The organism is Nocardioides convexus, from assembly GCF_011090295.1.
This window is the reverse complement of the sequence record NZ_JAAMYA010000001.1, coordinates 4,478,563-4,531,481: the sequence shown is the minus strand read 5'-3', so window position 1 is coordinate 4,531,481 and position 52,919 is coordinate 4,478,563. Positions and strand designations below refer to the sequence as shown.

The 52,919-nt window shown below is 71.9% G+C and carries 65 protein-coding genes and 22 pseudogenes (3 of these 87 cut by a window edge); 24 read left to right on the top strand and 63 right to left on the bottom strand.

Annotated features, from left to right (window positions below):
* A pseudogene (locus G5V59_RS33540) lies at positions 1-19 on the top strand (hypothetical protein) (its annotated part extends 731 nt beyond the left edge of the window); the annotation flags it as partial.
* Positions 1-684, top strand: the 3' portion of a protein-coding gene (locus G5V59_RS33535; RefSeq protein ID WP_278259322.1) for a hypothetical protein. It extends 9 nt beyond the left edge of the window; only the last 684 of its 693 coding nucleotides appear in the window; the start codon falls outside the window, past its left edge; it ends in the stop codon at positions 682-684. The pseudogene G5V59_RS33540 and the gene G5V59_RS33535, both read left to right, overlap by 28 nt.
* A gap of 32 nt (positions 685-716) precedes the next feature.
* On the opposite strand, the gene G5V59_RS33530 is transcribed toward G5V59_RS33535, so the two are convergent.
* Together G5V59_RS33530 and G5V59_RS33525 are read right to left on the bottom strand one after the other, a co-directional pair.
* Entirely contained in the window at positions 717-1,196 is a 480-nt protein-coding gene (locus G5V59_RS33530; protein WP_278259321.1) for a LysR substrate-binding domain-containing protein, read from the bottom strand.
* A complete protein-coding gene (locus G5V59_RS33525) occupies positions 1,184-1,480 on the bottom strand; it encodes a hypothetical protein (protein WP_278259320.1) in 297 nt (98 codons plus the stop codon). Before G5V59_RS33525 ends, G5V59_RS33530 begins: the two co-directional genes overlap by 13 nt.
* A gap of 83 nt (positions 1,481-1,563) precedes the next feature.
* Here G5V59_RS33525 and G5V59_RS33520 point away from each other — a divergent pair, with 83 nt between their 5' ends.
* Complete coding sequence (locus G5V59_RS33520; protein WP_278259319.1) at positions 1,564-2,136, top strand: hypothetical protein; 573 nt, start codon at positions 1,564-1,566, stop codon at positions 2,134-2,136.
* Positions 2,121-2,789, top strand: a complete 669-nt coding sequence (locus G5V59_RS33515; RefSeq protein ID WP_278259318.1) for a hypothetical protein — start codon at positions 2,121-2,123, stop codon at positions 2,787-2,789. The genes G5V59_RS33520 and G5V59_RS33515 overlap by 16 nt, the downstream gene beginning before the upstream one ends.
* Positions 2,790-2,977: 188 nt before the next feature.
* Here G5V59_RS33515 and G5V59_RS33510 read toward each other — a convergent pair whose 3' ends face one another.
* The 4 genes and pseudogenes from G5V59_RS33510 to G5V59_RS33495 form a co-directional block, all read right to left on the bottom strand.
* A complete protein-coding gene (locus G5V59_RS33510; protein WP_278260226.1) occupies positions 2,978-3,904 on the bottom strand; it encodes an MFS transporter in 927 nt (308 codons plus the stop codon).
* Positions 3,905-4,085: 181 nt separating this feature from the next.
* Positions 4,086-4,293, bottom strand: a pseudogene (locus G5V59_RS33505) (helix-turn-helix transcriptional regulator).
* Between the two features lie 103 nt (positions 4,294-4,396).
* A pseudogene (locus tag G5V59_RS33500) lies at positions 4,397-4,603 on the bottom strand (DUF2975 domain-containing protein); the annotation flags it as partial.
* Positions 4,604-4,868: 265 nt separating this feature from the next.
* On the bottom strand, positions 4,869-5,006 hold the full coding sequence (locus G5V59_RS33495; protein WP_278260382.1) for a hypothetical protein: 138 nt from the start codon (positions 5,004-5,006) through the stop codon (positions 4,869-4,871).
* Here G5V59_RS33495 and G5V59_RS33490 point away from each other — a divergent pair.
* The 8 genes and pseudogenes from G5V59_RS33490 to G5V59_RS38295 form a co-directional block, all read left to right on the top strand.
* Positions 4,966-5,256, top strand: a pseudogene (locus tag G5V59_RS33490) (glycoside hydrolase family 36 N-terminal domain-containing protein); the annotation flags it as partial. The gene G5V59_RS33495 and the pseudogene G5V59_RS33490 overlap by 41 nt on opposite strands.
* 106 nt (positions 5,257-5,362) lie before the next feature.
* A pseudogene (locus G5V59_RS33485) lies at positions 5,363-5,527 on the top strand (glycoside hydrolase family 36 N-terminal domain-containing protein); the annotation flags it as partial.
* Positions 5,473-6,558 (top strand): alpha-galactosidase, encoded by a 1,086-nt coding sequence (locus G5V59_RS33480; protein ID WP_278260225.1) that lies wholly within the window; start codon positions 5,473-5,475, stop codon positions 6,556-6,558. The pseudogene G5V59_RS33485 and the gene G5V59_RS33480, both read left to right, overlap by 55 nt.
* 123 nt (positions 6,559-6,681) lie before the next feature.
* On the top strand, positions 6,682-6,975 hold the full coding sequence (locus G5V59_RS33475) for a GH36 C-terminal domain-containing protein (protein WP_278259317.1): 294 nt from the start codon (positions 6,682-6,684) through the stop codon (positions 6,973-6,975).
* A gap of 256 nt (positions 6,976-7,231) precedes the next feature.
* Positions 7,232-8,404, top strand: a complete 1,173-nt coding sequence (gene glgB, locus G5V59_RS33470; protein WP_278259316.1) for a 1,4-alpha-glucan branching enzyme — start codon at positions 7,232-7,234, stop codon at positions 8,402-8,404.
* A gap of 93 nt (positions 8,405-8,497) precedes the next feature.
* Positions 8,498-8,680, top strand: a pseudogene (locus G5V59_RS38305) (alpha amylase C-terminal domain-containing protein); the annotation flags it as partial.
* Complete coding sequence (locus G5V59_RS38300) at positions 8,592-8,915, top strand: alpha amylase C-terminal domain-containing protein (RefSeq protein WP_341351357.1); 324 nt, start codon at positions 8,592-8,594, stop codon at positions 8,913-8,915. The pseudogene G5V59_RS38305 and the gene G5V59_RS38300, both read left to right, overlap by 89 nt.
* 464 nt (positions 8,916-9,379) lie before the next feature.
* Complete coding sequence (locus G5V59_RS38295; protein WP_341351095.1) at positions 9,380-9,622, top strand: hypothetical protein; 243 nt, start codon at positions 9,380-9,382, stop codon at positions 9,620-9,622.
* 72 nt (positions 9,623-9,694) lie between these two features.
* Here the strand turns inward: G5V59_RS38295 and G5V59_RS33450 are convergent, their stop codons facing one another.
* Positions 9,695-10,573 carry an EamA family transporter gene (locus tag G5V59_RS33450; protein WP_278259314.1) on the bottom strand — a complete coding sequence of 293 codons (879 nt, stop codon included), beginning with the start codon at positions 10,571-10,573 and terminating at the stop codon, positions 9,695-9,697.
* A gap of 73 nt (positions 10,574-10,646) precedes the next feature.
* Here G5V59_RS33450 and G5V59_RS33445 point away from each other — a divergent pair, with 73 nt between their 5' ends.
* Together G5V59_RS33445 and G5V59_RS33440 are read left to right on the top strand one after the other, a co-directional pair.
* Entirely contained in the window at positions 10,647-11,018 is a 372-nt protein-coding gene (locus G5V59_RS33445; RefSeq protein ID WP_278259313.1) for a LysR family transcriptional regulator, read from the top strand.
* Positions 11,015-11,536, top strand: coding sequence for a LysR substrate-binding domain-containing protein (locus G5V59_RS33440; RefSeq protein ID WP_341351356.1), 522 nt, complete (start codon positions 11,015-11,017; stop codon positions 11,534-11,536). The genes G5V59_RS33445 and G5V59_RS33440 overlap by 4 nt, the downstream gene beginning before the upstream one ends.
* Before the next feature lie 31 nt (positions 11,537-11,567).
* On the opposite strand, the gene G5V59_RS33435 is transcribed toward G5V59_RS33440, so the two are convergent.
* The 15 genes and pseudogenes from G5V59_RS33435 to G5V59_RS33370 all read right to left on the bottom strand — a co-directional run bounded on the left by G5V59_RS33435 (position 11,568) and on the right by G5V59_RS33370 (position 19,433).
* Positions 11,568-11,882 carry an LPXTG cell wall anchor domain-containing protein gene (locus G5V59_RS33435; protein ID WP_278259312.1) on the bottom strand — a complete coding sequence of 105 codons (315 nt, stop codon included), beginning with the start codon at positions 11,880-11,882 and terminating at the stop codon, positions 11,568-11,570.
* 17 nt (positions 11,883-11,899) lie between these two features.
* On the bottom strand, positions 11,900-12,739 hold the full coding sequence (locus tag G5V59_RS33430; RefSeq protein WP_278259311.1) for a SpaA isopeptide-forming pilin-related protein: 840 nt from the start codon (positions 12,737-12,739) through the stop codon (positions 11,900-11,902).
* Between the two features lie 124 nt (positions 12,740-12,863).
* Entirely contained in the window at positions 12,864-13,283 is a 420-nt protein-coding gene (locus tag G5V59_RS33425) for a prealbumin-like fold domain-containing protein (protein ID WP_278260222.1), read from the bottom strand.
* Between the two features lie 290 nt (positions 13,284-13,573).
* Positions 13,574-14,434 carry a SpaA isopeptide-forming pilin-related protein gene (locus G5V59_RS33420; RefSeq protein ID WP_278259310.1) on the bottom strand — a complete coding sequence of 287 codons (861 nt, stop codon included), beginning with the start codon at positions 14,432-14,434 and terminating at the stop codon, positions 13,574-13,576.
* Complete coding sequence (locus G5V59_RS33415) at positions 14,431-15,054, bottom strand: hypothetical protein (protein WP_278259309.1); 624 nt, start codon at positions 15,052-15,054, stop codon at positions 14,431-14,433. The genes G5V59_RS33420 and G5V59_RS33415 overlap by 4 nt, the downstream gene beginning before the upstream one ends.
* Before the next feature lie 104 nt (positions 15,055-15,158).
* Positions 15,159-15,371, bottom strand: coding sequence for a hypothetical protein (locus G5V59_RS33410; RefSeq protein ID WP_278259308.1), 213 nt, complete (start codon positions 15,369-15,371; stop codon positions 15,159-15,161).
* A pseudogene (locus G5V59_RS33405) lies at positions 15,368-15,721 on the bottom strand (hypothetical protein); the annotation flags it as partial. The gene G5V59_RS33410 and the pseudogene G5V59_RS33405, both read right to left, overlap by 4 nt.
* Positions 15,722-15,894: 173 nt before the next feature.
* A complete protein-coding gene (locus G5V59_RS33400) occupies positions 15,895-16,023 on the bottom strand; it encodes a tetratricopeptide repeat protein (protein WP_278260221.1) in 129 nt (42 codons plus the stop codon).
* Between the two features lie 67 nt (positions 16,024-16,090).
* Positions 16,091-16,183 (bottom strand): annotated as a pseudogene (locus tag G5V59_RS33395) (hypothetical protein); the annotation flags it as partial.
* 62 nt (positions 16,184-16,245) lie between these two features.
* On the bottom strand, positions 16,246-16,596 hold the full coding sequence (locus tag G5V59_RS33390) for a hypothetical protein (RefSeq protein ID WP_278259306.1): 351 nt from the start codon (positions 16,594-16,596) through the stop codon (positions 16,246-16,248).
* Positions 16,580-16,855: a hypothetical protein gene (locus G5V59_RS33385; protein WP_278259305.1), complete on the bottom strand. Its 276-nt coding sequence runs from the start codon at positions 16,853-16,855 to the stop codon at positions 16,580-16,582. Before G5V59_RS33385 ends, G5V59_RS33390 begins: the two co-directional genes overlap by 17 nt.
* A 278-nt stretch (positions 16,856-17,133) precedes the next feature.
* Entirely contained in the window at positions 17,134-17,496 is a 363-nt protein-coding gene (locus G5V59_RS33380; RefSeq protein ID WP_341351094.1) for a PH domain-containing protein, read from the bottom strand.
* Positions 17,466-17,672: a hypothetical protein gene (locus tag G5V59_RS38290; protein ID WP_341351093.1), complete on the bottom strand. Its 207-nt coding sequence runs from the start codon at positions 17,670-17,672 to the stop codon at positions 17,466-17,468. Before G5V59_RS38290 ends, G5V59_RS33380 begins: the two co-directional genes overlap by 31 nt.
* Positions 17,673-17,686: 14 nt before the next feature.
* On the bottom strand, positions 17,687-17,830 hold the full coding sequence (locus G5V59_RS33375) for a hypothetical protein (RefSeq protein ID WP_278259304.1): 144 nt from the start codon (positions 17,828-17,830) through the stop codon (positions 17,687-17,689).
* A gap of 205 nt (positions 17,831-18,035) precedes the next feature.
* The gene (locus G5V59_RS33370; protein WP_278259303.1) at positions 18,036-19,433 is read right to left on the bottom strand and encodes a M1 family aminopeptidase; all 1,398 of its coding nucleotides are present in this window, start codon (positions 19,431-19,433) and stop codon (positions 18,036-18,038) included.
* Positions 19,434-19,826: 393 nt separating this feature from the next.
* Here G5V59_RS33370 and G5V59_RS33365 point away from each other — a divergent pair, with 393 nt between their 5' ends.
* The gene (locus tag G5V59_RS33365; RefSeq protein ID WP_278259302.1) at positions 19,827-20,315 is read left to right on the top strand and encodes an RIO1 family regulatory kinase/ATPase; all 489 of its coding nucleotides are present in this window, start codon (positions 19,827-19,829) and stop codon (positions 20,313-20,315) included.
* Positions 20,245-20,394, top strand: coding sequence for an RIO1 family regulatory kinase/ATPase (locus G5V59_RS33360; RefSeq protein WP_278259301.1), 150 nt, complete (start codon positions 20,245-20,247; stop codon positions 20,392-20,394). Before G5V59_RS33365 ends, G5V59_RS33360 begins: the two co-directional genes overlap by 71 nt.
* Positions 20,395-20,483: 89 nt before the next feature.
* On the opposite strand, the gene G5V59_RS33355 is transcribed toward G5V59_RS33360, so the two are convergent.
* The 10 genes and pseudogenes from G5V59_RS33355 to G5V59_RS33310 form a co-directional block, all read right to left on the bottom strand.
* On the bottom strand, positions 20,484-21,110 hold the full coding sequence (locus G5V59_RS33355; RefSeq protein ID WP_278259300.1) for a hypothetical protein: 627 nt from the start codon (positions 21,108-21,110) through the stop codon (positions 20,484-20,486).
* Entirely contained in the window at positions 21,086-21,577 is a 492-nt protein-coding gene (locus G5V59_RS33350) for an alpha/beta fold hydrolase (protein ID WP_278259299.1), read from the bottom strand. The genes G5V59_RS33355 and G5V59_RS33350 overlap by 25 nt, the downstream gene beginning before the upstream one ends.
* Before the next feature lie 6 nt (positions 21,578-21,583).
* Complete coding sequence (locus tag G5V59_RS33345) at positions 21,584-21,745, bottom strand: PLP-dependent transferase (RefSeq protein WP_341351355.1); 162 nt, start codon at positions 21,743-21,745, stop codon at positions 21,584-21,586.
* Between the two features lie 121 nt (positions 21,746-21,866).
* Positions 21,867-22,019, bottom strand: a pseudogene (locus G5V59_RS33340) (PLP-dependent transferase); the annotation flags it as partial.
* 215 nt (positions 22,020-22,234) lie between these two features.
* A pseudogene (locus G5V59_RS33335) lies at positions 22,235-22,396 on the bottom strand (PLP-dependent transferase); the annotation flags it as partial.
* Between the two features lie 109 nt (positions 22,397-22,505).
* Positions 22,506-22,610: pseudogene (locus G5V59_RS33330) on the bottom strand (hypothetical protein); the annotation flags it as partial.
* 112 nt (positions 22,611-22,722) lie between these two features.
* A pseudogene (locus G5V59_RS33325) lies at positions 22,723-22,875 on the bottom strand (PLP-dependent transferase); the annotation flags it as partial.
* Between the two features lie 944 nt (positions 22,876-23,819).
* On the bottom strand, positions 23,820-24,749 hold the full coding sequence (locus G5V59_RS33320) for a glycosyltransferase (RefSeq protein ID WP_278259298.1): 930 nt from the start codon (positions 24,747-24,749) through the stop codon (positions 23,820-23,822).
* Positions 24,668-25,090 (bottom strand): hypothetical protein, encoded by a 423-nt coding sequence (locus G5V59_RS33315; protein WP_278259297.1) that lies wholly within the window; start codon positions 25,088-25,090, stop codon positions 24,668-24,670. Before G5V59_RS33315 ends, G5V59_RS33320 begins: the two co-directional genes overlap by 82 nt.
* 107 nt (positions 25,091-25,197) lie before the next feature.
* Positions 25,198-25,512 carry a hypothetical protein gene (locus G5V59_RS33310; RefSeq protein ID WP_278259296.1) on the bottom strand — a complete coding sequence of 105 codons (315 nt, stop codon included), beginning with the start codon at positions 25,510-25,512 and terminating at the stop codon, positions 25,198-25,200.
* Here G5V59_RS33310 and G5V59_RS33305 point away from each other — a divergent pair.
* Positions 25,505-26,143, top strand: coding sequence for a hypothetical protein (locus G5V59_RS33305; RefSeq protein ID WP_278259295.1), 639 nt, complete (start codon positions 25,505-25,507; stop codon positions 26,141-26,143). The genes G5V59_RS33310 and G5V59_RS33305 overlap by 8 nt on opposite strands.
* Positions 26,143-26,844 carry a hypothetical protein gene (locus G5V59_RS33300; RefSeq protein WP_278259294.1) on the top strand — a complete coding sequence of 234 codons (702 nt, stop codon included), beginning with the start codon at positions 26,143-26,145 and terminating at the stop codon, positions 26,842-26,844. The genes G5V59_RS33305 and G5V59_RS33300 overlap by 1 nt, the downstream gene beginning before the upstream one ends.
* 181 nt (positions 26,845-27,025) lie before the next feature.
* Here G5V59_RS33300 and G5V59_RS33295 read toward each other — a convergent pair whose 3' ends face one another.
* Positions 27,026-27,751, bottom strand: a complete 726-nt coding sequence (locus tag G5V59_RS33295) for a hypothetical protein (RefSeq protein ID WP_278259293.1) — start codon at positions 27,749-27,751, stop codon at positions 27,026-27,028.
* Positions 27,752-27,999: 248 nt separating this feature from the next.
* Here G5V59_RS33295 and G5V59_RS33290 point away from each other — a divergent pair, with 248 nt between their 5' ends.
* Positions 28,000-28,248 (top strand): hypothetical protein, encoded by a 249-nt coding sequence (locus tag G5V59_RS33290; protein WP_278259292.1) that lies wholly within the window; start codon positions 28,000-28,002, stop codon positions 28,246-28,248.
* 146 nt (positions 28,249-28,394) lie between these two features.
* On the opposite strand, the pseudogene rlmN reads toward G5V59_RS33290, so the two are convergent.
* Positions 28,395-29,505: pseudogene (rlmN, locus tag G5V59_RS33285) on the bottom strand (23S rRNA (adenine(2503)-C(2))-methyltransferase RlmN); the annotation flags it as partial.
* A gap of 500 nt (positions 29,506-30,005) precedes the next feature.
* Between rlmN and G5V59_RS33280 the strand changes: the two are divergent.
* Positions 30,006-30,359: a hypothetical protein gene (locus G5V59_RS33280; RefSeq protein WP_278259291.1), complete on the top strand. Its 354-nt coding sequence runs from the start codon at positions 30,006-30,008 to the stop codon at positions 30,357-30,359.
* A gap of 88 nt (positions 30,360-30,447) precedes the next feature.
* Complete coding sequence (locus tag G5V59_RS33275; protein WP_278259290.1) at positions 30,448-31,884, top strand: tryptophan 2,3-dioxygenase family protein; 1,437 nt, start codon at positions 30,448-30,450, stop codon at positions 31,882-31,884.
* A 5-nt stretch (positions 31,885-31,889) separates the two neighbouring features.
* On the opposite strand, the gene G5V59_RS33270 is transcribed toward G5V59_RS33275, so the two are convergent.
* The 11 genes and pseudogenes from G5V59_RS33270 to G5V59_RS33220 all read right to left on the bottom strand — a co-directional run bounded on the left by G5V59_RS33270 (position 31,890) and on the right by G5V59_RS33220 (position 40,854).
* A complete protein-coding gene (locus G5V59_RS33270) occupies positions 31,890-32,531 on the bottom strand; it encodes a phosphatidate cytidylyltransferase (RefSeq protein ID WP_278260219.1) in 642 nt (213 codons plus the stop codon).
* Positions 32,532-32,826: 295 nt separating this feature from the next.
* Positions 32,827-33,345, bottom strand: a pseudogene (frr, locus tag G5V59_RS33265) (ribosome recycling factor); the annotation flags it as partial.
* Between the two features lie 51 nt (positions 33,346-33,396).
* Positions 33,397-34,115: pseudogene (gene pyrH / locus G5V59_RS33260) on the bottom strand (UMP kinase).
* A gap of 193 nt (positions 34,116-34,308) precedes the next feature.
* Entirely contained in the window at positions 34,309-35,049 is a 741-nt protein-coding gene (locus G5V59_RS33255; RefSeq protein ID WP_278260218.1) for a phospholipase D-like domain-containing protein, read from the bottom strand.
* Positions 34,962-35,393, bottom strand: a complete 432-nt coding sequence (locus G5V59_RS33250; RefSeq protein ID WP_278259289.1) for a hypothetical protein — start codon at positions 35,391-35,393, stop codon at positions 34,962-34,964. The genes G5V59_RS33255 and G5V59_RS33250 overlap by 88 nt, the downstream gene beginning before the upstream one ends.
* Entirely contained in the window at positions 35,390-35,923 is a 534-nt protein-coding gene (locus tag G5V59_RS33245; RefSeq protein WP_278259288.1) for a hypothetical protein, read from the bottom strand. Before G5V59_RS33245 ends, G5V59_RS33250 begins: the two co-directional genes overlap by 4 nt.
* Positions 35,924-35,977: 54 nt before the next feature.
* Positions 35,978-37,630: a TFIIB-type zinc ribbon-containing protein gene (locus G5V59_RS33240; protein WP_278259287.1), complete on the bottom strand. Its 1,653-nt coding sequence runs from the start codon at positions 37,628-37,630 to the stop codon at positions 35,978-35,980.
* Between the two features lie 17 nt (positions 37,631-37,647).
* Positions 37,648-38,184, bottom strand: coding sequence for a hypothetical protein (locus tag G5V59_RS33235; protein ID WP_278259286.1), 537 nt, complete (start codon positions 38,182-38,184; stop codon positions 37,648-37,650).
* Positions 38,185-38,373: 189 nt separating this feature from the next.
* Positions 38,374-39,190 (bottom strand): annotated as a pseudogene (gene tsf / locus G5V59_RS33230) (translation elongation factor Ts).
* A gap of 39 nt (positions 39,191-39,229) precedes the next feature.
* A pseudogene (gene rpsB / locus G5V59_RS33225) lies at positions 39,230-40,182 on the bottom strand (30S ribosomal protein S2).
* 225 nt (positions 40,183-40,407) lie between these two features.
* Positions 40,408-40,854: a hypothetical protein gene (locus G5V59_RS33220; protein ID WP_278260381.1), complete on the bottom strand. Its 447-nt coding sequence runs from the start codon at positions 40,852-40,854 to the stop codon at positions 40,408-40,410.
* Here G5V59_RS33220 and G5V59_RS33215 point away from each other — a divergent pair.
* Positions 40,747-41,133 carry a hypothetical protein gene (locus G5V59_RS33215; RefSeq protein WP_278260217.1) on the top strand — a complete coding sequence of 129 codons (387 nt, stop codon included), beginning with the start codon at positions 40,747-40,749 and terminating at the stop codon, positions 41,131-41,133. The two genes, G5V59_RS33220 and G5V59_RS33215, sit on opposite strands and share 108 nt — an antisense overlap.
* Before the next feature lie 107 nt (positions 41,134-41,240).
* On the opposite strand, the pseudogene G5V59_RS33210 reads toward G5V59_RS33215, so the two are convergent.
* Positions 41,241-42,092 (bottom strand): annotated as a pseudogene (locus tag G5V59_RS33210) (tyrosine-type recombinase/integrase); the annotation flags it as partial.
* A 13-nt stretch (positions 42,093-42,105) separates the two neighbouring features.
* Between G5V59_RS33210 and G5V59_RS33205 the strand changes: the two are divergent.
* A complete protein-coding gene (locus G5V59_RS33205) occupies positions 42,106-42,402 on the top strand; it encodes a hypothetical protein (protein WP_278259285.1) in 297 nt (98 codons plus the stop codon).
* Here G5V59_RS33205 and dprA read toward each other — a convergent pair.
* From dprA to G5V59_RS33175, 6 genes and pseudogenes are all read right to left on the bottom strand, one after another.
* Positions 42,378-43,079, bottom strand: a complete 702-nt coding sequence (dprA, locus tag G5V59_RS33200; RefSeq protein ID WP_278259284.1) for a DNA-processing protein DprA — start codon at positions 43,077-43,079, stop codon at positions 42,378-42,380. The two genes, G5V59_RS33205 and dprA, sit on opposite strands and share 25 nt — an antisense overlap.
* Before the next feature lie 174 nt (positions 43,080-43,253).
* Complete coding sequence (locus G5V59_RS33195) at positions 43,254-43,745, bottom strand: hypothetical protein (protein WP_278259283.1); 492 nt, start codon at positions 43,743-43,745, stop codon at positions 43,254-43,256.
* Between the two features lie 73 nt (positions 43,746-43,818).
* Positions 43,819-43,920 (bottom strand): annotated as a pseudogene (locus G5V59_RS33190) (ATP-binding protein); the annotation flags it as partial.
* Positions 43,921-44,008: 88 nt separating this feature from the next.
* Positions 44,009-44,161: pseudogene (locus G5V59_RS33185) on the bottom strand (ATP-binding protein); the annotation flags it as partial.
* 109 nt (positions 44,162-44,270) lie between these two features.
* A pseudogene (locus G5V59_RS33180) lies at positions 44,271-44,357 on the bottom strand (ATP-binding protein); the annotation flags it as partial.
* Between the two features lie 28 nt (positions 44,358-44,385).
* Positions 44,386-44,745, bottom strand: a complete 360-nt coding sequence (locus G5V59_RS33175; RefSeq protein WP_278259282.1) for a magnesium chelatase domain-containing protein — start codon at positions 44,743-44,745, stop codon at positions 44,386-44,388.
* A 564-nt stretch (positions 44,746-45,309) separates the two neighbouring features.
* Between G5V59_RS33175 and G5V59_RS33170 the strand changes: the two genes are divergently transcribed.
* Entirely contained in the window at positions 45,310-45,729 is a 420-nt protein-coding gene (locus tag G5V59_RS33170; protein WP_278259281.1) for a helix-turn-helix domain-containing protein, read from the top strand.
* Positions 45,730-45,780: 51 nt separating this feature from the next.
* Here G5V59_RS33170 and G5V59_RS33165 read toward each other — a convergent pair whose 3' ends face one another.
* The 11 genes and pseudogenes from G5V59_RS33165 to G5V59_RS33115 form a co-directional block, all read right to left on the bottom strand.
* On the bottom strand, positions 45,781-46,323 hold the full coding sequence (locus G5V59_RS33165; RefSeq protein WP_278259280.1) for a hypothetical protein: 543 nt from the start codon (positions 46,321-46,323) through the stop codon (positions 45,781-45,783).
* A 461-nt stretch (positions 46,324-46,784) separates the two neighbouring features.
* Positions 46,785-47,325, bottom strand: a pseudogene (locus G5V59_RS33160) (HK97 family phage prohead protease).
* A gap of 5 nt (positions 47,326-47,330) precedes the next feature.
* Positions 47,331-47,780, bottom strand: a complete 450-nt coding sequence (locus G5V59_RS33155) for a hypothetical protein (protein WP_278259279.1) — start codon at positions 47,778-47,780, stop codon at positions 47,331-47,333.
* Positions 47,692-48,504, bottom strand: a complete 813-nt coding sequence (locus G5V59_RS33150) for a hypothetical protein (protein ID WP_278259278.1) — start codon at positions 48,502-48,504, stop codon at positions 47,692-47,694. The genes G5V59_RS33155 and G5V59_RS33150 overlap by 89 nt, the downstream gene beginning before the upstream one ends.
* Before the next feature lie 13 nt (positions 48,505-48,517).
* Positions 48,518-48,799 (bottom strand): hypothetical protein, encoded by a 282-nt coding sequence (locus tag G5V59_RS33145; RefSeq protein ID WP_278259277.1) that lies wholly within the window; start codon positions 48,797-48,799, stop codon positions 48,518-48,520.
* Positions 48,800-49,501: 702 nt separating this feature from the next.
* Positions 49,502-50,473, bottom strand: a complete 972-nt coding sequence (locus G5V59_RS33140; RefSeq protein WP_278259276.1) for a 2OG-Fe(II) oxygenase — start codon at positions 50,471-50,473, stop codon at positions 49,502-49,504.
* Positions 50,470-50,628, bottom strand: coding sequence for a hypothetical protein (locus G5V59_RS33135; protein ID WP_278259275.1), 159 nt, complete (start codon positions 50,626-50,628; stop codon positions 50,470-50,472). The genes G5V59_RS33140 and G5V59_RS33135 overlap by 4 nt, the downstream gene beginning before the upstream one ends.
* The gene (locus G5V59_RS33130) at positions 50,619-51,251 is read right to left on the bottom strand and encodes a hypothetical protein (protein ID WP_278259274.1); all 633 of its coding nucleotides are present in this window, start codon (positions 51,249-51,251) and stop codon (positions 50,619-50,621) included. The genes G5V59_RS33135 and G5V59_RS33130 overlap by 10 nt, the downstream gene beginning before the upstream one ends.
* 160 nt (positions 51,252-51,411) lie before the next feature.
* The gene (locus tag G5V59_RS33125) at positions 51,412-51,630 is read right to left on the bottom strand and encodes a hypothetical protein (RefSeq protein ID WP_278259273.1); all 219 of its coding nucleotides are present in this window, start codon (positions 51,628-51,630) and stop codon (positions 51,412-51,414) included.
* A 191-nt stretch (positions 51,631-51,821) separates the two neighbouring features.
* On the bottom strand, positions 51,822-52,232 hold the full coding sequence (locus G5V59_RS33120) for a hypothetical protein (protein WP_278259272.1): 411 nt from the start codon (positions 52,230-52,232) through the stop codon (positions 51,822-51,824).
* Positions 52,229-52,919, bottom strand: partial view of a recombinase family protein gene (locus G5V59_RS33115; protein WP_278259271.1) — the final stretch only. 719 nt of this gene lie beyond the right edge of the window; the window shows 691 of its 1,410 coding nt (coding positions 720-1,410); its start codon lies off the right edge, out of view; it ends in the stop codon at positions 52,229-52,231. The genes G5V59_RS33120 and G5V59_RS33115 overlap by 4 nt, the downstream gene beginning before the upstream one ends.

Sequence of the window (52,919 nt, the reverse complement as noted above, 5' to 3'; positions counted from 1 at the left end):
TCGGTGCTCGCCGAGGTGATGGCCCAGCGTCTCGACGCGGCGATCGGCGTGGTGCCCGAGCCTGGCCGAGCACGCCGAGGGCGCGAAGGACCTCTTCGCCGCGGTCGCCGGGCTCGGCGAGATCCCGGTCCAGCGGGTCCACGCCGACCTCCACCTCGGCCAGACCCTGCGCACGGTCAACGGCTGGAAGTTCGTGGACTTCGAGGGCGAGCCCGCCAAGACCCTCGCCGAGCGGCTGCTCCCGGACTCGCCGTGGCGCGACGTCGCCGGGATGACCCGCTCCTTCGACTACGCCCCGCACGCCGTCGCGGCCTCGATGCCCGAGGAGGACCCGGACGTGCTCCACCAGCGCGCCATCCGCGCGGGCGAGTGGGCCCGGCGCAACCGCAAGGCGTTCCTGGCGTCGTATTGCGGGGAGGGCGGGCTGGGCCCGGCCGACCGGACCCTGCTCACGGCGTACGTCGTCGACAAGGCGGTCTACGAGTGCCTCTACGAGGCCCGCAACCGCCCGTCGTGGCTGTCGATCCCGCTCGCCGGGGTGGCCCGGCTCGTCGGCTGATCCCAGGCTCATTGCGGGCACCCGGCGCGGCCGGCCGCCTCGGCCACGACCATCTCCGCGAGCCGCGCGGCGGCGGCGCTCGGGGTCCGGCCGGCGGGCGTGGCCAGCCCCATCGGCCAGGCTGAGGTCGGCGCCCTCGACGGCCCGGACGACGGTGTCAGGCCCGAGCCGCTCGGTGGTGAAGCGCGGCAGGATGGCGATGCCGAGACCGTGCCGGACGTAGGCTCGGTGCGGTCGCGATGTCGGCGACCTCGATCACCACCCGGCGCGCGACGCCGGCCGCCTCGAAGGCCCGGTCGACCACGCCGCGGTTGCCGAAGCCGAGCGGTGAGTCCACGAAGTCGCGCTCGGCGAGGTCGGCGACCGTGATCCGCCGGTGCCCGGCCAGCGGGTCGCCGGCGGGCAGCACCAGGTCCATGGGCACGTCGCCGAGGTGGGTCAGCCGCACGCCCGCCGGTCGCGGGCCGGGCACCGAGACGAAGGCCAGGTCCAGGCGCCGCTCGGCTACCGCGTCGACCAGGCCGAGGGAGCCGGAGGGCGCGGCACTCAGCCGGAGCGCGACGCCGGGGTGGGCGTGGTGGAAGCGCGCCAGGACGGCCGGTACGTCGAGCCAGCCCACCGAGGTCAGCGTGCCCACCCGGACCGTGCCGCGCAGCCCGCCCCGGGCGGCGGCGACCGCGTCCCGCCCGTCGCGGGCAGCATCGAGGCTGGCGCGCGCGTGCGGCAGGAGCACCGCCCCGGCATCGGTGAGCGCGACCCGGCGCGAGGTGCGCTCGAGCAGCGGGGTGCCGAGTCTCGCGCTCCAGCGCCTTGACCCCGGCGGAGACTGCGGACTGCACGACGTGCAGCCGGGCTGCGGCCGCGGTGAAGGCTCGCCTCCTCGGCGACGGCGACGAAGTAGTCCAGGTGGCGCGACTCCATGGAGCCAATCTATCGCGTCACCTGATCGATCCGAGCATGATTCTTCGTTGGACGTGATGGCTGTGGTCCATCAGGCTGGAGCCATGACGATCACCGCGCCCGCTCCTGCTCCCGCGGCCGCTCCCCGCTCGACGGGCCACGGCGGCGGCTTCTGGTACGTCGCCTTCGCCTTCCTCGTCGCGATGGCGTTCTCGACCGTGCCGGCCCCGCTCTTCCCCGTCTACCAGGCGCGCGACGGCTTCTCGACCTTCATGATCACGGTGGTCTTCGCGGCGTACGCCGTCGGCGTGGCCACCGCGCTCGTGCTCGCCGGCCACGTCTCGGACTGGCTCGGGCGGCGCCGGGTGCTCGTGCCGGCGCTCGTCCTGGAGCCTGGTCGCCGCCGTGCTCTTCCTCAGCGGTGCCGACCTCGGCACCCTGTTGGTGGCCCGCTTCGTCAACGGGCTCGGCGTCGGGATGCTGACGGCGACCGCCACCGCCGCGCTCGCCGACCTCGACGCCCGGCACCGCCCCGACGCCGGGCCGCGCCGCTTCGAGGTGGTCTCGACGACCGCCAACATCGGCGGCCTCGGGGCCGGCGCCCTGCTCACCGGTGCCCTCGCGGAGTGGGCGCCCGCTCCCCCTGCGGACCGCCTACGTCGTGTTCGTGGCCCTGATCGCCGTCGCCCTCGTCGCGGTGGTGCTCACCCCGGAGACCGTCGAGCGCCCGGCCGAGCGTCCGTCGTACCGTCCCCAGCGGCCGCGGGCCGACCGCCGCGAGCCACGCACCTGGCTCGCGGCGGTGCTGTCCGGCTTCGTGGCCTTCGGGGTCTTCGGTCTGTTCACCTCGGTCGCACCGGGCTTCGTCGCCGGCAGCCTGCACCACCCCTCGCGCGCCCTGGCCGGGCTCGTGGTCTTCTCCGTCTTCGGCAGCGCCGCGCTCGCCCAGGCCCTCTCGGGCGGCCTCTCCCTCGCCGTACGCCGCCGGGCGGGACTGCTCGCGGTCGCCGCCGGCCTGGTCCTGCTGACCCTCGGCATGCACGACGCCTCGCTGGGCCTGTTCCTCCTCGGCGGCGTGACCGCCGGCGCCGGAGCCGGGCTGCTCTTCAAGTCCGCGGTCGGCGCCGTCGCCGGGCTGGCCGCGCCGGAGGAGCGCGGCGAGGCGCTGGCCGGGCTCTTCCTCGTCGCCTACCTCGGGATGAGCCTGCCCGCCGTCGGGATCGGCCTGGCGGTGCGCAGCGTCAGCGCGGTCACCGCGATGTCCTGGCTGACGGTGCTCCTGGTGGCGCTGCTGGGTGCGATCGGGCTGCTGGGCCGCCGCCGGGCCTGAGCGGCTAGAGCAGGCTCCACGGGCTCCCGCTCGTGGACGCCCGCGACCGCGCAGTCGCGGTCCTCGATGGCGCAGTGCCAGGCCCAGCAGAGCCTGGCCGGCGCCGACACCGACGAGGGCCGCGGTGGCGAAGCCGAGCGCCGATCCGAGGTGGGGCGTGACGGCGACCGCGGTGACAGCGTTCAGGATCAGTGCAAGGAAGGACGACATCGACACCACCGCACCCAGCCGCTCGGGGAAGAGGTCCAGGAGCAGCAATCTGCATCGTCGGGTAGGTGATCCCGTTGCCCAGCGCGACCAGGCACAGCCCGACCACCGCCCAGGGCAGGTCGGCGGCGAGGGGTGAGGCGGCGACGAGGACGCCGACCACACCGCCGACGAAGGAGGTCGTGCAGCCGATCGAGGTCAGCCTTGCGGGCGGTGATCCGCCCGGCCGCGCGTCCGCACACCCAGGAGCCGGCCATCATGCAGCCGATCATCGGCACGAAGAGCCTTCCAGAAGTCGAGTCTCGCCCTGGCCGAGCACGTCGACGACGAAGATCGCGGCGCCGCCGATGTAGAGGAACTGCGCGCCGAAGATCAGCGCCGTCGACCACGCCAGCCAGTGGAAGGCCGGCCGGCGCGCGACCGCGGCGAGACCGCCGAGGACCACCGCCACCCGCAGTGCGGTACGACGCTCGCGCGGATGCGTCTCCGGCAGGAGCAGCACCACGGCGAGCGCCAGCGCCACCCCCAGGGCGGCCTGGAAGACGAAGATGAGCGGCCAGTCCCCGAGTCTGGAGCACCAGCCCGCCGATGATCGGGCCGATCGCGGGCGCGATGCCGAAGATGACGGCCACCCGGCTCATCAGCCGCTGCGCGGTCGCGCCCTCGAAGAGGTCGCGGATCACGGTGCGGCTGACGATGGTCGCCCCGCCGGCGCTGAGCCCCTGGAAGGCGCGGCCGAGGAGGAGCAGCACCAGGTTCGGCGCGAAGGCGCAGGCGATCGACGCGGCGACGTACACCGCGAGCGAGACGACCATGACCGGTCGGCGCCCGACGGCGTCGGAGATCGGGCCGTGCAGCACGCTCATCGCGGCGAAGGCGGCGAGGTAGACCGTGACGACCAGCCGCAGGCTCGCCGGCGCTGGCGGAGAGGTCGCGGCCCATGTCGGCGAACGCCGGGAAGGGCGTGTCGATGCTGAACGGGCCGATCATCGACAAGAACGCCAGCACGCCCGGCACCAGCACCGTGAGCCGCCAGCCGATCCGTTCCTCGCTCGTCACCGGCCCATCACACCAGACGACGCGCCGGGATCAGTCCGCGACGTACTCCAGCAGGTCGCCGGGCTGGCACTCCAGGACCCGGCAGATCGCCTCCAGCGTGCTGAACCGGACCGCCTTGGCCCGGCCGTTCTTGAGCACGGCGACGTTCGCCGGGGTCAGCCCGACCCGCTCGGCGAACTCGCCCACGCTCATCTTGCGCCGGGCCAGGCTCCACGTCGATGCGGACGACGATCGCCACTCAGATCACCGCGTCCAGGTCGGTGCGCAGATCCGTCGCCTGGCGCAGCAAGCTCGCGCATCACGACCATCAGCAGGCCCAGCGCCCCCGAGCACAGCAGCAGCAAGGTCAGCAGGAGCGGCGCGCCCGGGTCGTCCCAGTAGCCCGCCAGCCCGAGCAGCACACCGGCCATGAGCAACCAGCCGGCGCCGATGGCGAGCACGATCGTGTCCACCCAGCGCATCGACGCCGTGGTGAAGATCCGGTCCTCGGCGACCATCGTCAGCAGGCGCCAGGTGCAGACGATGACCACCTGCACGCAGGCGATCACGAGCACCGCGACGATGGTCAGCGGCCATCGCAGGCTCGGCGTCCTCGGGGTGCTGCTCAGCCTGGTAGCGGAACTGGCCGGGCATCGAGAGCACCTGGAAGACGACCAGTAGGGCGAAAGCCATCACGAGGACGATCCGCAGCGGCAGCACCGCTCGACGAACGAGAGTCATGTCTCGACCATCGCTGATTTTTCTATCGAAAATCAATAGGTGTCTAGGGTGGCTCCATGACCGGCACCCGGATCCACCTGCGCGGTGGCGGCGTCAGCCTCCTGCTGGAGCACGGCGCCGGCTGGGCACCCGGGCTCCCCCGGGTCCTGCACTGGGGCACGGACCTCGGCGAGCCTGTCCGCCGACGAGCCTGGCCGGCCTCGCCGAGGCGGCCCGGCCCCGGCGCGGCAACAGTGCCTTCAGCGTGCCCGGCATCCCCTCCCTGCTGCCGGTCGAGGCGGAGGGCTGGCTCGGGCGGCCCGGCCTGGTCGGCAGCCGTGGCGGCGCGCACCACGTCACGCGACTGGCCACCACCGGCACCGAGGAGGTGCCTGACGGCGTGCGGGTGCACGCGAGCGACCCGGACGCGCAGGTCGCGGTCGCGCTGACGATCACGCTGTCGGAGCACGGCGTCGTCCGGGTCGACACGACGCTGACCAACACCGGCACCACGCCGTACGACCTCGACCACCTCGCGCCCGCGCTCCCGCTGCCGGCGCACGCCACCGAGCCTGCTCAGCCTGGCCGGCAGCCAGGGCCACGAGCGGGTGCCGCAACGGCTCCCGCTCGTCGTCGGCGCCCACGTCCGGGAGGACCGCAAGGGGCGCCCGGGCCACGACGCGCCGCTGGTGCTGGTCGCCGGCGAGCGGGGCTTCGGCTGGGAGTCCGGCGAGGTCTGGGGCGTGCACCTGGCCTGGTCGGGCAACCAGGTGCACGCGGCCGAGCGGATGTACCACGGCGAGGCGGTGCTGACCGCCGGCGAGCCTGCTGCTCCCCCGCGAGGTCACCGTCGATCCCGGAGCCGCCCACCGGGCGCCGACCCTGTGGGCGGTCCACGGGCGCGGCCTCAACGAGGCTCTCCGGCCGCCTGCACGCGGAGGTCCGGGCGCGGGCCACGCACCCCCGCACGCCTCGCAAGGTGCTGCTCAACTCCTGGCAGGCGGTCTACTTCAAGGCCACACCGGAGCGGCTCCTGCCCCTGGTGGACGCGGCGGCCGCGGTGGGCGTGGAGCGCTTCGTCGTGGACGACGGGTGGTTCCGGGGGCGCACCAGCGCCCGGGCCGGTCTCGGCGACTGGGAGGTCGACCGCGAGCGCTGGCCCGACGGCCTCGACCCGCTGGTCCGCGCGGTCACCGGGCACGGCATGGACCTCGGCCTCTGGGTCGAGCCGGAGATGGTGAACCCCGACTCCGACCTCGCCCGGGCCCACCCGGACTGGATCCTGAGCCCCGCCGAGGGCGACCTCGGCACGCCGTCGCGCTTCCAGCACGTGCTGGACCTCGCCCGCCCCGACGCCTACGCCCACGTGGCCGCGGCCCTGCACGCCCTGCTCGACACCTACCCGATCGCCTACCTCAAGTGGGACCACAACCGCCCGGTCACCGAGGCCGGCCACGGCCCGGCGCGGGTGCCCGGCGTGCGGGCGCACACGCTCGCGGCGTACCGGTTGATGGACGAGCTCAAGGCCGCCCACCCCGGCCTGGAGATCGAGTCGTGCGCCAGCGGCGGCGCCCGCATCGATCTCGGGGTCCTGGCCCGTACCGACCGGGTCTGGGCCAGTGACTGCATCGACGCGCTGGACCGCCAGGAGGTGCAGCGCTGGACCCAGCCTGCTCGTCCCGCCCGAGCTCGTCGGCACCCACCTCGGCCCGGAGACCGCGCACTCGACGGGGCGCACCCAGCCGCTGGAGTCTGCGCGCGGCGACCGCGCTGTGGGGCCACTTCGGCATCGAGTGGGACCTGACGAAGGTCTCCGACGAGGAGCGCGCGGTGATCCGGTCCTGGGTCGAGCCTGCACCGGCGCCTGCGTCCACTGCTGCACACGGGGCGGGTCGTCGTCGCCGACAGCCCCGACCCGACGCTGTGGGTGCACGGCGTCGTCGCCCCGGACGGCGCGGAGGCGGTCTTCGCGCTGACCTCGCTGGCCAAGCCGGCGACCTCGCCGCGCGGCCGGGTCCGGCTGCCGGGCCTGGACCCCACGGCGTCGTACGACGTCGGGCTGCTGCGGCCCGACGCCGTGTCCGAGCCGCCGTGGACCGTCCCGTCCTGGCTCGCCGAGGGCGTCCGACTGACCGGGCGGGTGCTGGGTACAGCCGGCGTGCAGGTGCCCGCGATGAAGCCTCAGCAGTGCACCCTGCTCCACCTCACCACCCGTCGCTAGACTCGAGAGGATGCCGCCCCACGTGCCGTCGTCGACCCTCGGAGAGATCGATCTGCACCTCGTCGCGGAAGGCCGCCACGAGCCTGCTCTGGCAAGCCCTCGGCGCCCACGTGCGCAGCGAGCCGGAGCCCGGCACCAGGCTTCGTGGTGTGGGCCCCCAACGCGCGCAACGTCAGCGTCATCGGCGAGTTCAACGGCTGGGACGGCAACGCCCACCGGATGAGACTCGATCGGCAGCGGGCTGTGGGAGGCGTTCGTGCCCGGTGTGGGCTCCGGCGCGTCGTACAAGTACGTCGTGGAGGGAGCCGACGGCGTTTGGCGCCACAAGGCCGACCCGATGGCGTTCTACGCCGAGAAGCCGCCGGCCACCGCGTCCCGGGTCTTCGCGAGCACCCACGAGTGGAACGACGACGCGTGGATCGCCGAGCGGGCCCGCAAGCAGCCGGTCAACGAGCCGATGGCGACCTACGAGCCTGCACCTCGGCTCGTGGAAGAAGCACCCCGACGGCTCCTTCTGGTCCTACGACGAGGCTGGCCGCGGACCTGCCCGCCTACCTCGCCGACCTGGGCTTCACCCATGTCGAGCCTGATGCCGGTCATGCAGCACCCGTTCGGCGGCTCCTGGGGCTACCACGTGACGTCGTACTTCGCCCCGGACGCGCGCTTCGGCGACCCCGACGGCTTCCGCCGCCTCGTCGAGGCCCTGCACGCCGCGGGCATCGCGGTGATCCTGGACTGGGTCCCCGGGCACTTCGCGACCGACGAGTGGGCGCTGGCCCGCTTCGACGGCACCGCGCTCTACGAGCACCCCGACCCGCAGCGCGGCTGGCACCCGGAGTGGGGCTCCTACATCTTCGACTTCGGTCGGCCCGAGGTGCGCAACTTCCTGGTCGCCAACGCGCTCTACTGGCTCGAGGAGTTCCACGTGGACGGGCTCCGGGTCGACGGCGTCGCCTCGATGCTCTACCTCGACTACGGGCGCAGCCACGGCGAGTGGCACCCCAACAAGTACGGCGGCCGCGAGCACCTCGAGGCCGTGCAGTTCCTGCAGGAGCTCAACGCCACGGCCTACAAGCGGGTGCCGGGCATGGTCAGCATCGCCGAGGAGTCCACCGCCTGGCCGGGCGTCACCGGCGCCACCTCCGGCGGCGGGCTCGGCTTCGGGTTCAAGTGGAACATGGGCTGGATGCACGACAGCCTCGGCTACCTCGCGCACGAGCCGGTGCACCGCGCCTACCACCACGGCGAGATGACCTTCTCCCTCGTCTACGCCTTCTCCGAGAACTACGTGCTGCCGCTGAGCCACGACGAGGTCGTGCACGGCAAGGGCTCGCTGGTGCGCAAGATGCCCGGCGACCGCTGGCAGCAAGCTCGCCACCCTGCGTGCCTACCTCGCCTTCATGTGGGCCCACCCCGGCAAGCAGGCTGATCATGATGGGCTGCGAGTTCGCCCAGGAGTCGGAGTGGGCCGAGGCCCGCGAGCCTGGACTGGTGGCTGCTCGCCAAGCCCGAGCACCGCGGGGTGCACGACTTCGTGCGGGACCTCAACGCCCGCTACCGCGACGAGCCCGCGCTGTGGGCGCTCGACAACGACCCGGCCGGCTTCGAGTGGATCGATGCCCAGGACGCGGGGCACAACGTCTTCTCGTTCGTGCGCCGCTCCGGCCGGCCCGGGGTCCCGGACCTGGTCTGCGTCGCCAACTTCGCCGCCGTCCCGCACGACCACCGGCTGGGTCTTCCCCTCGCCGGCGAGTGGCACGAGCCTGCTCAACACCGACGCCGCGAGCTACGGCGGCAGCGGGGTCGGCAACCTCGGCACCGTGCACGCGGAGGCCGCCGGGCCCCTGGAGTCGGGGGCGCCCGGCGGCAGCCCGGCGTACGCCTCGCTCGTCGTGCCGCCGCTGGCGACACTGTGGCTGCGAGCGCCCTCCGCCGAATAGCCACCGGTCTACTAGGGTTCGGGGCGTGTCCGAGCAGCCGGAGATCAGCCATGCGACCGTCGACGACGGCACCGCCCGGCTGACCTGGACCGCCGACCTGACCGACCGGGGCTGGCAGGCCGCCGTCGACGTCGTACGACGCCAGGTGGCCGAGGCCCTCACCGACCACGACCGGGTCGAGGTCAAGGTCGCGGTGGACGACGCCGAGGCGCAGCGCATCGCCACCTGGTCGGGGCTACGCCGCGAGGGCGTGCAGCGCGGGCGGGGCGGAGACGTCGTGGTCTACGCGCGTCTCGTCGACGACACCCCGGTGCACGAGCCCGGCGGCTTCCGGGCGCTGCTCAACTCCTTCCTTCCCCGCAAGCGCGGGATCGCGCAGATGCTGGTGCGCGACGAGTCGCCGGAGCCGCGGGTGCTGCTGTGCGAGCCTGACCTACAAGAGCGACTGGGACCTGCCGGGCGGCGTGGTCGAGGTCGGCGAGTCGCCGCTCGTCGCGGTCTCCCGCGAGGTCGAGGAGGAGCCTGGCACTGGAGATCCCCGCCGGCCCGCTGCTGCTCACCGACTGGCTGCCGCCGTGGGGCGGCTGGGACGACGCACTGTGCCTGGTCTTCGACGGCGGGGTGCACCCCGCGGCGATCACCGAGCGGATCGTGCCGCAGGCCCGGGAGATCAGGAGCGCGGAGTTCCTGACGCTGGCGCAGGTTGACGAGCGCGCGGCCGACTTCACGGCGCGACGGGTGCGAGCGGCACTGGCTCATCTCGCGGGTGAGGGTCCCGCCTACTCCGAGTCCGGTCGCTGAGCCTGCTCCAACGGACCTGCGCGACCAGCACGCCCAGCACCAGCAGCGCACCGCCGCCGAGTCTCGCCCGCCGACGGGACCTCGTCGAGCAGGGCCCACGCCGAGCCGATCGCGACCGGCGGGACGAGCAGGATCCACGGCACCACCGCCGACGACGGGTTGCGCGAGAGCAGGCCGTTGAAGAGCCCGTAACCCACCAGCGAGGCCAGGCCCGCGGTGTAGAGCGTGGAGACCGCCGCGCGCCCACCGAAGGCGGCCACGCCGTCAGCCACGGCGGCCGGGCCGTCGATCAGCAGCGAGAGGACAACCAGCGGCAGCGGTACGACGAGCGCGGACCACACCGTCAGGCTCAGACCGCCCTTGGCCCCGCTGGCGCGGGAGACGACATTGCCGATCGCCCACATCGCCGCGGCGCTCAGGCACAACAGCAGCGCCACCGCCGGGACGTGCCCGCCGCGGCCGAGCCCGACCACGACCAGGCCGACCACGCCGAGCAGCACGCCCGCGACCTGCGGGCGGGTCGGCCGCTCGCGGAGCACCACCGCGGCGAGAGCGATGGTCAGCACGACCTGGGCCTGGAGCACCAGGCCGGCGAGCCCCGGCGGCATCCCGGCGTCCATCGCGACGTACAGGAACCCGAACTGGCCGAGCGACATGAACGTCCCGACCGCGAGGATCGTGCGCCACGGCACGGGCGGGCGCGGCAGCAGGAACACTGCCGGCACCAGCACGGCGAGGAAGCGCACGGCGAGGAAGAGCAGCGGGGGCACCTCGCCCATGCCCCAGTCGATCACGACGAAGTTGAAGCCCCAGATCGCGGCGACGAGCGCGGCGAGGGCCTGGTCCCTACGAGTCACGCCTCCATCGTCGCGGCCGAGAACCATGAAGCACCAGCGAATGATGGTGTGCGACTTCATGTAGCGTCATTGCATGATCGATCTGGACGCCCTGGCCGGCCTCCGCGCTGTCGCCACCCACGGCTCGGTGGTCGCCGCCGCCGGCGCGACCGGCTTCACGCCGAGCGCGATCTCCCAGCAGGTCAAGCGCTTGGAGCGACAGACCGGCGTGCCGCTGCTGGAGCGGGTGGGCCGCGGCGTGATGCTGACCAGCCACGGCCAGCACCTCGTCGACGCCGGCGAGCGGGTGCTCGCCGACCTGGAGCAGGCTCGAGGCCGGGCTGCAGCAGCGCGCCGGCGTGGTCGCCGGCCGGGTCCGGCTCGCGGCCTTCTCGACCGCGATGCGCGGCCTGATCGCGCCGATCGCGCGGGCCCTGCGCGACGCCCACCCCGACCTCGAGCCTGACCCTCGACGAGCGCGAGCCGTGGGACGTCGTCGACCTGATCGCCTCCGGGCAGGCCGAGCTCGGGATCGTGCACCGCTGGGGCGGCGTGCCGTTCGCCGTGCCGGAGCACGTCGTCACGACCGCCGTCGCCACCGACCTCGCCGAGTCGATCGTGCACCGCGACGACCCGCTCGCCGGCCGCGACCGCGTCACCCCGCACGACCTGGTGGACGTCGGCTGGATCGCCACTCCCGAGGGCACGATCTGCCGCCAGTGGCTCTCCCGGATGTACGACGGCACCGGGCGCCCGCCCCGCATCGCCCACGTCAGCGGGGAGTTCGAGTCGCACCTGGCACTGGTGCGCGCCGGGCTCGGCGTGGCGCTGGTCCCGCGGATGGGCCGCGGCCCGCTCGGGGACGACCTGGTCGCCGTACGGGTGGTGGACCCGGAGCCGATCCGCCTGGTCGATGCCCTGCACCGCCGGACGATGGCCGACTCCCCCGCCGTGCAGGCGGTGCTCGCCGCGTTCCAGCGCTAGCGAGCACCGCCCGGACGGATCACGCGGGCGATCAGGCCCGGCGGCGGCGCCGCTCCCCGGCCATCAGCCACCCGCCCAGCAGGACGAGCAGGGCGGCGAAGCCCACCAGCGGCACGGCGTACGCCGGCGCGCCGGTGTTGGGCAGCACGCCCGAGGCCGTGCCGGACGAGCCGCCCGACGAGCCGCCCTTCGGGTCGTCCTCGACGATGCCGCCGATCGTGCCGTCGCGCTCGTTGGTGACGGCGATCGTCAGCGTCGAGCCGGCGTTCGCGGTGGTGACCTCGACGGCGTGCTCCGCGGCGGTGCCGGTCGGCAGGACGTAGCCCTTCGGCGCCTTGGTCTCCACGGCGACGTACCCGCCGATCAGGAGGCTTTGTCCCAGGTGATCCGGCCCTTGGCGCCGGTGGTGCGCGGCGCGCCGACCATCGGCTCGGCCGGGTCGTGCAGGCCGTCGCGGTCGGTGTCGGCGTACAGGCTGGAAGACGGCGCCGGCCAGCGCCTTCGCGGTGAAGGCGTCGGTCTTGCGCAGGTCGATCCGGCTGCGCACCTGCGGGTCGGCGACCGGGACCGGCGTGAAGTCTCGCCCCGGCGTTGGCGGCCGTGACGACGATCGGCGCGGACACCGCGTCCTTCGGGAGCCTGGTAGCCCTGCGGCGCCTTCGTCTCCACCCAGAAGTACGTGCCGAACCCGACCGGGTCCACGCCGCACGCCTCGGCGGTCGTGGTGCAGGCGCCGACCTTGGTGTCGGACGCGGCGTCGTAGCGGCCGTTGCCGTCGGCGTCGCGCCACGACTCGAAGGTCGCCCCGGCCACGACGGCGCCGGTCTCCGCGTCGTGCTTGACCACGCTCAGCGCGCTGCGCTTCTGCGGGTCGCCGATGACCGTCACCGGGAAGGTCGTTCCGGCGTTCTCCGGCGCGACGACGATCGGCCCCGACTGCGCGCCGGCAGGCGACTCGTAGCCCTGCGGCGCCTTGGTCTCCAGCCAGTAGTACGTGCCGTGCGCCAGCCCCTGGACCGAGCAGGCCGTGCCGCCGGCGGTGGTGCACTCACCGACCAGGGTGTCACCGCCGGGCTGGAGGCCCGGGGTGCCGTTGGTCTCGGAGTACAGCGCGAAGGTGGCGCCGTCGAGCGTCGTACCGCTCTCCTGGTCCTGCTTGACCACCGACAGCGTGCTCGGCGTCTGCGGGTCGCGGAAGGTCACCACCGCGAGGTCGCTGCCGGCGTTGGCCGCGGTGACCTCGATCGGGTCGGAGTCGCGGTCCGCGGGCAGGTCGTAGCCGACCGGTGCGGTCCGCTCGTGCCAGGCGTAGGTGCCGAACTCCAGGTCACCGACCGTGCAGCGCCCGGCCTGCGTCGTGCAGGTGCCGTACGTCGTCCAGGTGCCGTCCGCCGCCTGGCGGCGCAGGCTCGAAGACGGCCCCGTCGGGCTCGGCGTCCGTCGTCGCGTCCCGCTTGACGACGGTCAGCGCGGAGAGGACCTGCGGGTCGGCGAGGCCGGAGGGGATGATCGGTCCGCCGGCGTTGGTCGCGTTGACGACGATCATGCCGACCACGTCCGCGCCGGGGATGCCGTAACCGGTCGGCGCCGCGATCTCCTTCCACCAGTAGCCACCGAACGGCAGGTCGCCGATCACGCAGTCACCGCTGGCCGGCGTGACACAGGTGCCGATGAGCGTGTCGCTGTCGGTCTGCAGGCCGTTGGCGCCGTTGGTCTCGCGGTAGAGCGCGAAGGTCGCCCCCGCCAGCGGCTTGCCGGTGATCGCGTCGCTCTTGTGGATGAGCAGACTCGCTGCGCTTCTGCGGGTCGCCGATGACGGTCACCGGGAAGGTGCCACCGGCGTTGCTGGCATCGATCGCGATCGCCTCGGAGACGGCGTCGGCGGGCGACTGGTAGCCCTGCGGCGCCTGGGTCTCCTGCCAGTAGTAGGTGCCGAACGGCAGGCCGCCGACGGTGCACGGCTGGGTGCCGGCGGTCGTGCACGGAGCACCGACCGCGGTGTCCGCCCCGGGCTGCAGACCGGCGGTGCCGTTGGTCTCACGCCAGAGCTGGAAGACCGCGCCCGGTACGACGGTCGCGGTGACGCTGCCGTCGGGACGCGCCTCGTGCTTGAGGACGGAGAGCCTCCGAGAGGAGCCGGCTGTCGGTGAACGCCGGCACGCGGACCGGAGTGGCGGTGCCGGCCGGCACGGTGAAGGTGACCGGGCGCGGGTCGTCGATCCGGTAGCCGTCGGGCGCGGCGGTCTCGGTGACCGTCCACTCTCCCGGCACCAGGCCGCGCACCTCGACCCGACCCACGGTCGGGTCGAGGTCGGGGGCCTGGTTGTCGGTGACCACGATCGCCGGACGGCCCGGGCGCTCGAAGCGGAACGTCGCGGTGCCGATCAGTGCCCCGCCGTCGGCGTCGCGCTTCTCCACGATCGCGCCGCCCTGGGTGTTGGTGAAGACGCAGTGCACGTCCCCGCCCTCCGCGCCCACGGTGACGGTGCCCGCGGCGAGGTCCGTGCGGACGCCGGAGGTGTCGCCGGTGCAGGACAGGTCGCTCAGGCTCCAGCCCGCCGTGTCCCGCTCGCCGAAGGTGGAGGACCCGTCGATCTCGTACGTCGCGGTGTCGTCGTCACCCAGCGTGGTGCTCGCCGGCAGCGGGCCGTCCACGGTGCTGCCGTCGAGGTCGAAGGCGAACCGGTCCGGAGCACCGTCGGGCAGGGTCTGCTTCTCGATGACCACCTGGCGGACCGGGTCGAGGATGCCGTAGACGCACCCGGTGGTCTCCTGGCGCTCCGGGGTGACGAAGGCGTCGGTGGCGTTGGCCGGCGGGGTGGCCGGGCAGGAGGTGCCCGGCGCCTTCGCGACCGAGGTGATGGTCAGCCGGTAGCGCTGGCCGGTGGCGTCGGTCACCGCACGCGACCCGCTCGGATCGGTGAAGCCTGAGCCGGTCGTCGCACGGGCCGTTGGTGGCGCCGTACGCACAGCGGCCGGCGACGTTCGGCGTCTCCTCCAGCACCCACGGGTAGTCCACCGTCGGGGTGCCCTGGAAGTCGCCCAGACGCAGCGACAGGGTGCCGCCGAGGAAGGTGCCGTTGCCGCCGGCCGCGCCGACGATCGGGTTGTTGTAGTGGATGATCGAGGCGAGCAGGAATGCCTGGCCCGGGCTCACGTCGCCGGGCGCGTTGGCGTCGAAACCGACACCGCTCTGCCGGTCGAGGTCGAGCGCCGTGGGGCAGCCTGTTGTCACCGCTCGGGACGCCGTAGGAGAAGTCCACCTCGCCGGCCGACGGCGTGCCGGCTCCGGGGGCGTAGTGCAGGCACGGCACCGCCGTGCCGTTCTGGTTGCTGACGTCGGAGACGGCACCGGTCACGTTGCCGACGGTCACCGCCTCGGCGGGTGCCATCACAGCCGCTGGTACGGCGATGCCCGTGACGACGACCGCGACAGCGGAGAGCCAGCGCGCGAGGCGCCCTCCCCGAGATCGGTCCCTGCTGGTGTGCGTGCGCACGACGGCGCTGCCGGATGGCATCGGTACTGCTCCCTCGATCGACGGTTGTCCCGGTTTCCGGACACCCTCGAGGTGCAGGTCTTACGCGACCGGCGCACTTTTCGGAGAAGGTTTACCGCATCCGGTCACTGCGGGAGGCGATCCAACGCCTCCCGGGCGAGGTACGTCGCCCCGGCGACCGCCGCCGGCATCACCGCGACCCCGCCGAGGGGGATCAGGAAGCAGGCCTGGACGCACACGCCGAAGCCGAGCATCGCGCCTCGGTGCTGCTTCATCAGGGCCGCGCGCTGCGCCCGGTCGAGGCCGCGCGCCTCCAGCGGCCGGGACACCAGGCTCACCGGCGAGCAGCCGGCCGGAGAGGACCAGGCCGAGCACGAAGCCGATGATCGCGCCGACGAGCGGCAGCAGGCCGATCACGAAGACCAGCAGAGCCGTCGCGATCCCCATCATCACCAGGACCAGGCCGTCGACGATGCCGCGCAGCCAGCCGACCCCGTGATCGGGCACCGCGCCGCCGAGGGAGAGCCTCGACCTCCTTCCAGATCTTCTCGTAGAAGGGGTCGCCGACGGCGAGGGTCAGCCCGGTGAAGGTGACGATCGCGAGCATCCCGGCTCCGGCGACCACGAGCAGCCACAGCAGGGCCCGGAACACGGTGCGGATCGCCTCGGACCAGCCGTCGGCGAAGGGCGTGGCCCAGGCTGATGAGGTCGTCGGCGAAGATCACCAGGGCGACGAACGCCCCCGCCAGCAGCACACCGACGATGAGCGCGGGCACGATGCCGAGCAGCATCAGCCGGGGCCGCTCCCGCCACAGCCGCAGCCCCCGCAGCAGGAAGCCGGCGCCCTGCCCGAAGCCCATGTCAGAACAATGCGGAGGCGAGGGCCTGGCGACCCTTGAGCACACGCGGGTCGTCGTTGCCGACCGCGCCGAAGAGGCCGAGCAGGTGCTCCCGGGCCCGGTCGCGGTCCTTGCCCGCCGTACGGCGCACCAGGCTCCACCAGCCGCGCGAAGGCGTCCTCCACGTGCCCGCCGAGCATGTCCAGGTCGGCGACCAGGGTCTGCGCGTCGAGGTCGTCGGGATTCGCGGCGGCGGCCGCTCGCGCCTGGTTGAGGTCGACGCCCTGGGTGCGCTGGAGCACCTTCGCCATGGCCAGGCCGGCCGCGGCCTCGGAGTCGGCGGGGTTGGCGTCGGCGAGCTTCTGGTACTCCGTCACCGCGCGGTCGATGTCCCCCGCCGCGAGCGCGTCCTGGGCCGGCGCGTAGCGCGGGTCGATCTCGGCCTCCTCGCCCTCCTGGCCCGGTGCCGCCGGGGCTCCGAACGCGTTGGGCTGGTGCCGCCCGGCGATGCCCTGGGCGGTGAGCCTGCTGGGCGAGCCTGGTTGAACAGCGCCCGGATGTCGTCGATCGGGGCCGCGCCCGGGATCGGCTGGGTCGCCGGGCGCCCGTCGAGGATCACCAGCATCAGCGGCACCTGCGGGATCTGCATCGCCTGCGCGATCTGCGGCACCGCGTCCACGTCGATGCTCGCGGCGAGGAACCGGCCGTCATACTCGTCGGCCACGGTCGCCACGTCGCGCGCGAGCCTGCTCGCTCTCGGGCGCCTGGGTCGCGGAGTGGAACACCAGCACCACCGGCGCCGTCATCGACGCCTCGAGCACGGCCTGGAAGTTGGCCTCGTCCACCGCCACGGAGTACGCCGACCCGGCGCTCCCACCGCTCACGGGCGCTCCGCTCGGCGTACCGCCGCCGGCGGCCGGCGCGGGCCGCTTGAGCGCCGAGAGGTCGATGGCTCCGGGACGGGAGAACGGCTGCTGCGTCATGCCCGCAATCCTACGAAAGGGGTGGGCCGGACTCACGGCGAGGCCACGCCCCGAGCACGTGCCGCAGCGAGCGCGGCCCCTGACTCACAGGCAGGCGGCGGCGGGAACGCCGGACGAGGAGGCGCAGGGAGCGAGGAACGAGCGACCGGAGCCGAGGAGACCGGTGCTTCCCGCCGCGCCGAAGGCTCGCCGCCAGGCGGACCCAGCCTGGCACCGGAGACGACCGCGCGGCCGGCAGCGCGGCGGAGCGCAGCGACGACGCGCTCGGCCCATCCAGGCTAGTTCGGGACGCGGGGGCCGCGGAGGCCGGAGCGCTGGACGACGCGCTGGATGGCGAGGTCGCGCTCGTCGGGACGACCGACGTAGCGGATGTCGCGCAGGCCCTGCTCCTGGGCCGCCGACTCGAAGCAGAAGTGCCCGAAGCCGAGCACCCGCCCGTGCAGCGGCTTCTTGACCGAGATGTCGAGGATCCGGCTCAGCGGCATCGTGGCGAGGCTCTGGGACAGCACGCCGTGGACCCGGAAGACGCGCATGTTGGTGATCACGAAGCGGTCGCGGAGCACCGCGAGCCAGCCCCAGGCGGCGTGGCCGAGCAGGAGCACCGCGACGATCAGGAAGGACCAGGCGACCTGGACCGCCACGAACCAGGCTCCACACGAGCAGCAGCGTCGCGAGCAGCCCCTCGGCGCCGGGACGCAGGTAGGCGAACCAGTGGTGGGTCACCTCGTCGACGACCACCTCGCCCTCCTCGCGCAGGAGGTGCTTGGCGATGTTCGGGTCGCCGAGGCGGACCACGAGGCCCGCGACGAAGGCTCATGAGCCGTCCCTGCGTCAGTCCATCGCGCCGACGAAGTCGATGACCCCGTTGAACGCCTGCGTGGTCAGGTCCCAGCCGTTGCTCGCGGCGCTCTTGGACGTGACCGCCAGCCCGGAGGGGTCGGTGAACATCCAGAACCCGAGGAACACGATCACCACCAGGGCGATCAGGCTTCTTGGCGTCCATGGGTCTCCATCCTGGTGCGGGCACGCGCCCGACGGGGGCACAGGTCGACACATTGGTACCAAACGCCCCACCCGTCACGTGGGAGGCGCGCTGGACCCGGCCGACCCCCGATGACACGAACGGCAGTCCCGGCGCCCGCTGCGGCCTGCCGTCGATGTCATTCGCGGAGGGCGGCTGCTACGGACAGGGGTGGGTCAGGCCGTTGGCGGGGGTCCCGGCCGGGACCGTCCCCGAGCGCAGCCAGGCCTGGAAGAAGCCGCGCAGGTCCTGACCGGTGCGCGCTGAGGCCATGGCCTCGAACTGCGCCACCGTCGCGTTGCCGTCGTGATGGGCGGCAACCCAGGCGCGCAGCAGGTCGCGCATCGCGGTGGCGCCGATCCGGTTCTGCAGCGCGGCCAGCACCATCGAGCCGCGGTCGTAGACCCCTTCGTCGAAGACCTTCGCCGGCCCGGGGTTGCTGATGTCGAGGGTCCAGAAGGACGACCCGCCCTGGCGGCAGCGCTCGTCGTAGGCCCGGTCCAGCCACGCCCGCACCGACGGCCCGCCGTGCGCGGCGTCGTAGGCCACCTCGGCGAAGGTCGCGAAGCCCTCGTTGAGCCAGATGTCGCGCCAGCGCTGGACGGAGACGCTGTCACCGAACCACTGGTGCGCCAGGCTCGTGCACCACGACGCCCGGGTAGATCCAGGCTCCCGTACGTCGGACGCGTCTGGTTCTCCAGCGCGAAGCCCACGTCGAGGCTGGTGACCAGCCCGCCGGTGGAGGTGAAGGGGTACTTCCCGAGCCACGACTGCAGCCAGTCCGTGGTCGCGCCGCTGCGGCGCAGCACGGCCATCGCCCGGGCCCGGTCGGCCTTCGGCAGGCGCGCCGAGACCGCGTTGACGTAGCGGATCCCCGAGGCGCTGCGGCCGGTCTCGACCTGGAACCGGCCCGCCGCGAAGAACGCGAGGTAGGTCGCCATCGGGTCGCTCATCCGCCAGTGCGTGGTGGCCTTGGTGCCCCGGACGGTGCGCCCGACGTAGCTGCCGTTGCTGATCACCCGCTTGCCCCGAGGGGTGGTGACGCGGATGTCGAAGACGGCCTTGTCGCTGGGGTGGTCGTTGGAGGGGAACCACCACGGCGCCATGTGGGGCTCGTTCATCGCCACGACCTCCCCGCCGTCGGCCAGCCAGTTGCGCTCCCCGGCGTAGCGGTAGCGCCCCGGGAAGCCGCCGTAGGCGACGGAGACCCTGACGATCGCGCCCTTGCGGATCGAGCGGGCCGGGACGATGTGCAGGCTCATGGTTGTTGGGCTTGCCGAAGCGCGCCCGGCGGCCGTCGACGGTGACCGCAGAGACCGGGAGCAGCAGGTCGAGGTTGAGGCTGGACAGGTCCTTCTTCGCCCGCAGGGTCACGATCGTGCGCCCGCTGAGCCGGGCGCGGGAGAAGTCGTAGGAGACCCGGACGTCGTAGCGCAGGGCGTCGGTGCCGCCGTTGCCGTCGAACTTCCAGTACGGGTCGGGACCGGTCGATCCGCCGGGTGCCGCCGTCCGCACGGCAGCACCGGAGAAGCCCGGCACGAGAAGCAGCAGGAGCACCACGAGAACGATCCGCCAACGCATGGCAGCACCGTACGTCAATCCTCCGACGGAAAAGCGGTTGTCGTGCCCGAACCCGGTGCGCCACCATCGGGGACGTCGTCCGCGTGCCCCGTGGACCCGTCGAGAGGAGCGTGACATGTCCATGACTGTCCTCGGCCTGCCTTCAGACCGATTCCTCTCGATCCCCAGGAGCACCCGTCTTGTCCCAGGAGAACCTCTCCCCTGACCTCGACCCCCGGTTCGTCTTCGACTACCGGGCCTACGACGACCTCGAGCCCGGCCAGCGCTGGTCGACCTGGCTCTCGGTCGAGCCGCTGTCCCGCGGCCCCGAGCCCCGTCCCGACTGGGTGGTGACCTCGCAGGGCGCGGTCGACACCGAGACTCGGCATCTTGAAGACCGGCAAGGAGGCCGACGTCTTCCTGCTCGACCGCACCGACCCGCACGACCCCGCGCAGTCGGTGGTGATGGCCGCCAAGCGCTACCGCTCCCCGGAGCACCGCACCTTCCACCGCTCGGCGACCTACACCGAGGGCCGCAGCATGAAGCGCTCGCGCGACGAGCGTGCGGTCAAGCGCAAGTCCACCTTCGGACGCGAGGTGGCCGCCGGCGAGTGGGCGGTCTCGGAGTGGTCCGCGCTCAACCGCTGCTGGGAGCTCGGCCTCCCGGTGCCCTACCCGGTCCAGGTCGACGGCACCGAGATCCTGATGGAGTGGATCCGCGTGGACGGCGAGAGCGCGCCCCGGCTGGCCCAGACCCGGCCGGAGCCGGCGCTGCTCGCGTCGTACTTCGAGCAGGCTGCGGGAGGCGATGGCGACGCTGGTGCAGGCCGGTCTCGTGCACGGCGACCTCTCGCCGTACAACATCCTGGCGGCGGGTGAGCGGCTCGTGGTCATCGACCTGCCCCAGGCTCGTGGACCTGGTCGGCAACGCCCAGGGCTTCGACTTCCTGCTGCGTGACTGCACCAACGTGTGCTCCTGGTTCGCGCGGCGCGGGCTGGAGGTGGATCCCCAGGAGTCTGTTCGGCGAGCCTGATGGCACACGCCTTCTAGGCGAGGTGCCGGCGCACCTCGTCGTGGTAGCCGGGCGGCTCCAGCAGGAAGGAGTCGTGGCCCCACGGCGAGGCGATCTCGGCGTGCTCGACCGCCGCCCCGCGGGCGGCGGAACCGTCGCGGATCCGCAGCGAGTGGGCCGTCGGGAAGCGCCAGTCGGAGTCGAAGGAGATCAGCCCGAACCGGGTGGCCGGTACGACGCCCGGGTGCGCTCCGAACGGGTCGAAGTAGTCCATCGGCCGGGTCAGGTGGAGGTAGGACAGCGCGTCGAAGCGACGCAGGAAGGCCTCCCCCGGTGCTGCAGGTAGGCCTCCACCTCGAAGTCCGCCTCGAGCCGCTTGGCGTGCCCGGTGGTGGCGCGCCGGTGGCCGAACTTCGCCTCCAGCGACGCGGGCGAGACGTAGGTGATGTGCGCCATCATCCGGGCGATCTTGAGCCCGTGCCGGGGCGTGGTGCCGTGCTCGGCGTACCGGCCGCCGTGGAAGTCGGGGTCCTCCAGGATCGCGGCGCGCGCGACCGAGGAGAAGGCGATGTTCTCCGGGGTCAGCCGGGAGCCTGGCCGCGACCAGGACGGCGCGCTCGATCCGCTCCGGCTCGCTCAGCGCCCACTCCAGCACCTGCATCCCCCGAGGGATCCGCCGACGGCGGCGTGCAGGCGGTCGATGCCGAGGTGGTCGAGCAGCCCGCGGTGCACGGCGACGAGGTCGGCCATGTCGAGCGCCGGGAAGTCCGGGCCGTGGGCACGGCCGGTCACCGGGTCGAGCGACTGCGGGCCGGTCGTGCCCGAGCATCCGCCGAGCAGGTTGGCGGAGACGACGAAGAAGCGGTCGGTGTCGAGCGCCTTGCCGGGCCCGATCAGGTTGTCCCACCAGCCCGGCCGGACGGCGCCCTCGTGCCAGCCGGCCGCGTGTGCGTCGCCGGTCAGCGCGTGGCAGACGAAGACGGCGTTGTCGCGCGCGGGCGAGAGCGTCCCGTAGGTCTCGTAGGCGACCTCGACGTGTGCGAGCTCCGCCCCCGAGACGAGCACCAGCGGGCCGTGCTGCGTGAGCACGGCCCGCTGGGTCGCGACGACCCCGACGGAGTCAGACAAGGTCGCTCACTTCGCGGCGATGAGCGCCTGCTCGAGGTCGGCGACGATGTCGTCGATGTTCTCGATGCCGACGGAGAGCCGCACCAGGTCCTCCGGTACGCCGGCCAGGCTCCAGGCTCCTCCGGGGTGAGCCTGCGAGTGCGTGGTGCTGGCGTTGTGCACGGCCAGCGACTTCGCGTCGCCGATGTTGACCAGGTGGCTGAACAGACTCCAGGGACTCGATGAAGCGCTTGCCCCCGTCGCGGCCGCTCTTGAGACCGAAGGACACCAGGCCGCCGTACCCCTTGCCGGTGAAGAGGCGGTCGGCGACCTCCTTGGACGGGTCTCCCTCGAGACCGGGGTAGTTCACCCACGCGACCGCCTCGTGACCCTGCAGGTACTTCGCCACCGCCAGCGCGTTCTCGCTGTGCCGCTCCAGGCGCAGGTGCAGCGTCTCCAGGCCCTGCAGGAACAGGAAGGAGTTGAGCGGCGCGATCGCGGCACCGGTGTTGCGCAGCAGCACCGTCCGGGCGCGGATGATGTAGGCGAGCCGGCGACGGCGTCGGTCCAGACCACCCCGTGGTAGGCCGAGTCGGGGGTCGTCAGGCCCGGGAAGCGGTCGGAGTGGGCGGCCCAGTCGAACTTCCCGCTGTCGACGATGACCCCGCCGATCGACGTGCCGTGGCCACCGATGTACTTGGTCGCGGAGTGCACCGCGATGTCGGCGCCGTGGTCGAAGACCCGCTCCAGGTACGGCGTGGTGACGGTGTTGTCGACGACGAGCGGCAACCCCTGCGCGTGCGCCGCGTCGGCCCAGGCTCGGGTGTCGACGACGTTGATCTTGGGGTTGCCGATGGTCTCGGCGAAGACCGAACTTGGTCTTCTCGTCCACGTGCTTGGCGAGGTCCTCCGGCTTGTCCGGGTCGACGAAGCGGACCTCGATGCCGTACTGCGGCAGCGTGTGCGCGAAGAGGGCGTAGGTGCCGCCGTAGAGGGTGGAGATGGCGACGATGTTGTCGCCGGCGTAGGTCAGGTTGAGCACGGAGTAGGTGATCGCGGCCGAGCCGGACGCGACGGCGAGCGCGCCGACGCCGCCCTCGAGCCTGGGCGACCCGCTCCTCGAAGGCCGACTGGGTCGGGTTCATGATCCGGGTGTAGATGTTGCCCGGCTCGGCGAGTGCGAACAGGTTGGCGGCGTGCTCGGTGTCGTTGAAGACGTACGACGTGGTCTGGTAGATCGGCACGGCCCGCGCGTTGGTGGCCGGGTCGGGCTCCTCCTGACCGGCGTGCACGGCGAGGGTCTCGGGACGGTAGGTCATCGATGTCTCCTTCGAGGGATCGCCGGCGCGCGGCGTGCTGGTGGAATTAACTGTAGTGAGTTGATCAAGAAACATGAGACGCGTTGTCCACCGCTCGGACAGGCACCCGTCGGGTAGCGTCCGGCGGCGTGAGGAGCACCCGCAGCCGCAACGTCGCGGTCACCACCCGCACCCCCGACGACCGGCAGTGGCAGGCGAGCGCGGGCGCCGCCGGTGCGGCCGGGCTCGCCGGCCTCGACATCGAGCGGAGCACGCTCTACTCCCCCGCCGAGGCTCTACGACCGCACGCCCTACGCGGCGACGTTCGACGCCCGCGCCTACGCCTGGGCGCGTGCCGCCTGCGGACCGGCCGAGGCGCTGGCCGAGGTCCTCCACGACCAGGCGATCGACACCGCGCTCGCCACCTGGGTGCGCGACCAGCGGCTGGTCGGCGTGATGGGCGGGCACGCGGCCGACCGCGGCACGCCGGGCTACGCCGAGGCGGCGCGGCTCGGTGCCCTGCTGGGCGCCCGCCACGTGGTCGCCACCGGCGGCGGGCCCGGCGCGATGGAGGCGGCGAACCTCGGCGGCCGGATGGCCGGGCTGGGTGCGGACGCCCTCGCCGAGGCGGTACGACGAGTGAGCGCCACGCCCTCGTTCCGCCCCTCGATCGACGCCTGGGTGGAGGCCGCCCGGGGCGCCCTGGAGCTCAGCACGTCACCGAGGCCCTCGCTCGGCGTGCCGACCTGGCACTACGGGCACGAGCCGCCCAACCTGTTCGCGACCGCGATCGCGAAGTACTTCCGCAACGCGCTGCGCGAGGCGATCCTGCTCCAGGTCTGCGACGCCGGGATCGTCTTCCTCGCAGGCGCCGGCGGCACGGTGCAGGAGATCTTCCAGGACGCCTGCGAGAACTACTACGCCGGCGAGCAGGACGTCGCGCCGATGGTGCTCGTCGGGCGCACCTACTGGACCGAGACGCTGCCCGCCTGGCCGCTGCTGCAGGCGCTCTCGCGCGGCCGCGCGATGGAGGCGCACGTGCACCTCGTCGACACCGTCGAGGAGGCGGCCGCGCTGTTCGGCTGAGTCAGGCCGCTCGCGAGGCGGGCCGGGTCACCGCGCGCGAGCCGATCACCGCGCGGTAGTGCTCCAGCAGACTGCTCGTTGATCGCGAACCACGAGCGCTCCTGCACCGCCCGCAGGGCCGTCGCGCCCATCGTCGCGCGCAGGCTGGCGTCGGAGGCGAGCCGGTCCACGCACGTGGCGAGGTCGGCGCCGTCGCCGGCCCGGTAGAGCAGCCCGGTCGCACCGTGGGCGACCACGTCGATCGGGCCACCGGCGGCGGGGGCGACCACCGGCACCGCTGAGGCGAGCGCCTCCTGCGCGGACTGGCAGAAGGTCTCGTAGCGGCCGGTGTGCACGAACAGGTCGAGGGAGGCGTAGGCACGGCTCAGGTCGTCGCCGTGAAGCAGGCCGAGGAAGGTGGCGCGCTGGCCGAGCACGCCGCGCAGGCGCTGCTCGTCCGGACCGCCGCCGACCAGCACCAGCGCGTAGCGCGGGTCGTCGGCGAGGTGCGTGAGCAGGTCCAGGCTCCTTCTCCGCCGCCAGCCGGCCGACGTACCCGACCAGGAGGCGGCCGTCGGGGGCGATCCGCTGCCGCAGCGCTTCGTCGCGGTGGCGCGGGTGGAAGGCGGCCAGGTCCACGCCGCGGCCCCAGCGGTAGACCTCCGGGACGCCGAGTCTGCCGTAGCCTGCTCGATGCTCGCGGTCGAGGGGGCCAGGGTGCGGTCCACGTGGTGGTGGATGCGGCGGGTCAGCCCGGCCATCGCGCGGGCGCCGCCGGGCAGGTCGTAGCGCTCGGCGAAGCCGACCAGGTCGGTCTGGTAGATCGCCACGGTCGGGATGCCGAGGCTCCTCGGCGGCGCGCGAGGCCTGGTAGCCGAGCGTCGCGGGCGAGGCGATGTGCACGACGTCGGGGCGGTACTGGCTCATCACCGTGCGCAGCCGGCGCCGGGTCTCCAGGCCGAGGCGGAAGTCGGGGTAGAACGGCAGGTTGGCGCCGCGGGCGCGCTGCACCCGGAAGCCGGCGTACTGCTCGGGGCCGGTGGGCGCGACCAGGCTGGGCGTGGTGGCCCTCGGCCTGCAGGTGCTCCAGCACGCGGCGTACCGAGTTGGTGACGCCGTTGATCTGCGGGAGGAACGACTCGGCGACCACCAGAACCCGGAGCTTGTCCATGACACGGACGCTAGGCTCCGCGCCACAACACTTCGTCACACGTCCGGGAGTGTCCGGCGACCTCCGGGTGAACGCCTGGGGTACGCCGAAACAGGACGTGACCCATTTCATAGAAGGGTCGTTGCTCCGCCGTGGAGATCTCTCGCCGTGACCTGATCCGCAACGCCATCGCCGCCGGAGGCCTCGCGGCCGCCGCCACCGCCCTGCCGGGCGTGCTGCGCTCCGCGACCGCCAGCGCGGCGCCGGGCAACACCCTCCAGCAGACCTACACCGTCGGTACGCCGGGCGCGGGCGGCTACCGCCCCGTCATCGCGGTCGCCGGCGAGGCGCACAGCGTCCGCTCCGGCCTCGGCGTCGCCGCCGCCCCGGGCCGTGCGCGCCAGGGTCTGCTCGCCTTCGCGCAGGCTCAGCGACGTGCACATCGTCGACGCGCAGTCGCCGCTGCGCCTGGAGTGGACCGACCGGCTCGACGACCCCAGCCCGCTGCCCGCGACCGGCTTGTTCACCTCGTCCTACCGGCCGGGCGAGATGCTCACCGGCCAGGTCGCGGACTCCATGGTCCGCGCCATCAACCGGATCGCCACCGGCCCGGTCACCGGCAAGCCGCTGGCGCTGGCGATCCAGACCGGCGACAACTCCGACAACTCCCAGGCCAACGAGGTCCGCTGGAACATCAACATCCTCAACGGCGGCAGCGTCCGGGTCGACTCCGGCAACCTCAACAAGTGGGAGGGCGTGGCCGACAGCACCCCGGCGACGTACGACACGGCGTACTGGCACCCGCACGGCAACCCGGCCGGCAAGCCGGTGGACCGCCCGCGTGCGGAGTACGGCTTCCCCGTCGTACCGGGGCTGCTGGACGCGGCCCGCCGCCCGTTCACCGCCGAGGGCCTGGACATCCCGTGGTACTCCGTCTTCGGCAACCACGACGGCCTGGTCCAGGGCAACTTCCCCACCAGCACCCTGCAGGCTCAACCTGCTCGCGCTGGGCGCGCTCAAGATCATCTCGCCGCCGCTCGGCGTGAACCCGGCTCAGGCTCTTCGACGACCTGATGAGCAACCCCGGCGGCCTGCTCACCAACCTGCTCGGCGGCGCGCTCAACACCGTCGTCCGGGTGGTGCAGCCCGACCTGAACCGCCGCCTGCTCACCCGCCAGCAGGTCGTCGAGCAGCACTTCGCGCTCGGCGGCGCGCCCTTCGGGCACGGCTTCACCGACACCAACCGCCAGAAGGGGACGGCGTACTACTCCTTCGACAAGGGCGACTTCCGCTTCGTCGTCATGGACACCGTCAACCCCAACGGGTACGCCGACGGCTCGCTCGACAAGACCCAGTTCGCCTGGCTGACGGCACTCCTCGACGCCTCCGCCGACAAGATCGTGATGGTCTTCAGCCACCACACCTCCGACACGATGGGCAACCCGCTCGTCGTCACCGGCGGCAACCTGGAGCCGCGCGTCACCGGCGGCACCGTCCTCGACGCGCTGCTCGCCCGGCCGAACGTGATCGCCTGGATCAACGGCCACACCCACCGCAACAAGATCACCCCGCGGCCGCGGACCAACGGTGGTGGGCTGTGGGAGATCACCACCGCCTCGCACATCGACTGGCCGCAGCAGGCGCGGATCATCGAGGTCGCCGACAACGGCGACGGCACGCTGTCGATCTTCACCACGATGGTCGACCACGCCGGCCCCGCCTCCGCCGGCGCCGGCACCGGCAACGCCGAGCAGACTCGCCGGTCTCGCCCGTGAGCCTGGCCGCCAACGACTGGCACGCCCACCTCGACGGCTCCGGTGCGCCCGAGGACCGCAACGTCGAGTCTGCTGGTGGACCACCCGCTCAGGCTGAGGCCGAGCAGCCAGGAGCGCTCCTGCCCGTGGCCGGTGAACCCGGCCCGGCGCAGGATCGGTCCCGACGTCTCCACCCGCCCCTTCACGATCGCCAGGTCCGCACCGTGCCGGCGGGCGTACGCCAGCCGCGCCGCGAGCACCGCCCGGTAGATCCCGCGCCCGCGAGCCTGCGGGTCCACCACGCCTCCCCACAGCCGCGCGTCCGGGCCGGCCATGGTGAGCCCGCCGCTGCCGAGAGGTGTGTCGCCGTCGTACGCGACGACGGCGCCGCCTCCCCCGCTGCGCACCTTGGCGACCTCGCCGGGATGCGCGGCCTCCAGGCTCGCGGCGGTCGGTCGGGCTCGCGCCGAACACCTGCGCGCTGAGCCGGACCGCGTCCACGAACACCTCCAGGTCCTCGCTCCAGCGCAGCGGCACGTCCGGCAGGTCGCCGAGGTCGGGCGGTCCGTCCAGCCCGAGCGCCAGTACGTCGACCGTCTCGTCCAGGGCGCCCACCGTGCTCCCGCAGCGCCGGCTCCACGTCCTCCGGCGCCCCCAGCCGCACCCAGCACGCGACCTGCTCCGGAGCGACGCCCCCGCGCGGGGCGAGACTCGCGGGCGTGCGCCAGCACCTCGGGCAGCACCTCGGCGGCGGGCCGGTGCGGGTGGAAGCGGACCAGCCTGCAGCGGCCGCTCCGTCCAGTCCGGGTAGCGGACGAGCAGGTACTCCTCGGTCTCCACACGCGGGGCGTGCGGGGGCAGGAAGGCCCACGCGGCGCTCGCGGTGCGGACACGCTCGGCGGTGGGCTGCATGGGACCAGCCAAGCACGAGGGCGTGTCGGACCCTCGTTGCAGGCTTGGCCGAGTGAGCGCGCACCACTACGTGGACGAGACCAAGGCCAAGAGCCTACGTGGTCGTCGCGGCGCGCTGCCCGGACGACACGATGCGCGAGGTACGTCGAGCAGTGGGCCGGTTGGCGCTGCCGGGACAACGCTCCGTGCACATGAAGCACGAGAGCCCCCGTCGCCGCCGGCACGTAGCCGGCAGCATCGCCCGGCTACGGATCTACGGCGTCAGTGCCGTCGTCCTGGACGCCGGGACAGGCCGCTCACCTCGTCCTCGACCTCGATGCGACCCTGCTGGCGCGCGACCGCCGCACCCTCGCGACCGCCACCCGCGACCTTCCTCGGGTCGCCTACAGCCACCTGCCTCTCTCCGCAGAGCCCCTGCTCGCAATCCCCGACGTCATCGCTTGGTCGTGGGCGCGGGGCGGCGAGTGGCGTCGCCGGGTGGAGTCCCTCGTCACCGACGTCGCCTACCTCTGAGATGCGCGAGACCCGAGCGCCACGTCCGTCCGGACGGGTCTCGGGTCCACTTCCCAGCGCGGACCGCGCCGGACTCCATCAGTATGACTCCCAGAGCCGACAGAAATCCAGCAGGAGGCGTCGCAGGCTACTCCGCCGCCGCGAGACTGCCCGCAGGCCGCGTCGATCTCGCTGCCCCGCGTGTCCCGCATCGTCGTCGCGATGCCCTTGGCCTCCAGGCGGCGGACGAACTCGTCCATGTCCTCCTCGCGCGAGCGGGTGAACTGCGAGCCGGGGACCTCGTTGAGCGGGATCGGGTTGATGTGCACCCAGCCGGTGCCGCGGCCGTCGGCGGAGAGCACGTCGGCGAGCAGGTCGGCCCGCCAGCCCTGGTCGTTGATGTCGCGCATGAGGGCGTACTCGATGGACACGCGGCGGCCCGTCTTCGCGAAGTACTCGTAGGCCGCGTCGACGGTCTCGGCGACCGAGAACCGGGTGTTGATCGGCACCAGGTCGTTGCGCAGGCTCGTCGTCGGGGGCGTGCAGTGAGAGCGCGAGGGTCACCGGGACGCCCTCGTCGGCGAGCCTGCTTGATCCGCGGCACCAGGCCGACGGTGGAGACCGTCACGTGGCGGGCGGAGAGGCCGAGGCCCGAGGGAGCCGGGTCGGTGAGGCGCCGTACGGCGCCGACGGTCGCCTTGTAGTTGGCGAGCGGCTCACCCATGCCCATGAACACCACGTTCGAGAGCCGGCCCGGTCCCCCGGCGACGTCGCCGTTGACCATCGCGCGGGCCCCCACGACGACCTGGTGGACGATCTCGGCGGTCGACATGTTGCGCTGCAGGCCGCCCTGGCCCGTGGCGCAGAACGGGCAGGCCATGCCGCAGCCGGCCTGGCTGGAGATGCAGATCGTGGCCCGGTCCTTGTAGCGCATCAGCACCGACTCGACGAGCGAGCCGTCGAAGAGCCTTCCACAGGGTCTTGACCGTCTTGCCCTGGTCGGCGCTCTGCTGCCGGATCGGGTCCATCAGGTCGGGCAGCAGAGCAGCCACGAGGTCGTCGCGCTGAGCCGCCGGCAGGTCGGTCATCTCGGCGGGGTCGTGGACCAGCCGGCCGAAGTAGTGCGTCGAGAGCCTGCTTCGCGCGAAAGCCCGGCAGGCCCATCTCGACGAGCAGGTCCTTGCGCTCCGCGTCGGTCAGGTCCGCCAGGTGGCGGGGAGGCTTCTTGCGCCCCCGCGGCTCCGCGAGGACGAGAGGCAGGCTGCGCGGCTCGGACATCCCTCCGATTGTCCCACCTCCTCGGGCGGGACACCCAAACGCTGCCTCAGCCTGTCCTTCTTGAGCAGGAACCACAGCACGGCCGCGGCGACGAGACCGACGACCAGGATGGTGCCGACCATCCCGATCAGCATGTACTTGGCGAAGCGCCGGGTGTGGTGCGGCACCAGCATCCCGATCGGTACGACGAGCAGCAGCAGCACGAACGGGAACAGGCTCCTCGGCCCGGTCGGTGCCGAGCAGCCCCTTGAGGATGGCGCCGTAGAGCCCGGGCACCACGATGATCGAGGCCATGCCGGTGAAGAACCCGGCGAGCGGGAAGAAGACCGGGTGATCCCGGTGGAACCAGTCGGGTCGGCGGGAACGCTCGGGTGCGTCGTCCGTCTCGCCCGCGTGCGCGCGGCCCTCGATTGGCTCACTCATGTCCGGGCGATCGTAGCCGGAGCGACCCCAGCGCGTCGTACTGGCAGCCGAGCGCGCCGACCTGTGACACTCGGTCGGTGACCGACCAGCACCCCTCGTTGACCTACAGCAGCCTATCTCGCCCTCGACGACGTCCTCGCCGCGCAGCACCCCCGCTCCGACGAGCACGACGAGCTCCTCTTCATCGTGATCCACCAGGTCTACGAGCCTGTGGTTCAAGCAGATGCTGCACGAGCCTGACCGGCCTCCAGGACCGGCTCGAGGCCGGCGACACCCCGCGCGCCCTGCAGACCCTGGGCCGGGTCCGCGCCATCCTCAAGGTCGCCGTCGCCCAGGTCGACGTGCTGGAGACGATGACCCCGCGCCAGTTCTCCAGGCTTCCGCGACCGCCTCGACGCCTCCAGCGGCTTCCAGTCCGAGCAGTTCCGTGAGCTGGAGGCGACCCTCGGGCGCCGCGACCGCCGCGTCTTCGAGCACTACCCCGCCGGCTCCCCCAGCCGCGAGCGGATCGCCGCTGCGATGAGCCGCCGATCGGTCTTCGACTCCTTCCTGCGCTACCTCGGCACGCAGGGGTACGACGCGCCTGCAGCCGCGCTCGACCGCGACCTGAGCGCGCCGTGGGCGCCGTCGGAGGAGGTCCAGGACCTGCTCCTGCGTGCCTACGCCGACGACGGCGGCGCCGCGCAGGTCGCCGAGCGCCTGGTCGACCTCGACGAGGGCCTGCAGGAGTGGCGCTACCGCCACGTGAAGATGGTCGAGCGCACGATCGGCGCGAAGATGGGCACCGGCGGCTCGTCCGGTGCGACGTACCTGTGGAGCACCGTCACTGCTCAGGCTCTTCCCCGACCTGTGGGCCATCCGGAGCCGGATGTGAGCCTCGCCGAGCACTACTCCCGCTTCCGGGTCACCGAGCGGCTCCTGCTCACCGGGCACTCGCACCAGGCCTGGCCGGACGTCGCCCGCGAGGGCGTGCTGGAGGCCTATGACGACGCCGCGCTCGCCCTCGGCCAGAAGTGGCCGCGCGCCGAGGCGCGCGCCGAGCGGCTGCGCGAGGGCGTGCGGGCACTGCTCGGCACTCCCGGCGCGGAGGTCGCGCTCGGCGCCAGCACCCACGAGCTCCTGCTCCGCTTCCTCTCGACCCTGGACCTGCGGGCGCGGCCGCGGCTGGTCACCACGGACGGGGAGTTCCACTCCGCGCGCCAGCAGGCTGGAGCGCTTCGCCGAGGCCGGCCTGGAGGTCGCCGTGGTGCCGGCACACCCGGTCGCGACGCTGGCCGAGCGGGCCGCCGCGGCCGTCGACGACCGCACCGCCGCCGCGGTCATCTCCTCGGTGCTCTTCGAGACCTCCCAGCGGGTGCCCGGGCTCGGCACGCTCGCCGCCGCCTGCGCGCGGCACGGCGCCGAGTCTGCTGGTCGACGCCTACCACGAGATCGGGCCGGTACCGCTCGCGCTGGAGGCCGACGGGCTCGACGAGGCCTGGGTGGTGGGCGGCGGCTACAAGTACCTCCAGGCTCGGCGAGGGCAACTGCTTCCTGCGGGTACCGCCGCACGCGGACGGCTGCCGCCCGGTGATCACCAGACTGGTTCGCCCGCGAGGACGACCGCTTCGCGGGCGCGACGTACGACCCGACGAGCCACTACCGCGCCGCCCGCGTCCTCGACTTCTTCGCCGAGCAGGGGCTCACTCCCCCCGTGCTGCGCGAGATCGCGCTGCACCAGCGCGGCCTGCTCGCGAGCACCTTCGACGCCCTCGACCTGCCGCCGGAGGTCGTCACCCGGGACCGGGAGACGCCGGCCGACGGCTTCGGCGGCTTCCTGGCGCTGCGTACGCCGCACGGCACCGCCCTGCGCGACGCGCTCGCCCGCCGGGGCGTCACCGTGGACACCCGCGGCGAGCACCTGCGGTTCGGGCCGGCGCCGTACCTCAGCGACGGGCGAACTCGTCGCCGCGATGAGCGCCCTAGAAGACGCCGTAGTGGAGCAGCAGCCAGATCGGCGCGATCGTCGCCAGCAGTGAGTCGAGCCGGTCCATCAGGCCGCCGTGGCCCGGGATGACCTGGCTCATGTCCTTGATGCCGAGGTCGCGCTTGATGACCGACTCGCACAGGTCGCCCAGGGTCGCCATGACCACCGCGATCAGGCCCAGCGCGACGCCGATCCACCAGTCGCCGTCGAGCAGGTAGACGACGAGTGCGACGCCCGCCGCCACCGTGGCGATCGCGGACCCGGCGAAGCCCTCCCAGGACTTCTTGGGCGAGATGACCGGCGCCATCGGGTGCTTGCCGAAGAGCACGCCGGCGATGTAGCCGCCGATGTCGGAGGCGATCGTCACCAGGATGAAGGTGAGGATGCCCTGGACGCCTTTGTCGTCCAGGCCGCCACCGTCGCGACCGCCCTCGGCGAGCATCAGGGCCACGAAGGAGCCCAGGAAGGGCACGTAGACGAGCGCGAAGACCGAGGCGGTGGCGTTCTTGACGTAGCCGTCGACGCCGCGGCGCAGCAGCCACAGCATGATGACCAGCGCGCTGACGGCGGTGGCGGTGACCAGGGCGGCGGAGCCCCAGACGTAGGCCACCACGACCATGACCACGCCGCCGGCCATGAGCGGCTGCTCGGGCAGGTCGATGTCCTTGGCGGCCGGGCCCTTGCGCAGGCTCCCAGACAGCCACCACCACGGCGATCGCGACGATCACCATGAAGGCGGGCTTCCAGAACAGCAGGGATGCCGCGATCGCACTCAGGAGCACGACCGCGGAGGTGACGGCAGCCTTCAGGTCACGGCCCGCCCGGCCGTGGTCCTTCTTCGGGGCAGCGTCGGGCGTCGTCGACATACGAGGTGCGGGAGCAGTCGAGGCCTCAGACCTCGAGCAGGCTCGGCCTCCTTGGTCTTGAGCAGACTCGTCGATGGCCTCGGTGTGCTTCTTGGTCAGGGCGTCGAGCTTCTTCTCGGCACCGGTGACGTCGTCCTTGCCGACCTCGCCGTCCTTCTCGAGCTTCTCCAGGCTCTGCTTGGACTTCTGGCGGACCTGGCGCACGGCGACCTTGCCGCCCTCGGCCTTCTCCTTGGCGAGCCTTGATGAACTCCTTGCGGCGCTCCTCGGTCAGGCTCGGGGAAGACGCAGCGCAGCACCTGGCCGTCGTCGGAGGGGTTGATGCCGAGGTCGGAGTCGCGGATGGCCTTCTCGATGTTGGTCTTCGCGCCGGCGTCGAAGGGCGAGATGATGATCACCCGCGCCTCGGGGGCGCTGAACGACGCGAGTTTGCTGGATCGGCGTCGGCGAGCCGTAGTAGTCCACGAGGATCTTGCTGAACATGCTCGGGTGCGCCCGGCCGGCGCGGATCGCCGCGAACTCCTCACGGGTCGCGTCGACCGACTTGCCCATCTTCTGGTCGGCCTCGTTGAGGGTTTCGTTGATCACCGGATCTCCTTCTGCCTGGTCACACTGTTGGTCGAGCCTGTCGAGACCTCAGCCTGCGCTGACCCGCGTGCCGATCTTCTCACCCTGCACCACGCGGAGGATGTTGCCCTCCGGCTCCATGCCGAACACGATCATCGGCGAACTTGTTCTCGCCGCACAGCGCGAAGGCGGTCTGGTCCATGATCCGCAAGCCACCGCTGATCGCCTCGTCGTAGGTCGACTCGTCGTACTTGGTCGCGGTCGGGTCGATCTTCGGGTCCGCGCTGTAGACGCCGTCGACCCCGCTCTTGGCGACCAGGACGACGTCGCACCTGCTCTCCAGCGCTCGCTGGACGGCCACGGTGTCGGTCGAGAAGTAGGGCATGCCCATGCCGGCGCCGAAGATGACGACCCGGCCCTTCTCCATGTGCCGGATGGCGCGGCGCGGGATGTACGGCTCGGCGACCTGGCCCATCGTGATGGCGGTCTGCACGCGGGTCTCGACGCCTTCCTTCTCCAGGAAGTCCTGCAGCGCCAGGCAGTTCATGACGATGCCGAGCATGCCCATGTAGTCGGCCCGCACCCGGTCCATGCCGCGCTGCTGGAGCTCGGCGCCGCGGAAGAAGTTGCCACCACCGGTGACCACCGCGATCTGGACGCCGGCATCGACGACGGCCTTGATCTCGTTCGCCACCGCCTGCACGACGTCCGGGTCGACGCCGACCTTGCCGCCGCCGAACACCTCACCGGAGAGCCTTGAGGAGGACTCGCTTGTAACCGGGCACCAGGGTCCTTCCCATCGACGTTGCGAAGCGTCCCCGAGGCTATCAGTGCCCGTCAGTGACCCTCAGCGGTGGCGCGGGCGATCATCGCGTCGTACCACCGGACGGAGCGGGCGAACGACGGGCCGCGGTCGGCGTCGATCGACATGGCCAGGCTCGTCGCGGGGCAGCGAGTCGGATCCGAAGTTGTCGCTGCCGGTCACCACCCGCCGGTGCCGTACGCCGTCCGGGCCGGTCCACGCGAGCAGGCTGAGTCTTGCTGTGGACGTCGGACCCGTCGGCGAACCTCGCTCCGTGCACCTCCACCCCGGCCGCGCGCAGCGTCGCGGCGATGTCCTTGCCGATGTGCAGCGAGATCACCTGCACCCTGGCTCCGCCACGAGCCTTGGCCGCCACGATCCGGGCGATGTTGCGACCGCGGTCGCTGTGCCAGGCGTACATCGCGAAGCGCAGCACCGACCCCCGGGCGGGGACTGCGTCGATCAGGGCCGCGACCGGGTCGGACGCCTCGTCCCAGCCGGGGAAGAAGAAGGCCCGGTCGTTGCCGAGCCGCGGCGCGTACCGGGACCCCCGGCGCTTCAGGCTCGCCCGTCTGCTCGCGGAAGTCGCGGTCGAAGGCCCGCCACACGTCGGTGCGGCCCGCGAAGACCCACATGTCGCTGTACTGCCGCGTCGAGTAGTACGACAGGTTCGCCGAGCCGGTCACCACGACATGACGGGTGTCCCCCACCCGGGTGAACGTCCAGGTCTTCTGGTGCACCTTGCCGTCCCCGCCGATGCGGACGCCGCGCTGCGAGCCCTGGGAGAGGAGGACGAAGGACGACCGGCTCCGGTCGGTCCCGAGCTCCTTCGTCAACTTCTGCACGGCCCGGAAGTCCTTCGACACCCGCCGGTTGGCGATGACCTGGACGTGCACCCCGCGCCGGTGCGCGTCGACCAGCGCGTCGGCGAGCGGGTGCAGGGAGAAGGAGCGGGTGACGACCCGGATCCGCTCCCCCTTCCGGGGTGTGCGCGACCAGGCTCCAGCAGCCGGGCGACGACCGGGTGCTGGGCCGCCTGGGTCTCCGGGTCGTCGACCGGGGTGCCGAGCACCACGCCCGGCGCGACCCGGTAGGGCCCCGGGACGTAGCCACGCTCGGCCGCCTGCCCGCCCCTGCCGGGCGCGGAGGCGCCGCTCGAGCAGCCCGCGACCAGGACCGTGGTCAGCACCGCGGTCAGGACGAGGGCCAGCAGGCGTCGTACGGACCGATCAGGTGCGTCGCTGCACGCGCCGGCGGTAGTCACTGCTGTTGTCCCCGTCGATGTCGGAGTCCCTCGTCCGGTCGATCCGGCCCACCTGCTGCTCGCCGCCCTGGACCGGCTGCGCCTCGATGATGGTGTCGCGCTCGTACTGGTGCGACTTGTCGGTGTTGCGGTAGTACCGGTAGAAGGCCCAGTACGTCGCGGCGCCGCCGGCGGGCCCCGCCGCGAGGAGCCACAGCGGACCGCTGTCGTCCGAGGCCTGCGCCACCAGCGCGGAGATCAGGCTCGATGCTCATGCCGTCGCCACCAAGATCGCGCCGGCCACGCCCTCGAGCACGGTGCCGACCGTGAACGCGGCGAGGATCAGGCTTGGGCTGCGAGACCGGGATGCTGCCCATCGTCTCTCCGGTGCGGGCGTTGACCGCGATGTAGTGCAGCATGCCGTTGCTCTCCTGGCGGTAGGAGTAGAGCCAGACCGGGAGGTACATCGACACCCAGCGCGAGCCGCCCACGTCGACCTTCTCCTGCTCCCAGCGCACCCCGCGGTCGAAGCGGCCGAGCGAGCCGTGCACCTGGGCGCGACCGATCGAGAGCAGGCTGGTCCTCCAGGACCGGGCCGAGGCCGCTCACGTTGAGGTCGCGCTTCTCGCTGGTGAAGCCGACCAGGTAGGCTGGCGTTCCACTTCACGGCGTTCTTCGTGTCGAAGGGCAGGATCGTGTTGACGATGTTGTTGGTGTTGTTCTCGCTGAAGTCGGCGCGCTGCGCCGAGCCCTCCATGGTGAGGTCGTCGACGGTGAAGGCGACCTTGCGGGAGACCTGGTAGACGTCCGCGGCGTAGTAGGTGACGTTGTTGTCGCCCTGCTTCTCCGTCCAGCGCCGGGTCTCCACCTCGCCCTCTCCCCAGTACTCCGACTCCGCGCGGGCGTCGACCACCAGGTAGGGCAGGTAGACCCCGAGCACGTTCTCGGGGACGAACTCCCTCTTGAACCGCTTGTGCGCGAACAACCGCCGCTTGGAGGCGAACTCGCGGATCTTCTCGACCGCCTCGTCCTTGGTCAGCCGGAACGGCAGCACCGCGTCCGGTACGGCGCCGTTGGGGATCTGCTGGTTGACGTTCAGCGTGTGCCGGCACCAGTGACAGCGCGCGTTGAGCCTGGTGCGCGGTGTCCACGACCACCTCGGCACCGCACGCCTCGCACTTGAAGGTCACCATCTCCGAGGCGTCCGCGGCGATGTCCTCCGCGCCACTGGCGATGACCGTGCCCTGGAGGTCCTCGATGCCCTCGCCGAGGCCGAACTCCTCCTCGACCCGCGCCTCCTGCCACTCGTTGCGGCAGAAGAGGCACACGAGCATGCCGGTCGAGCCGCGCAGCCGGACGTCGGTCGAGCCGCACTTCGGGCAGCGGTTCAGCCCGTCCTTGAGCGACTCGTTGACGGTCTCGATGCTCGGCCCGGCCTCGGGCTCGGCCTTGGCCGCGGCCAGGCTCCTCCTCCAGCGAGAGCGGCGGTCCGTCGAAGGTGGGCTGCTTCGGCTGCTGCTCGCCGCCGCCCGGAGGCGGTGGGGGCGGAGGCGGCGGGGGCTCCACGGGCTCCTGCGCCATGTCAGAGACCGAGCGCCTTCGCCTTTGCCGCGTCGTAGTCGGCCTGCGTGATGAGGCCGGCGTCGAGCATCTCCTTGGCGCGCTTGAGCACCGCCATCGGGTCCTCCGCGCCGGAGGCGGCCGGGCTCGGGGTGCCCTCGGGAGCCGCCGGAGCGGGCTGTGCCGCCGCGGCCGGAGCCGGGGCGGGCGCACCGGCCGGCGGGACCGGCTGCTGCAGACCGCCGACGCCCATGCCGCCGGTCGCCATGCCCATGCCGATCAGGCCGCCCGGGCCGGCGTTCTCCCCGGCCGCCTCGATGCCGGCGGCCACCGAGGCCTGCAGGTTCGAGTTGCCGCGGGCGCCGGACAGCGCGTCGGCACGCTGGACGTTCTTCAGAAGGCTCGCGGGTGTTGGCGTCGTACTCGATGGAGATGATCGCGGTCTTGACGATCTCCAGGCCGCGGTCGGTCTTCCACTGGTAGTTCTGCTCCACCGCGGCGGACAGCGACTGCGCGAACCCGATCGAGTCCTGCTGCAGACTTGGCGATCCGGTTCCCCTTGGCGGGGTCGTTGGTGTACATCGAGAACGCCGGGGCCAACGAGCCGACGACCTCGTTGAAGAAGTCTGCTCACCGGCCGGGTTGTCGATGTCGGTGAAGTCGAACTGCGCGCGGCCGCTGATGATCTCGGCGGGCACGAAGTTGCGGATGAAGGTCAGCGGGTCGGTGATCTTGAGCGTGTAGGTGCCGCGGGTGATCGCACCGACCTGGGTGTTGAGGAAGGCGTCGTCCCAGTAGATCTCCGACTGGGTGCCGAACTTGTTGTTGGGCAGGCTCCTTGAGGGTCACGAAGACCGCCGTCTGCTGCGTCGAGGGGCGTCCGCCGAACTTGAAGCGCTCCCAGGCTCTGCTTGATGACCGAGTCGACCAGGCCGCCGCCGGAGAACACCGACTGGGAGGCCGGCTCGTCGGAGTTCCAGATGTAGGCGCCCGGCTCGGCGGCGAAACCGGTGAAGGCGCCGTCCTCGAGCAGGACCAGGCCGTAACCCTCGGGCACGACGATCTTGGAGCCGTTGGTGATGACGCCGTCGGAGCCGTGCGTGTTGCTGCCGCGGCCGGCGTTCTGCCCCTTGGCGACCGCGGGGAAGACCGCGATCGTGGAGGTGATGCCGTCCGGCACGCCGTAGAAGTCGAGCCACTGGTCACCGAGGGTGCCGCCGATCGCGCCGATCGCAGCCTGAATGAGTCCCACCGAACGATCTCCTTCACCTGGGGCGCGACCGCGGACGCGGAGGCGCGTGCCCGACACATCTCCTCGGTCCGGGCGTCGCAAACCTACACCGGGGATCCGCGCCCTGACCGGCGAAGAAACAGGTCGCCGAAAACGCCGACGGCCGGCCCGACTCTCGTCGGACCGGCCGTCGTGGTGACGGGGTGGGCGTCAGGCGCCGACCTCGAAGCGGGCGAACCGCTTCACCGTGGTGCCGGCGGCGTCGAGGACGGCCTTGACCGTCTTCTTGCTCTCCGACACCGACTCCTGCTCCAGCAGGACGATCTCGCGGAAGAAGCCGCCCAGGCGACCCTCGACGATCTTCTCGACGGCAGCCTCGGGCTTGCCCTCCTCGAGCGTCTTCTTGGTCAGGACGTCCTTCTCGGCGGCGACGATGTCCGCGGGGACCTCGTCACGGGTGAGGTACTGCGCCTTGAGGGCCGCCACCTGCATGGCGGCGCCGCGGGCGGCAGCCTCGTCGCCGTCGTACTCGACGAGGACGCCGACGGCCGGCGGGAGGTCGGCCGCACGCTTGTGCAGGTAGACCGCCGTGGTGCCGTCGAAGTACGCGACGTTGCCGAGTCTCGATCTTCTCGCCGATGGTGATCGCGAGTACTGCTCGACGACCTGACCGACGGTGCTGTCGCCCAGCGGCAGCGCCTTGGCGGCCTCGACGTCGGTGGCCTTGCCCGCGTCGATCGCCTCGGCGATCTGCTGGGCGGCCTTGATGAACTCCTCGTTCTTCGCGACGAAGTCGGTCTCCGACTTCAGACTCGACGAGCGCGCCACCCGCGTTGGCCACCAGGCCGGCGGAGGTCTCGCGCTCGGCACCGCGCGCGGCCGCCTTGGCGGCACCCTTGACCCGGAGCAGACTCGACGGCCTTGTCGAAGTCGCCGTCGGTCTCGTCGAGCGCCTTCTTGCAGTCCATCATTCCGGCGCTGGTCGGACTCGCGGAGCCTTCTTGACGTCAGCAGCAGTGAATGCCATGAATCCTCAATCGCTTTCTGGATCGGGTGGGTGTGTCGCTCAGGCCTCGGCCGGGGCGTCGGCCGCGGCGGGGGTCTCCTCGGCGGCGGGCGCCTCGGTGGCGACCTCGGCCTCGGCGGAGGGCGCCTCGGCGGCCTCGCTGGACGCACCGGTCGCCTCGGAGGCCGGGGTGTCCTCGGTGGCGGCGTCGCCGCCGGTGGCCTCGACGGCGGCCTTCTCCGCGTCACCCTCGAGCAGACTCGCGCTCCCACTCGGCCAGCGGCTCCTGGGCGGTGGTGCTCGACGAGCCAGCGCCGGAGCGAGCCATCAGGCCCTCGGCGGCGGCGTCGGCGATGACCCGCGTGAGCAGGCCCACCGCGCGGATCGCGTCGTCGTTGCCCGGGATCGGGAAGTCGACGTCGTCGGGGTCGCAGTTGGAGTCCAGGATCGCGATGATCGGGATGCGCAGGCTTGCGCGCCTCCTCCACCGCCAGGTGCTCCTTGTTGGTGTCGACGATCCACACCGCGGAGGGGGTGCGGGTCATCTCGCGGATACCGCCGAGCGACTTGTTCAGGCTTTGTCGCGCTCGCGGCGCATCTGCAGCAGGCTCCTTCTTGGTGCGGCTGCTGCCCGCCACGTCGTCGAAGTCGATCTCGTCGAGGCTCCTTGAGGCGGTTGATCCGCTGGTGCACGGTCTGGAAGTTGGTGAGCATGCCGCCCAGCCAGCGCTGGTTGACGTAGGGCATGCCGACGCGGGTCGCCTGCTCGGCGATCGCCTCCTGGGCCTGCTTCTTGGTGCCGACGAACATGATCGTCCCGCCCTTGGCCACGGTCTCCTTGACGAAGGCGTAGACTGCGGTCGATGTAGGCCAGCGACTGCTGCAGGTCGATGATGTAGATGCCGTTGCGGTCGGTGAGGATGAACCGCTTCATCTTCGGGTTCCAACGACGGGTCTGGTGTCCGAAGTGGACGCCGCTCTCGAGGAGCCTGGCGCATGGTCACGACAGCCATGATGATTTTTCTCCTGTGTGGTTTTCAGTTGGTCCTGTCGCCTGCGCGCCGTCCCACCACCCTTGCCCTTCCGGTTGAACCGGACGGCTCGGGTGGACCGAGGATCGACGCCCACGGGCGGTGCGGGCCCGGAGGGACCCGCTCGTGGTCTGCGGACGAGCGAATTCCGGTCCAGGGCGGACCGGTGCTGCTCAGCCTACGGCGTTGCGCACCTCCCGGCCCAATTCAGGCCGGGAGCGGTCCACAGGCCGCCTCTCGCCACCCCGTTCTCCACAGCCGCTCCCCCGTCCCCGCCGGTACGTCGCCGGGGCGGCGCACGATCGCGCCATGCGCTGCCTCCTCGCCCTCCTGGCCCTCCTGCTCCTCGTGACCGGCCCTGTCGGTCCTGCTCGTGCTGCCGCGGGCGAGTCCCGTGCCACCGCGGGCGACGACCCGGTCGGCGTCTGGCCGCTGGACCCCCGCCCCGAGGTCGTCGCCCGGTTCGACCCGCCGGACGTGGTGTGGGGTGCGGGGCACCGTGGCGTCGACCTCGCCGGCAGGTCCGGCCAGCCGGTCCGCACGGCTCTGCCGGGGAGGGTCACCTTCGCCGGCCGCATCGCCGGGCGCGGGGTGGTCGTGGTCGGGCACGGCGAGACCCGCACGACGTACGAGCCGGTGGCGGCGGTGGTCCACGTCGGCGACGTACTGGTGGGCGGGGCGGTGATCGGCACCCTGGAGGTCGTCGGCTCGCACTGCTTCCCCCGTGCCTGCCTGCACTGGGGGTGGATCCGCGGCGAGACCTACCTCGACCCACTCCTGCTCGTCGGGGGTGGGCCGGTGCGCCTGCTGCCGCTGTGGCGGGACGGTCCCCCGGCCCGCTCCGCGCCGCCGGCGCCACGGGGGACCGCCGGGCCGGCGCTCACGCCCGCGGGTGCGCTTGCTGGTAGGCGCGTCGTAGTCGGTCGGTGGTGACGTGGGTGTAGCGCTGGGTGGTCGCCAGGGAGGCGTGCCCGAGGAGGCTCCTGGACCGAGCGGAGGTCGGCACCGCCCTCCAGCAGGTGGGTCGCCGCGGTGTGCCGCAGACCGTGCGGGCCCAGGTCCGGCGCGCCCGGTACGTCGGCCAGCCGGCGGTGCACCAACGAGCGCACCGCGCGCTGGTCGATCCGCCCGCCCCGGGCGCCGAGGAAGAGCGCGGGCCCGGAGCCCGGCCGGGCCAGCCGCGGACGACCGACCGCGATCCACCGGTCCAGCGCCGCCGCCGCGGGGTGGCCGAACGGGACGGTGCGCTCCTTGCGGCCCTTGCCGAACACCCGGACCACGTTCCGGTCGCGGTCGAGGTCGTCCACGTCGAGACCGCAGAGCCCCCCACCCGCATGCCGGTGGCGTACAGGAGGCTCCAGCATCGCCACGTCCCGCAATCCCGTCGGGCTGCCGTCGTCGGCGAGCGCGGTCGCCGCCGCGATCGGCTCCCGGGCCTCGTCGACCCGGAGCACGTCGGGCAGGGTGCGGTGCGGCTTCGGCGAACCGAGCGCGGAGCCGACGTCGCTCGGCGCCCGCCCGGTCCGCGCGAGCCACCCGGTGAACACCCGCGCGGCGGTCGCCCGGCGGGCCATCGTCGTGCGGGACAGCCCCGAGGCTCTGCTGACGGGCCAGCCAGGCTGCGCAGGGTCCGCAGGTCCAGGCTCACCCGGGCCCTCGAGACCCATCCGCGCGGCGTGGTCGAGGAGGCCGCCGATGTCGCCGAGGTAGGCCGTGACCGTGTGCGGGGCGAGGTCGCGCTCGGAGACGAGGTGCCGCTCGTAGTCCGCAAGCACCGCGGCGGCCCACTCGGGCAGCAGCCCGGGCAACGCGTCGGGCAACGCCTCGGACGACTCCTCGGCCTCCGCCACGGGAGACTCCAGCGGCTCTGGTGCCTGCGCGACGTCACCCATCCGCTCATCGTAGGTGCGCGAGCGCGGCTCATCCCCGGCCTCGCACGGTGAGTCGCCAGCCGGTGGGCGCCACCTCGACGAGCCCGTTCTCGGCGAGGGCGAGCAGCAGGCGGCGCACCTCCGCCACGCCGAGGCCGGCGACCCGGGCGACCGACTCCGCGGACACCGGCGTGGCGACGGGTACGGCGTCCAGGACCTGCCGGGCGCGAGGCGACAGGCCGTCGCGGGGCTGCTCGGGAGCGCGCGGCTCGGGCGCGAGGTCGGCGCCCGCGATCCCGACCAGGCTCAAGGATCTCCTCCGGCGAGGTGACCAGCGCGGCGCTCCCCCGCCGGATGAGCCTGGTGGACGCCCTGCGAAGCGGCACTGGTGAGCGGGCCGGGGACGCCCATCACCACGCGGTTGAGACGCTCGGCCCAGGTGCTCGTGTTGAGCGCGCCGCTGCGGAGGGCCGCCTCGACCACGACGGTGCCCCGCCCGAGAGCCGCGATCAGCCGGTTGCGAGCGAGGAAGCGCATCCGGAAGGGCGCGGCACCCGGCGGGGCCTCCGAGACGATCGCGTGGGACTCGCCGAGGTGACGCAGGAGGTCCCGGTGCTGGGCGGGGTAGGCCCGGTCGACGCCGCACGCGAGCACCGCGACAGTCGGCGCACCGGCGTTGAGCGCGCCACGGTGAGCGGCGTAGTCGATCCCGAAGGCCGCGCCGCTGACCACCGGCCGGCCGGCGGCGCCCAGGCCGGCGGCGGACTCGGCGGCCACCTGGTCGCCGTACGACGTGGACGAGCGGGATCCCACCAGCGCCACCGACTCCCCGAGCCGGTCCAGCCGGAGCGGGCCCCGCACCCACAGTCCGACCGGCACGCCGCCGCGCTCGTGGAGCATGCCTGCCCGGTCGAGGTCGGCGACCTGGGTGGGCCACTCCCGGTCGCTCGGTACGACGAACCGGATCCCCCGTCGCGCGGCGTGCTCCAGCACCCGCTCGATCTCCACCTCGGCCAGGCGGTCGGCGACCGCCGTGAACTGCTCCCGCAGGTCCGGGTGCTCCTCCAGCGCCTCCAGGAACCGGACGGGGCCGAGACTCGCGGGTGAGGCCGAGGGCGCGCACGTCGCCCGGCTCGGTGACGATGCTGATCGTCGCCCGGGCGAGACGGTCGTCGTCGAGGCTCATGCGACTCCCTGCCCGTCCCGCGCGTCGGATCCCGGACCGGCGGGCGTGGCACGGGAGCGGGAGGAGGGAGCCTCCGAAGGAGCGCGGCCCTCGCCCGAGGCCACTGGGCGGCCTGGTCGGCGGGGGCCGTCGCGGAGGTCGGCGAGGTCCAGGGGCAGCCCGGCGCGCAGCCGGAGCGCGGTCTCGGCGTCGGCGAGCCCGGGCTCGTGGTCGCGCCCGTCGCGGACCGAGCGCAGGTCGGCGACGGTCCAGGCGACCCGCTGGACCCGGACGACACCGCGGGCGGAGAGCCGACCGCGGCGGGCCTCGTCGGCGATCAACCGCTGGGCCGAGCGGGTGAGGGGCCAGGTGTCCTCCAGCCGCGGACCCGGCAGGCTGGGCGTTGAGGCGCCAGGGCCGCTCGGCGTAGCGCCGGGCCTGGCGGTCGCGGGCGCCGGCGACCCGCTCCCGGACGGCGGCGGAGGGCTCGGGCGGGCGGAACGGGTCATGGCTGGCGAGCGTGGCGGGCTGCACGTTGCGCACGATGTCGATGCGGTCGGCGACGGGACCGGTGAGCCGGGCCTGGTAGGTGCGTCGGACCCGCTCGGCGCACCCGCAGCGGTTGGTGCCGGCGAACGCCGTCCAGGCGCCGCAGGGACACGGGTTGCTGGCGAGCACCAGCATGCCGCCGGCCGGGAGGGTGACCGAGCTCGTCACGCCGGGCGATGGTGATGTCGCCGCTCTCCAGGGGTTGGCGCAGCGCCTCGATCACGTCGGCGCGGAAGAGCGGGAACTCGTCGAGGAAGAGCACCCCGCAGTGCGCCCGGCTCAGCGCCCCGGGCTGGACCCGGCCGGACCCGCCGCCGACCACGCTCGCCTTGCTGGCGTCGTGGTGGGGCGCGACGAAGGGCGGCCGCAGGACCATCCCGGCGCCGGGGTCGAGCACGCCGGCGAGGGAGTGGAGGGCGGTCAGGCTCGAGGGACTCCTCACGGGTGAGGTCCGGCAGCAGGGTGGGGACCCGCTCGGCGAGGCTGGTCTTCCCGCAGCCCTTGGCGCCGGACAGGAGGAGCGCGTGACCACCGGCGGCGGCGACCTCGGCGGCGTACTTCTCGTCCTCCATGCCGCGCAGGTCGGCGAGGTCCAGGTCGTCACGCCGCTCGTCGCCGCGCCAGGCGAGCAGTCTGCGCGCCCGAGGTCTCGGCGACGGGCGGCGCCTCGGGCGCGTGCTCCCCGAGGAGGGTGGCGACCACCTGCGAGAGCGAGCGGACCCCGATCACGCCGAGACCGGCGACCATCGCGGCCTCGTCGGCCTGGGGCTCGGGGACGAAGATCCGCCGGATGCCGCGCTCGTGGGCGGCCAGGCTCATCGGGAGCACGCCGACGGCCGGGCGCAGCCCACCGACGAGCGTGAGCCTCCCGACGAAGGCGGTGCGGTCGAGCTCGGCCTCCTCGACCTGGCCGTCGGCGGCGAGCACGCTGACGGCCATCGCCAGGTCGAACGTCAACATTCGACACACCTAGCCACAGGAGCCACCGATGACCACGGCCAAGAAGACCACCCACAAGGCAGCGAACCAGCCGACCCGGTCCGCAGGCACTCGTGCCACCAAGGCTGCCACGCCCCCCGCCCGCCAAGGCAGCCCGGAGCACCCTCGGGTCGTTCGATGGAGCCGACGTTGCCACGCACAAGTGCGCTGGCGCGTGTGGCCTGCGACTGCCCGTGAAGAAGTTCCCGACCGTGACGGGGACGACCTTCCGAGTGGCCGAGTGCCGATCGTGCCGCGACACTCGCACCAAGGGGGCGAAGTGATGACGAGCAGCCTCGGTATCGCGCGCCTCGTCGCGTGGGCCGTCGGGATGGCTGGATTGGTCATCGTCGCCGCTCCGGCCCCGGAGGCGGCCGCCTGCCGCCCCGCCGCGACGCCGCAGGGGTATGCCGCATGCGAGGGCCTGTGGTGGCACCAGACGCAGACGGTTCGGCCCAGCCGCTGTCACCGAACCAGTAAGGCGAAGTGCCGGAAGCACGTGCGGCTGGCACACAACATCGAGAGCAAGCGAGGAACGAAGTGACTGTGTGGACCGTGAACCGAGCCGAGGGCATCGCCGTCGCGGCGTCTGTGCCGGTGATGTCGAAAGGAGACCTCGTGGCGACTCTGACGCCCCTGTGGGACGACGACAGCGGCGTGCGGGTATCCGTGGACTGGCTCATGGCGGACGATCTGTCCGCCGACGGAGCGCGCGCGCTCGCGGATGCACTGCGCCACGTGGCGGACCTGCCCCTACCGGGGGGCGATAGCGCGCCACGGCGCGCCCCTGGCACGGGCTGGGTCGGCATCGACCACCTGCTCACCCCTGACGAGGCAGCCGAGTTCCTGCGCGTATCGCGCTGGACCCTCAACAGCCTGCGACGCAGCGGCGACATCTGCGGCGTCCGCATTGGAGGCTCTTGGCGCTACGACCCCGACGACCTCGCCGCGCTCAAGAGCCGGTAGCGAAGAGAAACTGCCCCGAGGATCGGCGTTGATCCTCGGGGCGGTGCGGCTTCAGACGAGTTCCGCGAGTCCTTGCAGGAACGTGCCGAGCACCGTGAACAACAACCCCCACGTTTCCCAGTTGAACGCGACGGCGTCGACCTTCGCCGCCTCGTTCTCTGCGGCCTCCATGCGCGTGCTGAGGGTCCGGACCCCTTCATCTATGTCCAACCGCAACCGGTCGATGCGGCCGCCGAGATCGTGAATGTTTGTGTCGACCAAACTCCGGAGGCCCTGTAGCGACCGCTCCAGTGCCTCGATGCGCTGTTCGGCCGTGAGCGGCCCAGCCGTTCCCACCCCGCTTGACGTCACAGATACAGAGCCGACAACAAGACCACTGACGGTCGCATCGACTTGAATCGTCTGAGCTGGCGGTTTGCCGAACACTGCGTGCTTGGCCGCGCGCGCGATTCGCCGACTGCGCACCAGGCCTCGGTACCACGGAGTATCGAGTTGGCGCGTCGCGAGGATGGTGTAGAGGCTCCAGACGGTGCATCCCAGCCCGACTGCAACACAGCCGAATCCGACGGCCCTCAACCATGTGTCCATGTCCACGGGAGTCATCCTGCCGGGGAGTCACCCGCCTCGTACGCAGACCGCCCCGAAGATCGCTGTTGATCCTCGGGGCGGTCTGTCTGCCCGTCGCGGTCGTTCTGGGCCGCGAGCGGGCGATACCCGGCGCTGGTGGATCTGGGCGGCCTGGAATGGACCGCTCCCCACCATCGCTCCCCATGCTGGCCGGGATGAACCTCAAGGCTTTGCTTCCTTGGCACCGGTCGGGGTGACGTTGACGCCGAGGCGTTCGTTACGCCCAGGGATTCAGACCTGCGACGGCCACGAGTCGGGCGATCCAGCGGCCCTTCTCCGCGACCTCCTCTGAACCTCCGTGGTACTCGATGGCGCGTCGCATGCGACCCACCCTGCGGTCCCGCTCGCCGGGCAAGTCGGCAATGCCTGCGTTCACGAGGCCGGCGTCGGAGGTCGTGCATGTCACCGACGCGGCGAGCCGGATCGGGTCACCCACGGGCGGCCACCTCCAGCCGGGCCGCGTAGACGGCAACGGGGTGCCGAGCATGTGCCTTGACCTCCAGGATCTCGGTGGCCTGGTTCGCGCCAATGGGCACGACCGACACTTCGTAGAGATCGAGCTCGAGCAGGTGGTTGCCGTCCGGCCTCGATGCTTCGGCCAGGACGTCGTACGCGAACGACATCTGTCCGACCCGGCCGCTCTTGAGCAGTCGGAACACCTGGGCCGCCTTCGGGTTGTCGAGGTCCAGCCTGCGCCTCGACGCGGAGACCGTGATCGTCCTCGGACGCCGTGACCACGAACCCGATGTTGCTGAACGGGTCGTTGAAGTCGTGGCCCCACAAGACCGGGATTGGATCGCCCCGCTCCGCCCATCGCGCGAGCGTCTTGCGGAACGCCCCACGCTCCACAATGTCGCCGTAGGAGTCGACATTGCCGAACACCGACGCGTATCCGACGAACACGCCATCCCCAAGGCCGTCCTCGGGGCCGGACGCCTTGACCGAGAAGACGGCGGTCTTGCGGTCCATTCGGCTCATGCCGCCGTGTGCGTGATCTTGGTGATGAACCCCGGACGGTTGACGACGGGCAGCACCCGCTCCTCCACGACAACGGTGGTGCGGTTGTAGATCAGGTCGTCCCCTGTGTGGCCGACCTTCACGTCGAGGCCGCCGAGCGTGTAGAAGGTGCCGAAGCCGCCGGTGACGAGGTAGACGGTGCCCGTCGCCACGGCAGGCGTAGCGATGAGGGGAACGCCGTGAATCTGCGTCGGCGTCGCCGCGAAGGGGTCCGCGTGGTACACGCCAGACGTGTTTGCCTTCGACATCCGGATGGCCGTGAGGTCGATGGGGTTGAGCAGAACGCTCGTCGGCTTCAGGTCGTTGATGGTGGTGCTGTCACCGATCTCGGTGGCGATGATGTCGAGCAGGTCGGCCGTAAGCCCGGACGCGGTGAGGATGCCCGACGTGGCGTTGATCGTGTCCATGATGAGCTTTGTTCTCGCGCGCCAGGACGGCGCGGACCACGGACATCTGAACCGCCTGCACCATGAACGGTGCGTCCGTGCTCATCTCGGTGGTCAGGCTGTAGCGCGTCGCAATCTTGACCATGCTGGAGTCGTGAGGCGTGTACGTGATGCCGGACTCGGGCTTGAGGCCACCTTCGGCAACGATGTCCACGTCCCCGGCCTCGGGGTTGGTCATGCTGTACCAGCGCTCCGACGGCCCCTTGGCCTCCGTCACGAGGAACAGGTCACGGAGGGCCGTGGCTGCCTGCGGCTCCGGTGCCGTTACGACACTCTCGCCCGCCGGGGGCAGGTTCAGCGGCGTGGTCACCATCGCCGCCTTGAGGTGCTTGGACGCGAGCGGGACAGTGACGGCGTAGTTGGTCTTCTGGCTCACGGCGTCGGCGAGCGCCTTGGCCTCCGCCGTCGTGAACAGACCTGTGCGACCGCTGAGGCCCGGGTCGTTGGTCAGTGGCTCGGCGTTCCCCATTGAGTCGAGCGCCCGGAACAGGTCAGCGGACTTGGCGGCCTTCGCGAGCAAGTCGTTGACGTCATCGAGTTCGGTCAGGATGGCCTCGACGCGGGTGGCCTCGTCCGACGTGAGGTCGCGCGTCGCGGCCTTCGCGCCGTCGGTGATCACGCGCGCCTCGTCAAGGAGGGCCGACTTGCGCTCGGCGAGGGTCGGGGCGTTCTTGGTCATCGTCATGGAATGGGTCTCCTCAGTTCGTGTGGTTGGTAGCAGCGGCCAGCCGGTCGTCGTATGTGTCGGCGCTGATGCCACGTGGCTCGGGGCGCGGTCCCCACTTCGTCACCAGGGCGTCGTAGTGGCTCTTGACCGTGGCCGTGTAGCGGGCCGCCAGGCGCTTCTCGTCGCGGGTGAGCAGCCGGTCCTTCGTTCGGTCCGCCAGGTCGGCGGACGCCTTGCACGCGGCATCGACCTCGGCAGGTGACCGGTATCCGCCCGGGGTGGCGAAGTGCTCGCGGGTCAGCGCGTAGGTCACGTCGTCGTGGATGGTCTCGGGGGTCGTGGCGTGGTCGGTCACAGGATGGGCCTCTCCGGGGCAACGGCGTGGATGAATGCAGCACCGCGACGGCTCGCCCGGAGAATCTCGACAGGCGATGTGGGGTGCTGGTGGTACGTGGGGTGGATGCCAACCCCGGAGGGATCGGGCGGATGACCGGCCCGATTTCCCGAGTGTGGGCTGAGATGTTGTGCGGCGCAAGCCGCGCTGCCGAGCGGGAGCCGCGCTCGCGCGCGCGACCCCCCGTGCGGCAGGCCGGGGGGAAACGAACCACTACCTGCGGAGGGGTCCGCCCTCGCGCCTCGCAGTGATCGGAACGCCCCTACCCCGGTGGGGTGGACCCGGTAGGCCGCTCGACGCCGTTGACCGTCACGGGTGGCCCTGGGGCCGGGTGGGCGGCTGTTCGTCGCGCTCGTGGCCTGCTCGCGCCCCGTAACGGGGTGGCCCCCGTCCGGGCAGGCGTCAACGTGGACATGGTTCGGGATCGCCGTCACGAGTCCGCCCGGCATTCGTGGCACAGGCGGTGGTCCCCGCGCTCGTGACGCCGCGTCGCTGCTTTGCGCCACATCAGCCAGTCACCGTAGTGCTTGAAACAGAGCCGCATGCCATGCCCAGAGGCTCCAGCAATCAGGTGCCACGGCGGTTCTCCGCACACCTCGCACCTCCATGGACGGATTGCGCTCACCGTGCAACCTCCCCGAAGCCAAGCCAGATGATCCGGCGGCCCTGAGTGATCGGCATGACCTCGTGTGGTGTCGTGGCCGTGAATCCCGCGACATCGCCTGGGCCGAGCGGGACGGACTGCCCGTTGACGACGAGGGTGCCGCCAGCGAAGTCCTCGAGATCTGACACGAGCACCGAGAACGAGACGGTGCGATCCCACGTGTTCGGCATCGTCGGCACGTGATCGGCGTGCAGTTCGAACGCGTCGCCCGGACGGTACTCGGTGATGGCGGTCTGCCAGGCGGAGACGGGGAGTCGGTATGCGCGTCCGACGAGTCGGAGCAGTTCCCCGGCAGCCGTCGTGTACGGGTCGGGCGGTGTTACCCACTTGCGCTTCAGGCCACGACGGCCCGGGATGACCTGCCCGGCGTTCGTGTCCAGGTGTCGGCGGAACATGGCGCGCTCGTCGATGGTCAGGACGTTGGGCAGGTGGATCGGATCTGCGACAGGCACGTGTGGCATCGGAACGTCAGGGCCGTCAACGACCTCGACTGGCACTCCGTAGCGGGCGGCCAGTTGGTCAGCGACGGGCAACAACCAAGGGGCTACGCGAAGCCCGCGGAGAAATCCCGAGGTAACGACAACAGATCCGTGTCCCGCGTAGAACGGGTGCTCGTCCTCATGCCATTCGTGTGCGTCGATGGTGGCCGACGCGTGGGGACTGTGCAACCAGGCCGAGGAGAGCGGCCCGTGGTCCTGTCCGCTCCATGCGTGGGCGGGCTCCATAAGTTTGCCGTAGGCCGAGATGCAGGACCGGCGTGCGCGCTCGGGTGCAACGAGGAACACCTCGGGCACGTCCCCGTGGGCGAGGCGGTCGCGTAGCCGTCGCTCGGCAGCCTCGGCGCGGGCGATGCCAGCAGCGGCGGCCATCGTCGTCGGCATGTCGCGGAACGGCAGTGCCGCGACGCGATAGTGGCGCTGGAAGTTCATTGGTTCTCCTGTCGTGTGCGTGTGATCGCCTCGCGGCATCGACGGATCGCGTCACGTCGACGCAAGGCATCGAGCTCGGGATGCTCGGTGTCCGGCACTAGGTCGCCGTCCGGCGCGCGGCGCAGCGGCGTGCCGTCGTCGTCGGTCAGTCCCACATCGACTTCCTGCGGCCGACGCGGATCACGTTGACGATGGCGGAGTCAGGGAGGCGGTCGAGCATCGCTTCGGCGGTCGTCTCTTCGTGGCCTTCCCAGCCGCCGATGGCGGTCTCGATGGCGTCGAGTCGCGCAGCATCATCGTCGCGGCGCACCGGCCCCGCCGGTGCCGCACCGTAGGTGCGGAATGAGTTCTGTGAGTTCCTGAGTTTTCGTCCCACAGTGGGATCGCCAGCAGTCGATCTGGGATCGCTAGCGGCCCAAGTGGGATCGCTAGGTCCGGTCTGCGATCCCACAGTGGGATCGCAGGCTTGCGTTCCCAAGGCGGGATCACAAGATCCGCCGAGGACGATGCGGTAGACCGTCGCACGGGTGCCCGCCCCTGGCGTTATGACCTCCAGCCATCCCTTTGCCACTAGGCCATCCATCGCGCGTTGAGCGCGCCTGCTCGGCAGCCCCGTCCCGCCTTTGAGGATCTTGCGGGGAACCCACACCGCGTCGAGGCCGTGAGGGCGGTTCACCCAGTAGCGGAACGCGTGAAGCGCGAGGCGCTCATCCGCAGCGAGGGTCGAATCCCAGATCGCGGTATCGAGTGCGTTCCTCGCCGCATAGTCCGGTGTCACGACTGACCCCCCGGGGCCAGAACCGCGCGCGCCCCGGCAGCGATAGCAAGAGCCAGGGCGCGCTCGTCCGCAGTCAGGTCGGGATCATCGCGGACGGCGGCCTCCCACCGATCGAGTTCGACCGCATCGACGGGCAGACGGAGGGCCACGCCGCGCCGCCTCACTCGGCACCGCCTCTAAGCAGGCTGGCGACGCGGTCGCGCTGCTCGTCGGTGAGTGGAGGCAGTTGAGAGAGGGTGGATCGCACGTGATCCGCAAGGCGCTCGGCCCGAAGGTCTCGACGCGCATCGGGCAGGTCGGGGTGGTTCGGGTCGTATTTCGTAAGGCTCGCGACGCGCGAGCGCAGGCGGCGCGAGACAGGGCTGAATTCGGCAGCCATCGGCTAGATGTCCTCCGGGGCATGGTGAAACCACGCGGCCCGGTGGGACCGACCTGCCGTGTCTACTCAACGCCGGACACGATGGCTCGTAGACGTCGTTTCCAACGACTACGTAGGTGGACGATACCCGACGATCCGAGGAGCACCGAGCAGCGGCGGTTTACGACACCCGAGATATATCGAAGCGCCAGTCAGCATCGAGGGACATCACCTCGCGCACGAGCCTGCTCTAGGTTCGCCCGCTTGAGCGGAAGGTTCCGCCGACACGTCGGGCAGCGGAATGCGTACGTCCCGAAGCGTTCCTCCGCTGCGTTGTCGGCGACGTAGTTAGCAAGATCCCCGTGGTGCGACATCGGCCGTCCGTCAACGTCGCGCACACGGTCATCCTCGATCAGGTGCGCACTGACACCTGCTGCCATGTCGACGTGGAGCATCTCGACCCATTCGTTCCAAGCCTCGATATCGCCGCTGTTATAGATCGGCCCCGGCCCAGCGGCGATGGTCTCGGTCAGTGCTTCCCATCGGAACCGCCGCAGGCGTCGCTCTTTGTGCGTTCCGCGACCCGTGCAGAGGAACTGCACGAAGCGGCGCTTGGCGGTCACGCGGAAACCGCCTCGCGGCCACGGATGACGACAGACGAGAGGTCCGTGTACGGCATTCCCGCCACCCAACCCGGCGGGCGGCCCCGGCGACCCCGGTTGATTGTGACGGTAACGAGCGCCGCCAGGACGGCGCGCTGGCGGTCGAGCGTGGCCGTGTCGAACGCGGCGGCCGGGTCGGGCGCGGCCAGTAGGTCACCGAATGCACTCCCCCGCCAACGTGCCGCCTCGCGCTCCGCGATGACCGCCACCTCCGCCTCAATCCGCTGGGTTGCCTCGCGCAGTTGCCGTCCGGTGATGTCCCCGGCCGCGTAGTCCGCCTCAAAGACCGTCAGACGGTTGCGCAGTTCGGCCGTTCGGAGCCGGTCGTCCTCGACCTCTGTGGCGTCCGCGGGGTCCGGCCGCAGCCGCTCGCGGAGTCCCGGATCATTCAGGTACTCGCGAACGACGGCGGTGACGTACTCGTCAACGTTCGGCTGGTTCCGCGTCACGTGGTTGTTGTCGCGGCAGCGGTAGACCTTCCTGCCCTTGGATCCAGTGACGATCAGCCCATCCCCACAGTCTCCGCACCTGTAGATGCCTGAACCTAGCCACCTGCGTTCCGGTCCTGGCGTAGTGCGGCGCGATGGGTCAGTCAGAACCGCCTGGCAGGCGCGCCATTCGGCCTCAGAAACGATGCTCGGCCATGCT

Excerpts from the sequence above, each read along its gene's own strand:
- G5V59_RS33300 (WP_278259294.1), top strand. The coding sequence starts at position 26,143 with ATGAGCAACCCCGGCGGCCTGCTCACCAACCTGCTCGGCGGCGCGCTC.
- G5V59_RS33360 (WP_278259301.1), top strand. The coding sequence starts at position 20,245 with ATGGCGACGCTGGTGCAGGCCGGTCTCGTGCACGGCGACCTCTCGCCG.
- G5V59_RS33385 (WP_278259305.1), bottom strand. The coding sequence starts at position 16,855 with ATGACGCAGCAGCCGTTCTCCCGTCCCGGAGCCATCGACCTCTCGGCG.
- G5V59_RS33195 (WP_278259283.1), bottom strand. The coding sequence starts at position 43,745 with ATGACCCGTTCCGCCCGCCCGAGCCCTCCGCCGCCGTCCGGGAGCGGG.
- G5V59_RS33445 (WP_278259313.1), top strand. The coding sequence starts at position 10,647 with ATGATCGATCTGGACGCCCTGGCCGGCCTCCGCGCTGTCGCCACCCAC.
- G5V59_RS33355 (WP_278259300.1), bottom strand. The coding sequence starts at position 21,110 with ATGCAGGTGCTGGAGTGGGCGCTGAGCGAGCCGGAGCGGATCGAGCGC.
- G5V59_RS33140 (WP_278259276.1), bottom strand. The coding sequence starts at position 50,473 with ATGAACTTCCAGCGCCACTATCGCGTCGCGGCACTGCCGTTCCGCGAC.
- G5V59_RS33310 (WP_278259296.1), bottom strand. The coding sequence starts at position 25,512 with ATGTGCACGTCGCTGAGCCTGCGCGAAGGCGAGCAGACCCTGGCGCGC.
- G5V59_RS38300 (WP_341351357.1), top strand. The coding sequence starts at position 8,592 with ATGCCCAGGACGCGGGGCACAACGTCTTCTCGTTCGTGCGCCGCTCCG.
- G5V59_RS33415 (WP_278259309.1), bottom strand. The coding sequence starts at position 15,054 with ATGCCATCCGGCAGCGCCGTCGTGCGCACGCACACCAGCAGGGACCGA.
- G5V59_RS38290 (WP_341351093.1), bottom strand. The coding sequence starts at position 17,672 with ATGAGCCTTCGTCGCGGGCCTCGTGGTCCGCCTCGGCGACCCGAACAT.
- G5V59_RS33525 (WP_278259320.1), bottom strand. The coding sequence starts at position 1,480 with ATGGAGTCGCGCCACCTGGACTACTTCGTCGCCGTCGCCGAGGAGGCG.
- G5V59_RS33520 (WP_278259319.1), top strand. The coding sequence starts at position 1,564 with ATGACGATCACCGCGCCCGCTCCTGCTCCCGCGGCCGCTCCCCGCTCG.
- G5V59_RS33315 (WP_278259297.1), bottom strand. The coding sequence starts at position 25,090 with ATGGACAAGCTCCGGGTTCTGGTGGTCGCCGAGTCGTTCCTCCCGCAG.
- G5V59_RS33125 (WP_278259273.1), bottom strand. The coding sequence starts at position 51,630 with ATGGCTGCCGAATTCAGCCCTGTCTCGCGCCGCCTGCGCTCGCGCGTC.
- G5V59_RS33275 (WP_278259290.1), top strand. The coding sequence starts at position 30,448 with ATGAGCCGCCGATCGGTCTTCGACTCCTTCCTGCGCTACCTCGGCACG.
- G5V59_RS33270 (WP_278260219.1), bottom strand. The coding sequence starts at position 32,531 with ATGGCCGGCGGCGTGGTCATGGTCGTGGTGGCCTACGTCTGGGGCTCC.
- G5V59_RS33150 (WP_278259278.1), bottom strand. The coding sequence starts at position 48,504 with ATGACGATGACCAAGAACGCCCCGACCCTCGCCGAGCGCAAGTCGGCC.
- G5V59_RS33155 (WP_278259279.1), bottom strand. The coding sequence starts at position 47,780 with ATGGACACGATCAACGCCACGTCGGGCATCCTCACCGCGTCCGGGCTT.
- G5V59_RS33175 (WP_278259282.1), bottom strand. The coding sequence starts at position 44,745 with ATGTTGACGTTCGACCTGGCGATGGCCGTCAGCGTGCTCGCCGCCGAC.